The following is a 54903-nucleotide window of genomic DNA, read 5'->3' as shown; positions in this document are numbered from 1 at the left end:
CCCCGTCGTGATCGTGTCGATGGCCGCCTCCGCCGCCGACGGCCCCCGCGGGATGGAGTTCCTGCTCTCCCCCAACCGGCTCAACGTGGCGGTCTCCCGGGGGCAGTGGTGCGCCGTGGTGGTGCGCTCCCCCGTCCTGACGGACTACCTGCCCGCCACCCCGGAGGCGCTGCAGGTGCTCGGCCGCTTCACGCGGCTGTGCCGCCGCGGACGGCCCGCGGGGCTGCCGTGAGCACCGAGCGCGTGCCCTACGTCCTGCACTTCGAGTCCAGGACGGTGGTGCTCGGCGAGCCGGCCCACCTGGAGGAGCTGGACGCCCTGCTGCGGCGCGCCGACGTCCGGACCCGCCCCACCTACTGGCACGGCATGCGCCAGGACGATCCCGGGGCGGCGCTCAACAGCGTGGGCACCGACCTCACCGCGGAGCAGTTCTGGGACCGCGTGGACGCCGGGGCGTTCGCCGCCGCCCGGTGGCCCGTGGACCTCGACGGCCCGCTCTACCTCCCGGCGCCGCCCGCGTGGCTGCAGCGGGCCCGGGCGTGGGAGTACGATCCCCTGGCGCCGGCCCTGGGCGCGGCGGCACCGGGCGGGTGGCTGCGGGCCCCGGGCTGGGCCGGGACCGAGAACAACGACGCCGGGGCGGCCGTGGGACTGCTCCAGCTGACCGACCCGGACTCCTTCTGGGTGCTCGGCTCCGACGCCGACCTGGCGGAGGTCGCCGCCACAGCCAAGGAGCTGGCCCCGTTCCGGCAGGGCTTCGACCGGCTCACCGCCTACTTCGGCCCCGACGACCGCATCGGCTGCCTGCGCCTGCCGGTGGTGTGCCGGGAGCCCCTCGAGGACGAGCTCATCGTGCAGGGGGTCGACATCGAGCCGCGGTTCTGGGAGTGAGTCCCCGCCGCGTCCCCGCTCCCCCGCGGTCCCCGTGCCCGATACTGGGACCGTGTACGTCGTGACCCTGGACCAGCGCCGCCGCGAGGCGGGCGACCTCGTGCCGGGCCTCCTGCGCCGCCTCGCGGACCTCGAGACCGTGGTGCCGTTCCAGCGCGCCCGGGCGCACGCGGTGCAGGGCATCACCGCCGATCCCGGCGCCGCGGTCGCGGCCGCGCTCGCCGGTCTGCGCGGATCGGCCTGGAGCGTGGGGGTCGGGGTGGGGCCGGTCCGGCTGGAGACGGCGACCGACCCGGAGGGCCGGACGGGCCTGCGCGCCGACGGCCCCGGGACGGCGCACGCGCGCGCCGCCGCCGAGGCCGCCGCGGGCCGGGTGCCGGTGCGCGTGGTCGCCGAGGACGCGCCGGCCGCGGCGCAGGCGCAGGCCGTGCTGCGGCTGCTGGGCCGGATCGTGGCGGAGCGCAGCGACGCGGAGTGGCGCGTGGTCGACCTGCTCGTGCCGGGGGCCCGCGGCCAGCAGAAGGCCGTGGCCGCCGAGCTCGGCATCTCCCCGCAGGCGGTCTCCAAGGCCGTGGCCCGCTCCCTGTGGCAGGAGGAGCAGGACGCCCGGCCCGCGGCGGCCCGGCTGCTGGGCCTGTGCGAGCCGGCCCAGGGCGGCCCGGCGGGCGGCGGGGCTCAGGGCTCGACGATGAACCCCTCGGAGAGCATCCACTCGTAGGCGACGTCGGCCGGGTCCCGCCCCTCGACATCCACCTGCCGGTTGAGCTCCTGCATCACGTCGTCGGTGAGCGCCGCGGCGATCGGCTCCAGGACCTGCTCGAGCGCGGGGAACTCGTCCAGCAGCTCCGTGCTGAAGACGGGGGCGGCGTTGTAGGCGGGGAAGAACTGCCGGTCGTCCTCGAGCACGGTCAGGTCCAGGGCCGGGATGCGGCCGTCCGTGGAGAAGACCTCCCCGAAGTTGCACTCCCCGTCGTCGGTCGCCGAGTAGATCGCGCCGGTGTCGTAGATGCCGATGTTGCCCTCGGGCACCTCGCTGCCGCGGTCCAGGCCGTAGTGGGCCAGCAGGGGGGTCATCCCGTCGCTGCGGGAGTTGAACTCCGACTCCACGCAGAACGTCCGTTCGGCCACCGGCAGGTCCGCGATGTCCGAGACGGTCGCCAGGTCGTTGGCCTCGGCGTACTCGGAGCGCACGGCCATGGCGTAGGTGTTGTTGAGGGCCGCCGGGGCGCCCCACGTCAGCCCGTTGCCCAGGTCCTCCTCGTACACGGCCCGCCACTGCTCCTGCTGGTCCGGGATGCCCTCCGCCCGCCCGAGGTAGGTCAGCCAGGCCGTGCCGGTGTACTCGAAGGTGAGATCGGCGTCCCCGGAGAGCATGAGCTCGCGCACCGGCTGGGACCCGGGCACGTTGGTGATGTCCTCGGTCTCGAAGCCGGCGGCCTGCACCGCGAGCACCCCGATCTTGCCGAGGATCAGCTGCTCGGTGAAGTTCTTGGACGTCACCCGCACCTCGGTCCCCTCCGCGCCCTCGACGGGCCGGATGGAGCCGGGCGCGGCGTCGGGGACGTAGGCCGTGGAGGGCTCGAGCCCGCAGCCGGTCAGCAGCAGGCCGGAGCAGGAGAGCAGCAGGGCGCCGGCGGCGGCGCGGGAGGTTCTCATCGCAGTCCCTTCGGCCGCGCGACGTGCTCCACGACACGCCCGACCCAGTCGATGGCGAGGGCGAGCAGCGCCACGAGGATCGAGCCGGCGATCAGCACCCGCACGAGGTTGAGGTTGACCCCGGTGGTGATCAGCAGCCCGAGCCCGCCGCCGTTGATGAACGTGGCGAGGGTCGCGGTGCCGACCACCAGGATCAGGGCGGTACGCACGCCGGCCAGCATGACGGGCACGGCCAGGGGCAGCTCGACCCGGAACAGGACCGCGGCGGCGCTCATCCCCATGCCCCGGCCCGCCTCGACGAGGCTGCGGTCCACCCCGTCGAGGCCCACCATGGTGTTCTTCAGGACGGGCAGGATCGCGTAGACGATCAGGGCGACCACGGCCGCCCGGAAGCCGAAGCCGAACCAGAAGGCGAACAGGACGACGAGGCCCACCGCCGGGGCGGCCTGGCCGACGTTCGCCAGCGCGATGACCGGGCCCGTGAGGAAGCGCAGCGGTCTGCGGGTCAGGAGGATGCCGACCGGGATCGCGATGAGCAGGACCACCACCGTGGCCACGACCGTCAGCTGCAGGTGCTCCAGGGTCAGGGCCCACAGCGATGCGGGGCTCAGGGTCACGGCCTCCGTCTCGGTGAGCTCCGCCGTGGTCAGCCAGAGCACGAGCAGGCCCAGCGCCGCGAGGATCGCCACGGGCTGCAGGAGCAGGCCCTTCCAGGTGCGCTGGTCCGGGTCGGCCGTGGCCGGGCGCGACACGGGGTCGTCGGCGGGCTCCGGCTCCGCGGCGGCGGGGCGCTCGGTCTGCGCGCTCATCGGTCCCCGCCTCCCGGGCTCGCGCTGACCGCGGGCATCTCACCCGTGTTGTGGCCGAGGGGCGCGTCCTCCGCGGCCACGGCCCGGCGGGCCTCGGTGATCGCGGCCATGACGGTCTCGACGTAGATGACGCCCTCGAACCGGTCCCGCGGCCCCACCACGAGCGCCGCCCCCGTGCTGGAGACGAGCATGGTGTCCAGCGCGTCGTTGAGCGTGGAGCTCGTGCCGACGAGGGGCAGGCGGTCGTTGTGCTCCCCGGGGACGGTCTCGAACCGTTCGAGCTGCCGCCGGGACGGCCAGGACAGCGGCCGGCCGCGGTCGTCGACGACGACGACGTCCCGGGTGCCCGCCTCGTCGACCCGCCCGAGCACCGCCCGGACGTCCTCGCCGGGGCGGGTGGTCACCGCGGGGACGAGGTCGACCTCCCGGACCCGGGTGAGGGTGAGCTGCTTGAGCCCCGCCCCCGAGCCGATGAAGTCCTCCACGAACGCGTCCGCCGGCTCCGCCAGGATGCGCTCCGGAGCGTCGTACTGGACGATCCGGGCGCCCTCGTCGAAGACGGCGATCCAGTCGCCGAGCTTGACCGCCTCGTCGAAGTCGTGGGTCACGCACACGATCGTCTTCTGCAGCTCGTGCTGGATGTTGATGAGCTCGTCCTGGAGCCGCTGGCGGGTGATGGGGTCCACCGCCCCGAACGGCTCGTCCATGAGCAGCACGGGCGGGTCCGCGGCCAGGGCGCGGGCCACCCCGACGCGCTGCTGCTGGCCCCCGGAGAGCTCCCTCGGGTACCGGTCCCGGTAGACGGCCGGGTCGAGGGAGACGAGCTCGAGCAGCTCGTCCACGCGCGCGGCGATGCGCTGCTTGTCCCAGCCGAGCATCTTCGGGACCATGCCGATGTTGGTGGCCACGCTCATGTGCGGGAACAGCCCGCCGGCCTGGATCACGTAGCCGATGCCGCGGCGCAGCTCGTCGCCGTTCATTGAGGTCACGTCCTGGCCGTCGATGACGATCCGCCCCTCGGTGGGTTCGATGAGCCGGTTGATCATCTTCAGCGTGGTGGTCTTGCCGCAGCCGGAGGGGCCCACGAGCATGACGATGCTGCCCGCGGGGATTTCCAGCGTCAGGCCGTCGACCGCGGCCTTGGCCTGCCCGGGGTAGCGCTTGGAGACGTTCTCCAGCAGGATCCGGGCCCCGGTGACGGAGGAGTCTGTACGGGGGGTGGTCACGGAGTCAGACACGGATACCTCGCGATGTGGTGAGACGGCCGAGCAGCACGAGCAGCCCGTCCAGGATGAGTGCGACGACGATGACGGCGACGACGCCGGTGACGACCGACGCGAAGGAGTTGGCGCCCCCGAGCCGCGACAGGCCCGAGAAGATGAAGCCGCCCAGGCCGGGGCCGAGCACGTAGGCGGCGATGGCGGCCACGCCCATCACCATCTGCGCCGAGACCCGCATGCCGGCCTGGATGACCGGCCACGCCATCGGCAGCTCCACGCGCAGGAAGGTCGCCGCCCTGCTCATGCCGAGCCCGCGCGCCGCCTCCACGGTGGCCTGCGGGACCCCGGCGAGCCCCACGAGCGCGTTGCGCAGGACGGGGAGGACGGCGAAGAAGGTGACGACGACGACGGCGGGGGTCACCCCGAAGCCCAGCGGGGCGATCAGCAGGCCGATGAGCGCGAAGGACGGGATGGTCAGCCCCACGGCCGAGACGTTGTTGGCCACGGTCGTGAGCCGGGGCGAGCGGTAGCACAGCGCCGCGAGGGCCACCGCGAGGACCGTGGCCAGGACCAGGCACTGGACCACCAGGGAGAAGTGCTGCCAGCTGGCGAAGAGGATCTGTTCCCACCGGTCGGAGACGTACTCGATCACGGCACACCCTTCGGTCGTCGTCGATGACGTGGTCACCCGGCCTGGCAAGAAGGCTAGCACTCCGTTCTCCTGGAGATGACCCGGATCACCCCCGCCCGAGCGCCGCCTGGGCTGTTGCCGGTGCTGTTGCCGGTGCTGTTGCCGGGGCTGTTGTCGGGGCTGTTGTCGGGCGGCGCGCCCGTTGGCAGACTCGGGGCATGACAGAGCCCCGGGACAGGTACGACGTGGTGGTGATCGGCGGTGGTCCGGTCGGCGAGAACGCGGCCGACCGCGTGGTGCGGGGCGGGCTGAGCGCCGCGCTCGTCGAGGCGGAGCTCGTGGGCGGGGAGTGCTCCTACTGGGCGTGCACGCCCTCGAAGGCGCTGCTGCGCCCGGGCGCGGCCCTCGAGGCCGCCCGCGGAGTGGCCGGCGCGGCGGAGGCCGTCACCGGCCCGCCGGACGCGGCGGCGGTGCTGCGCCGCCGGGACGGGTTCGCGGCGCACTGGGACGACACCGGCCAGGCGGAGTGGCTGGCCGCGGCCGGCGTGGACCTGGTCCGGGGCCGGGGCGCGCTGGCCGGGCCCCGGCGGGTCCGGGTCACCGCCGAGGACGGCGGCGTCCGGGTGCTCGAGGCCCGGCACGCCGTGGTGCTGGCCACGGGCTCGCGGCCGGTCGTGCCCCCGGTCCCGGGTCTCGGGGACGTGCCGTTCTGGGGCACGCGGGACGCCACCGCCGCGCAGGAGGTCCCCGGGTCCCTGGCGGTGCTCGGCGGGGGCGTGGCCGGCACGGAGCTCGCGCAGGCCTTCGCCCGCCTGGGCTCCCGGGTCACGGTGGTCGCCCGCAGCCGGCTGCTGAGCGCCTTCCCGTCCACCGCCGCGCGGCTGGTCGCCGAGGCCCTGGACGCCGAGGGCGTCACGGTCGTCGAGGGGCGGGCCACGGAACGGGTCCGGTCCGTCGGTGACGGCGTCGAGCTCGTCCTCGAGGGCGGCGGGACCGTGTCCGCGGAGCGGCTGCTGGTGAGCACGGGGCGGCGGCCCGCGCTCGCGGACCTGGGCCTCGAGGAGCTCCGCCTGGACCCCTCCGCGCTGCGGGTCGACGGCTCGGGCCTGGTGGCGGGCGCGGAGGGCGGCTGGCTCTACGCCGCCGGGGACGCGGCGGGCGGGCCGCTGCTGACCCACCAGGGGAAGTACCAGGCGCGCGCCGTCGCGGACGCGGTCGTGGCGCGCGCGGCCGGCCGGCTGGGGGCGTCCGCGCCCCCGTGGTCCCCGTACGCGTCCACGGCCGACGGGTGCGCCGTCCCGCAGGTGGTCTTCACCGACCCCGCGGTGGCCTCCGTGGGCCGCTCCGCCGAGCAGGCCCGCGCGGACGGCCTCGAGGTGGACGTCGTGGAGCACGCCATCGACGTGGCCGGGGCGCTCCTGCACCGCGACGACTACCGGGGCTGGGCCCAGCTCGTGGTCGACCGGCGGCGCCGGACCCTCGTGGGCGCGACCTTCGCCGGCCCGGACGTGACGGAGCTGCTGCACGCGGCGACCGTCGCCGTGGTCGGCGAGGTGCCGCTGGAGCGGCTCTGGCACGCGGTGCCCGTCTTCCCCACCATCAGCGAGGTCTGGCTGCGGCTGCTCGAGGAGTACGGGCTCTGAGCCGCCGGGCTCAGAGCAGGGAGCGCAGGATCCGGGCGACGCCGTCCTCGTAGACCGTGTGCGTCACCTCGTGGCACGCGGCCGCGACCTCGTCCGGGGACTGGCCCATGGCCACGCCGCGGGCGGCCCAGTCGAGCATCTCGATGTCGTTGCGGCCGTCGCCCACGGCGACCGTGTGGGACGGGTCCACGCCGAGCCGGCGGCGGATCTGCTCCAGGGCGCTGGCCTTGGAGACGCCGTTGGCGGCGATGTCGAGCCAGGCGCTCCAGCCCACGGAGTACGTGACGCCGTGCAGCCCGGCCTCGTCGATCGCCCGGGCGAACTCCTCCGGGGTGTGCTCCGTGCTGTACACCACCATGCGCACGGCCTTCATCCGCGCCAGCTGGTGCAGGTCCACGCCGATCGCCTCGATGCCGAAGGACGCGTCCTGGAAGCGCTCCGTGGAGTAGAAGGACCCGTCCTCGGTCTCGAGGGCGAACTTCGCGGTGGGCAGGCGCTGCTCGAGGGCCTCGAGGGCCTGGCCGGGGTCGAAGGAGACGCACTCGAGCACCCGGTGGTACGCCGGCAGCTCCGGGTCCAGCTCGAGCGTCATGCCGCCGTTGGAGCACACGGCGTAGCCGCGCTCCTGGCCGATGAGCTCCACCACGGGCAGGGTCGCCCCCTTGGAGCGGCCGGTGGAGATGACCACGTGATGGCCGGCCGCGAGCACGGCCTGGGCCGCCTCGCGCACCGGACGGGACATGTGGCCGTCGTGGTCGACGAGCGTGCCGTCGACGTCGAGGGCCACCAGGTACTGGACGCCCGCCTCCTTCTTCCACCCGTTCGAGCGGGGAGGCTGGACCTTGAGGGGGATCCGGACGTCGGCGGCGGAGCGCGCGGGCGCGGTGGTGCCGCCGGCCGTGTCGCTGAGGTCTTCCGAGTGCTCGACCTTCAGCGGGACGGTGGAGTTGATGCCGACGAGTTCGTGCTGGTCCTCGGTGCCAGCGGTCTTTTCTTTTGTCATGCGGGACATGGTGCCACATCACACCGACAGGATGGCCGAGATGTCGATGTGAGATGAACGGGAGCCGAACGCCTCCCGGCGGCTCAGCGCCGGACGGGGATGACCTCCTGGCCGCGCAGGTAGGGCCGCAGCGCCTCGGGGACGCGCACCGACCCGTCGGCCTGCTGGTGGGTCTCGAGGATGGCGGCCAGCCAGCGGGTGGTCGCCAGCGTCCCGTTGAGGGTGGCCACCGTGCGGGTGCCGCCCTTGCGGACCTTGCCGGCGGCGTCCGTGGTCTCGGGCAGCCGCTCCCGGATGTTGAGCCGCCGCGCCTGGTAGGTGGTGCAGTTCGACGTGGAGGTCAGCTCCCGGTACTTGCCCTGGGTGGGGACCCAGGCCTCGCAGTCGAACTTGCGGGCCGCGGAGGTGCCGAGGTCCCCGGCGGCGGTGTCGATCACCCGGTAGGCGAGCTCGCACTTGGCGAGCATCTCCTCCTCCCACGCGAGCAGCCGCGCGTGCTCCGCCTCCGCGTCCTCCGGGGAGCAGTAGACGAACATCTCGAGCTTGTTGAACTGGTGCACGCGGATGATGCCCCGGGTGTCTCTGCCCCCGGAGCCGGCCTCGCGGCGGTAGCAGGAGGACCAGCCGGCGTAGCGCAGCGGGCCGTCGGAGAGGTCGAGGATCTCGTCGGCGTGGTAGCCCGCCAGGGGGACCTCGGAGGTGCCCACGAGGTAGAGCTCGTCCTTGCCGACGTGGTAGATCTCGTCGGAGTGGGCGACGTCGAAGCCCGTGCCGCTCATGATCTCGGGGCGCACGAGGTTCGGGGTGGTCATGGGGACGAAGCCGTTGTCCACGGCCTGGTCCTGGCCCATGAGCAGCAGGGCGGTCTCGAGCCGGGCGACGTCGCGCTTGAGGAAGTAGAACCGGGCGCCGGAGACCTTGGACCCCCGCTCCATGTCGATGCCGTCCACGAGCTCGCCGATCTCCAGGTGGTCCCTGGGCTCGACGCCCTCCGCGGCGAAGTCGCGGGGCTCCCCGACGGTCCGGAGCAGGACGAAGTCGTCCTCCCCGCCCGTGGGGACGCCGTCGAGGACGAGGTTGTCGACGACCGCGACGAGCTCGTCCTGACCGGCACGGGCGGCCTCCGCGGCCGCCTGCGCCTCCTTGACCCGGGCGGCCAGCTCCTTGACCTCCGCGAGCAGCGCCTGCTTCTGCTCGCCCTGGGCCCGGGCCACCTGCTTGCCGAAGGCGTTCTGCTCGGCCCGCAGGGACTCGTACTCGGTGATCAGCCGGCGGCGCTCGACGTCCGCCTCCAGGATCCGGTCGATCAGGGTGTCGTCCGCCCCGCGGGCACGCTGCGAGGCGCGGAAGACGTCGGGGTTCTCACGGAGCTGGTTGATGTCGATCACCCTGACAGGGTACCCAAGTCCTCGGGACGCGACGGGGGTTAGGGTGGAGGCCCGTCGCGATCCGCCCGGCGCCCCGGGCCCGCGGCCCCGTGCCGCGGCGCCACCGCCCCACCGCACGGCGCCACCGGTCCCCGGCGCCGCAGAACCGAGGAGTCCTTCCGTGACCGCCACTCCCGTGGCCCCCAAACGGGTCGCCGTCGTCATCAACCCCATCAAGGCCGACGCGGACGTCGCCCGCGACGCCGTCATCATCGGGTGCCGCAAGGGCGGGTTCCCCGACCCCGTGTTCTACGAGACCGCGGAGGACGACCCGGGCTCCTCGATGACCCGCGAGGCGCTCGAGCAGGAGGCCGACCTCGTCATCGCCGCCGGCGGCGACGGCACCGTCCGGGCCGTGGCGGAGGCGCTGGTCGGCCACGACACCCCGCTGGGCCTCATCCCGCTGGGCACCGGCAACCTCCTGGCCCGCAACCTGGGCGCCGACCTGGGCGATCCCCACCGCAACGTGGACATCGCGCTCTTCGGCGCGGAGCGGGCCATCGACATGGCCACGTTCCGCGTGGAGCTCGAGGACGGGACCGTGCGGGAGCACGCGTTCTGCGTCATGGGCGGGGCCGGCTTCGACGCCCAGATCATGACGGACACCCGGGACGAGCTGAAGAAGCTGGTCGGCTGGGCGGCCTACGGGGAGGCGGGGGTCCGGCACCTGATCGCGCCCCCGCGGTGGGCCCGCTTCCGGATCGACGACGGCGAGTGGCAGAGCCGCCGCGTCCGCTCCGTGATGGCCGCCAACTGCGGGATCCTCACCGCGGGCCTGATCCTGGTGCCGCAGGCGAAGATCAACGACGGCCTGCTGGACCTCGTGGTGATGTCCCCGCGCAGCACGCTGGAGTGGGCGCTGATGGCCGCCAAGGTCGTGTTCCGGCAGCGGCGCGACCTGCCCGTGATCGAGTTCTTCGCCGCGAAGAAGGTGCGCGTGGAGTTCCACGAGCCCATCGAGTCCCAGATGGACGGGGACGGCACCGGGCTGATCAACGGGTTCGAGTCCGAGATCCTCCCGGGCGCGCTCTCCGTGCGGGTGCCGCCCTCCCAGGGTGACTGACCCGCACGGGCGTCCGGGCCCCGCGGGTCAGTCGGCGGGATCGGGCCGGCGGCTCAGGCCCGCCACGAAGGCGCCCACGAGGGCGAGCACGGCCAGTCCCACGGCCACGAGCGGGCCCTGCCCGCGGTCCGTGAGCGAGGCGCCCGGCTCCGGGACGACCCGGGAGGCCGGCACGAGGTCGAGGGCGTCGGCGGTCCGCGGGTCCCCGACGACGGGGCTCGGGCCGATCTCGACGCGGACCACCTGACTCGGCTCGGGCGGCGCGGCCGCCGCGGCCGGCGGAGCGGCGAGCGCGCAGGCCAGGAGGGCCGGGGCGGCGGCGAGGGCGAGGCGGCGGACGGCGGGAGCAGGCATGGTGGCACCTCCGGTCGGGCTCGGTCCCGACCCGGGGGGTCGATCGACACCGGCTGAAGATCGCGGGCACGGACGCGCCCGCACTCCCCATGGTGCATGTATTCGCAATTGCTAACAAGCGGGGGTGCGGTGCGCGTCCTCGCGTTACGCGCCGTCCGGCGCGCCCTGCGCGGACGGGGTCTCCGGGGCCCGGCGGTCGCGGTCCTGCAGAGCTGCGACCCAGGCCGCCGCCTCGCGGAAGGCGTCGTCGGAGTGGTGCGGGGCCACGGTCGCCACCTTGCGGTCGGCCCGCGGATAGGAGCCGAGGAAGCGCGTGCTGGGACAGACGCGGCGCAGACCCTCGACGGCGTCCGCCACCCGGGCATCGAGGATGTGACCGTCGACGTCCACGCTGAAGAAGTACTCCCCGAGGAAGTTGCCCGTGGGCCGCGACTCGATCCGCGAGAGGTTGACCCCCCGGGTCGCGAACTGCTCGAGGATCTCCATGAGGGCCCCGGCGCGGTCCTCCCACAGGGGGATGACGAGCGTGGTGCGGTCCGCGCCCGTGCGCGGCGGCAGGGGCACCCCGGGCCGGGCCACGAGCACGAACCGGGTGACGGCGGCCCCGTTGTCCCCGATGTCCTCCGCCAGCACCTCGAGCTCGGGGTGCTGCTCGACGACCACGGGCGAGCAGACCGCGGCGTCGAAACCCGCCCGGGACGCCGGCCCCTCGCGCCCCGCCCCGCCGGGGAGCAGCGCGAGCGCCGCGGCGGCCGTGGAGGACGCCGGGACGTAGTCCACGCCCGGCAGCTGCTCGTCCATCCAGCCCCGCACCTGGGCCCAGGCGTGGGAGTGCGTGGAGACCGTGCGGACGTCGGCGAGCGCCGTGCCCGGCGGGGCCACGAGGACGAAGCTGATGGGCACCAGCGCCTCGCGGACGATGCGCAGCTCGCTGCCGGTGGCCACCGCGTCGAGGGTCGCGGTCACGCCGCCCTCCACGGAGTTCTCGATGGGCACCATGGCGGCGTCGACCTCGCCGGAGCGGACGGCCGCGAGCGCCACGGGCACGGAGGACACGGGGAGGCGCTCCGCCTCCCGGGCGCCCGCCACGCTCAGCAGCGCGGCCTCGGTGAAGGTGCCGGCGGGGCCCAGGTAGGCGTACCTCACCGGACGTTCGGGGTCTCGCCCGTCTCGGACACCATGGGCTTCTCGGCGTCCATCCACGCCCCCATGCCGCCCAGGACGTTGATGGGGTCGAAGCCGTACTGCTGGAGGTACGCCGTGGCCTTGAGGGACCGGCCGCCGGAGCGGCAGATCACGTACACGTCCTCGTCCACCGGCACCTCGCCGTAGCGCTCCGGCAGCTGCCGGAGCGGGATGTGCTGGGCACCGGCGATGTGCCCGGCCTCCCACTCCTCGTCCTCGCGCACGTCCAGGACGCGTGCGCCCTCGGGGATCTCCTCCACCGAGGCGCTCGGCAGGCTGTCCAGGTTGTCCATCGTCCGGGTCCTCTCGTCGGGAACGGGCTGTCCCGGACCAGCCTAGTCCGCGGGCACGGGGGCCGGTGCGCCCACCCCGCGGACGGCCGGGGGCTTCCAGGCGGCGCACAGGGACGAAACAATCCCTGTATAAATTGTGCCCTCGCCGCCGGGAGTGCCGTGCGGCGGGTCCGACCAGGCACCTCGTCCGGGTGTCCTCGACAGAAGGAAGAACTCCCATGAGCACCAGCGAACCCCGCAGCGCGGGGCCCGACGCCCCGGACCGCGAGGACCACGGCTTCAAGAAGGTCCTCGGCCGCCTCGACGCGATCGCCCTCGGCTTCGGCGCGATGATCGGCTTCGGCTGGGTCATCCTCACCGGCGACTGGCTGGCCGAGGCCGGGACCATGGGCACCGTGCTGGCCCTCGTCACCGGTGGGCTCATCATGGCCGTCGTCGGACTCGTCTACGGCGAGCTCGTCGCCGCCATGCCGTACGCGGGCGGGGAGCACAACTACCTCCTGCGCGGCATGGGCGCCCGGTGGGCCTTCGTCGGGTCCTGGGCCATCACCGGCGGCTACATCACCATCGTGGCCTTCGAGGCCGTGGCGGTCCCCCGCACCCTGCAGTACATCTTCCCGGGCCTGAGCCAGATCCCGCTGTGGACCGTGGCCGGCTTCGAGGTGAACCTGACCTGGGCGCTGGTGGGGTCCCTGACCGCCGTCATCATCACCGCGATCAACATCCGCGGCGTGAAGCACGCCTCCATGGTGCAGATCTTCGTGATCCTCTTCCTGCTGATCGTGGGACTCATGATGATCTTCGGGGCGTTCACCCGCGGCTCGGTCGACACCATGGAGCCGTTCTTCACGAGCGGCACGGCCGGCTTCTTCCTCGTGCTCGTCACCGTCCCGTTCCTGTTCGTCGGCTTCGACGTCATCCCCCAGGTCTCCGAGGAGATGCACCTGCCGGCCAAGCAGCTGGGCGGGACCATCATCGTCTCCGTCCTGCTCGCCGCGGCCTGGTACGTCATGGTCGTGCTCACCACGTCCTCGGCGATGTCCGGCGCGGACATCGCCGGCGCCGACATCGCGGTCGCGGACGCCATGGGAGCCATGTTCTCCAGCACGACCGTGGCCAACCTGCTCATCGCCGGAGGCATCGCCGGCATCCTGACGTCCTGGAACTCGCTCCTCATGGGGGCGTCCCGCCTGCTCTGGGCGCTCGGCAACTCCCGGATGGTGCCGCAGTGGTTCGGCCGCCTGCACCCCAAGTACAGGACGCCGTCCAACGCCCTGCTCTTCGTGGGCGCCCTCTCCGTCGTGGCGCCGTTCTTCGGCGCGGAGATGCTGGGCTGGCTCGTGGACTCCGGCTCCCCGTCCATCGTGATCGCCTACGCCCTGGTCTCCGTGGTCTTCGTGATCCTGCGCCGGAGCGAGCCCGGCATGGAACGTCCCTTCCGGATCGGCGGCCACGGCCACGGCGGAACGGCGATCGGCGTGCTCTCGGTCGTGCTGTGCCTCGCCCTGATCAGCCTGTACCTGCCCGGGATGCCCGCCTTCCTCAGCGCCCCCGCCTGGACGATCTTCGGGCTGTGGTGGCTGCTCGGGCTCGTGTTCCTGCTGCGCATCCCCACCGGGATCCGGCCGGGCCCCGACGCCGAGCACCGGCTCGTGGCCGAGGTCGAGCGCCGCAGGCCGCGGGGCTGAGACGGCCGCCGCGCCGGGAACCGCCGCTCCAGGCGGTCCCCGGCGCACCGAGAAGGACAGCGAGGGCTGCGGAGGAGGAGGACTGCCCATGGTCACGGTCGCCCAGGTGCTCGGCCTGCCCGGGCTCGGGCTGGAGCCCGTCGTCGAGGCGGCCACCGACCTGCCGGTGAGCTGGGTGGTGACCAGCGAGCTCGCCGACCCCACCCCGTACCTCGAGGGCGGGGAGGTCCTCCTGCTGACGGGCCTCCACACCTCCGCCCGGGCGCACTCCTGGACGGAGTACGTCCGCCGGCTCACGGACCGGGGCGTGGTGGCGCTGGGCCTGGGCGTGGGCGGACAGCTGTCCTACCTCCGCGTGCCCGATGCGCTCGCCGCGGCGTGCGGGGACGCCGGGCTGACCCTGTTCCGGGTGCCCGAGCGCACCCCCTTCCTGGGCATCATCCGCGCCGCGGCCGAGATGCGGGCGGCGGAGGCGCGCACCGCCCTCGAGGCGATGCTCTCCGAGCAGCGGCGCCTGACCCGGGCCGCGGTCGGGCGGAACGGCCCGGCCCGGGTGGTCCGCACCCTGGTGTCGGTGCTCGGCGGCGGGTGGGCGGGCGTCTGCGCGGCGGACGCCCGGATCGTGGAGCGCTCCGGCCCCGGGCTGCCCGAGCTGCCCGCGGGCCGGACGCTCCCCGAGCTCCTCGACCGGCTGCGCCCGGCCGGGCTGCGCGGGTCCCTGAGCGAGTCCGGCCCGGCCGGCGCGGTGGTCGTCCACCCCCTCGGGGTGGACGGCGCCCCCCAGAGCTACCTCGTGGTGGTCCTGCCCGGCCCGGTCGATCCCGTCCGGACCGGCGTGATCGCCACCGCCGTGGCCCTGCTCTCGCTGCACGCGGAGCGCGCGGCGGAGCAGACGCTGTTCCGCCGCCGGGTCCGCGCGGGGGCCCTCGCCCTCCTGCTCAACGGCGAGGTGCGCTCGGCGGACGCCCTGCTGGGGGTGGCGGACGACACGACGTGGTCGACGGCGCCCCGGGTGCGGGTGGCCCGCCTGCGCGGCGGCGCCGAGGAGCTGCGGGACGGCGTCCGACGCCTCGAGGCGCAGGCCGCCCACGGCGCAAGACCGGTGCTCGTCGGGGCGCCGGCCACGGAGCCCGACGGCGAGCAGACCGTCGCGGTGCTGCTGGAGGACCTCCCGGAGCGGCTCGCCGAGGTGCGTGCCGCCGCCGAGGCCTCCGGGCTGCGGGCAGGCATCGGCGGCCCGGCGGCCGTGCACGAGACGGACGCGAGCGACCGGGAGGCCCGCGAGGCGCTGGAGCGCACCACGGACCGGCAGCGCGTCGGCACGTGGGACGACCTCGTGGCGGGCGGCGTCGCCGGTCTTCTCCCGCCCGAGACCGCCCGGGCCTGGGCGCGGCAGCTGCTGGGCCCCGTCGACGGGGCCGGGCGGCTGTCCCTGCTGCGCACGTTCCTCGCCCACAACGGCAACCGGAGCGGGACGGCCGAGGCCCTGGGGATCCACCGCAACACCCTGCAGCAGCGGCTGCAGGAGGTCGAGGAGGCGCTCGGTCGGTCCGTGGACGACCCGCAGCTGCGCGCGGAGCTGTGGATCGCCCTGCGCCTGTCCGACCGGCCCGACCGAGCGACGCCGTAGCCCGTCGTCGTTCCCCTGTGCACTGTGCACGAGGACGTCACGAAGATTCAGCATCCTGCTGGGTCGCCCCGGCGCTAGCCTGGAGCAGTCGGGGGACCGTGGCGGCCCCTCGGCGCCGGCTCCGCCCCGGCTCGTCGTCACCCGGTGACGACGTCCCCGCGGGGGAGCCCGTCCGGAGTCCTACGATGGACGGGCGGGCCCAGTGCTGTCGCCCGCCCGTCCGACGAACCCCCTGACGCAGCGCAGCGCCACCGGTGCCCGGTGGCCCGGCGAGCGTCGAGAAGAGAGGCTGATACATGAGCACCACGGACAAGGCCCCCGCGGCCACCGGCATGAAGGACCGCATCGAGGCGGTCCTCGCCAAGACCCCCACGGGACTGCTGATCAACGGTCAGTGGCGCGACGCCTCGGACGGGGGAACCTTCGAGGTGGAGAACCCTGCCACCGGCGAGGTCATCGCGACCATGGCCTCGGCCACCCGCGAGGACTCCCAGGCCGCGATGGACGCCGCCGCCGACGCCCAGGAGTCCTGGGCCCGCACCCCCGCCCGGGAGCGCTCGGAGATTCTGCGGCGTGCGTTCGACCTCGTGCAGGAGCGCGCCGAGGACCTCGCCCTGCTGATGACCCTGGAGATGGGCAAGCCGCTGGCCGAGGCCGCCGGGGAGGTCAAGTACGGCGGGGAGTTCCTGCGCTGGTTCGCCGAGGAGGCCGTGCGCGACTACGGCCGCTACCTGGACACCCCCGAGGGCAACCTGCGGATGCTGGTCACCCACAAGCCCGTGGGCCCGTGCCTGCTGATCACCCCGTGGAACTTCCCGCTGGCGATGGCCACCCGCAAGGTCGCCCCGGCCGTGGCCGCCGGCTGCACCATGGTGCTCAAGCCCGCCCGGCTGACCCCGCTCACCTCCCAGTACTTCGCCCAGCTCATGCTGGACGCGGGCCTGCCGGCCGGGGTGCTCAACGTCGTCTCCTCCGCCTCGGCCGCGAACGTGTCCGAGCCGATCATGGCCGACCCGCGCCTGCGCAAGGTCTCCTTCACCGGCTCCACCCCGGTGGGCAAGCAGCTGATGAAGCTGGCCACGGACAACGTGCTGCGCACCTCCATGGAGCTCGGCGGCAACGGGCCGCTGATCGTCTTCGAGGACGCCGACATCGACAAGGCCGTGGCCGGGGCCATGGCCGCGAAGATGCGCAACATGGGCGAGGCCTGCACGGCCGCCAACCGGCTGCTGGTGCACGAGTCGGTCGTCGACGAGTTCGTCGAGAAGATGGCCGCGAAGATGGCCGCGCTCACCGTGGGCAACGGCGTGGACGACGGCGTGAGCGTGGGCCCGATGGTCGAGGCCAAGGCTCGCGACTCCGTCGAGGAGTTCGTCACCGACGCCGTCGAGCGCGGGGCGAAGGTCGTCGTCGGCGGGGCGCGCGTGGACGGGCCCGGCTACTTCTTCCAGCCCACCCTGCTGCGCGACGTCCCCGTCGACGCCCGCGCGGTGACCGAGGAGATCTTCGGCCCCGTGGCCCCGGTCGTCACCTTCAAGGACGAGGACGAGGCCGTGGCCCTGGCCAACTCCACCGAGTACGGGTTGGCCTCCTACGTGTTCACCGAGAACATCTCCCGCGGCCTGCGCATCGGCGACCGCATCGAGTTCGGCCTCATGGGCCTCAACGTCGGGGTGATCTCCAACGCGGCCGCCCCGTTCGGCGGCGTCAAGCAGTCCGGCCTGGGCCGCGAGGGCGGGGCCGAGGGCCTCCACGAGTACACCACCACCCAGTACATCGGCGTGGAGAACCCCTGGGCCAACGTCCCGACCCCCGGCACCGGCACCCCCGCCTGAGGTCCTGACCCGCGCTCCCGCACCGGGACGGCGGTCGTCGCAGGCAGCTGCGGCGGCCGCCGTCCCGTGCCGGGGCACTCCCGCCCGGCGCCCCCTATCGTTCCGTCCCGTCCCCACCGTCCCGTCCCCACCGAAAGGAGATCTCGTCGTGACCGAGATCCAGTACCGGCTCGAGCAGGTCCGTCGCCTCGACGGCGCCCTCCCGGGCCCCAAGTCCCGCGAGCTGTCCGAGCGGCGCACCGCGGCCGTCGCCTCCGGAGTCGCCTCCTCCGTGCCCGCCTACGCCGCGGACGTGGACGGCGGGATCGTGCTCGACGTCGACGGCAACCAGCTCGTCGACCTCGGGTCCGGCATCGCCGTGACCAGCGTGGGCGCCTCCGCCCCCGCCGTGGTCGCCAAGGTGCAGGAGGCCGTGGCGCACTTCACCCACACCTGCTTCATGGTCACCCCGTACGAGGGCTACGTGGCCGTCGCGGAGAAGCTCGCCGAGCTCTCCCCCGGCGACCACCCGAAGAAGGCGGCGCTGTTCAACTCGGGCTCCGAGGCCGTCGAGAACGCCGTGAAGATCTCGCGCGTGCACACCGGCCGCCAGGCCGTGGTCGTGTTCGACCACGCCTACCACGGGCGCACGAACATGACCCTCGCGATGACAGCCAAGGTGATGCCCTACAAGCAGGGCTTCGGCCCGTTCGCCGGCGAGGTCTACCGCGTGCCCGTGTCCTACCCGTTCCGGGACCCGGAGGGCATGACCGGCGCCGAGGCCGCCCGCCGCGCGCTGCTCCAGGTGGAGAAGCAGGTCGGCGCCGAGAACGTGGCCGCCGTCGTGATCGAGCCCATCCAGGGCGAGGGCGGATTCATCGTGCCGGCCGACGGCTTCCTGCCCGCGCTGTCCGAGTGGTGCACCGACAACGGCGCCGTGTTCGTCGTCGACGAGGTGCAGTCCGGCATCGCGCGCACCGGCGAGTGGTTCGCCGTGGACCACGAGGGCGTCGTCCCCGACCTGATCACCGTGGCCAAGGGCGTGGCCGGCGGCATGCCGCTGTCCGGCGTGGTCGGCCGCGCCGAGATCATGGACTCCGTCCACGCGGGCGGCCTCGGCGGCACCTACGGCGGCAACCCCGTGGCCTGCGCCGCCGCCCTCGGCGCGCTGCAGACCATCGAGGAGTGGGACCTCGTGGCACGCGCCCGCCGGATCGAGGAGATCATCCGCGAAGAACTGGCCCCGGTGGCCGAGGAGACCGGCACCGTGGGCGAGATCCGCGGCCGCGGGGCCATGATGGCGCTGGAGTTCGTCCGGCCCGGCGGCACGGAGCCCGACGCCGACGCCGCCAAGGCGATCGCCGCGGAGTGCCTCGCGCAGGGCGTCATCATCCTGACCTGCGGGACCTTCGGCAACATCGTGCGCCTGCTGCCCCCGCTCGTGATCGGCGAGGAGCTGCTGCGCGACGGCCTGCAGGTGCTCGCCCAGGCCGTCCGCAACGCGGCGGCCTAGGCGAGATCGAGGGGTCTGGTTCAGTACCCCTCCCGCCGAGGGGTCTCGTTCGCACGGTCAGTCAGTCACATTCCGTCCGGACAGGCCCCCTCGGCGCGGGGAGGGGGGCCGGTCGCGGCCCCTCGCCCCTCGGCTCGGCCCCGTCACCGGTGGTGCGCGATCCCCATCGCCTCCCACACCAGGGCGACCGCCACCGGCACCCGGCCCCGCGTCGTCGTCGTGTGCCGGTGCAGGTCGTGAGCGCAGATCCGGAGCTCCCGCCACCCCGCCGACTCCGTGGCCCGCAACCGCCTGATGTCCAGCACTCGCTGCTCCGCCCGGTCGTGGTGGGCACCCTCGTACTGCAGGCTCAGCCGGTGGCTGTCCAGGGCGAGATCGGGCTGCGCCAGCAGCGTCCCGTCGGGCCCCAGCAGAGGATGGTCGAGCACCAGGCCCCGGATCCCGTGGTCCTCGAGCAGTAGCCGCAGCCGTGTCTCGCCGGACGAGTCCGACCCCACCCGCATCCGCTCGACCGCGGCGCGGGCCGTACGGATGCCACGCCGCCCGGCGTGCTCCCGCACCCCGGTCTCGAGCTCGTCCGGCCGGCACACCGCGGCCACGGCCCGGCGGATCCCGTGGCGGTGGGCGTTGACCAGTCCGTCGGCGAGCACCACTGCCTCCGTCACCGTGAGCTCGGCGCACACGTCCAGGAACGTGCGCACCGGTGACGTGACGGCCACCCCGTGGACGCGGACCACCTCGTGCGGACCGAGGCGTCCCCTCCGGCAGACGACGCCGGGCCGCCTCAGGGCCCTCGAGTCGTCGGCGCGCGTGAGCCACAGCTCCGAGCACCCCTGCCAGGGGGCAGGAGCCCGCATCCGGTGGAGCAGCGCCGCGGAGCGGTGACTGATCACCGTCCCCGGATACCGGCGGGTCAGTGCCCGTGCCGCTTCCAGCAGAGGAGCAGGACAGTCGGCGGGGACCCGCACTCCCCTGCCGACGGGGCTGGTGAGGTCGGCGTCCCGGAGCCGGTGCTCCGCGACGCCCAGGGCGAGGGCCTCCCGACGGGAGAAGCCGATGCCACGGAGCTCGGGCGGCAGGGGTCCGGGGTGTCTCATGCCGAGAGCATGATCGCCACGGACGGGCGGAGGAGGGCGCCAGCACACGGAGTGGCGCAGTCCTGCCTTCCCGGACCGTCATCGCGCCCCGGTGGAGTGCGATTGCGCCGCCGGGCATTCTTCGGCCCCTCCACGGCGAGGGGGCGGGTTCTGCACGTCGCCATCACCGACGGGTCGCTGCCGGACCCTCCGCGCCACTGTTTCCCACCGAACGCGACCCCTCGCGCACCGGGAGCGCCGAACGCGACCCCTCGCGCCTCGGAAGTACCGAACGCGACCCCTCGCGCACGGTGGAGAGGTCAGCCGGAGCAGCGCTCCTGCAGGCCTCTGACCTCCTGGACCACGCTGATGAAGGAGCGCTCGCCCTGCCGGAAGCCGGCGACGGCCTCACGGACCGAGGTGAGCTGCCCGGACAGCTCGTCCGGGGCGGTGGCCGCGAGCTCGTCGACCTCGGTGAACAGCCCGGCGGGATCGTCCCGGAGCTGCTGCGGCGCGGTGCGCACGGTCTCGAGCACACGGGCGCACGTCTCCTGGACGGTGGCCGACGAGGCCCCGCCGGAGGCCGTGGGGCCGCTCGCGGCGGCGGACGCCGGCGCGTCCGACCCGCTGCCGGCCGCGGTGTCCCCGTCGGAGGAGGAGGGCGATGAGCAGCCGGCGAGGGCCAGGAGCAGGACGGACGCCGTCGCCGCGCGGATCGCCGCGGGACGGGGCGCACAGGCGGTGGGCACGGGGGTCTCCTGCGGGTCGGGGAAGATCGGGAACCGGGGCGTGCGGGCACGCCCGGACAGCCGACAGCCTACTAGCCTGGGCTCAGCGCCCTGCGGAGCCCCGGAGGGGGACCGCGCGACCGTCGGACAGGAGCCTGCCGTGACCTCGATCGGAGACCTCAGCGCCGTGCAGCTGCGGGACGCGCTCGCGCGCGGCGAGCTGGGCGCGGTGGAGACCGCCGAGCACTTCCTGGCCAGGATCGAGGCGCGCAATCCGGCGCTGGGGGCGTTCGTCCACGTCGCGGCGGACCTCGCCCTCGACCGGGCGCGCGCGCTCGACGCCCTGCCCGCCGGTGCCGCCCGCGGAGCGCTGCACGGTGTGCCGCTCGCGGTGAAGGACCTGCACGACGTCGCCGGGATGCCCACCACCTACGGTTCCGCCGCCGTGGCCGGGCGGCGCGGCGGCGCGCCCGTGGCGGAGGCCGACGACGACCTCGCGGCCGTGCTCGGCGCGTCCGGGGCGGTGTGCCTGGGCAAGACCCAGGTGCCCGAGTTCGGCCTCAACTGCTACTCCGAGAACCTCGTGGCCCCGCCCGCCCGGAACCCGCACGACCCGTCGACGGGAGCCGGCGGCTCCTCGGGCGGCCAGGCGGCGGCCGTGGCGGCGGGCCTGCTCCCGGTGGCGCCGGGCTCCGACGGCGGAGGGTCGGTGCGCATCCCGGCGGCGGTGTGCGGACTGGTCGGGCTCAAGCCCAACCGCGGCCGGGTGCCCACCGCGGACGCACAGTCGGACGCCGCCCAGCTCGTGGTGAACGGGCCTCTCGCCCGCACGGCCGAGGACGCGGCGCTGCTGCTCGACGTCCTGTGCGCCCCCGCGCCCGGCCCGGCGCACGGCAACGTGGTGCGGCGGGCGGTCCGCGCCGCCCCGCAGGGGTCCTTCCTGGACGGCGTGCGCGCGGCCCGGCGGGGCGACCTCCCGTGGGGGGACCGGCCGCTGCGGATCGGGGTGAGCACCGCCTCCCCGTTCGACGCCGTCCAGGACATCGAGGTCTCCCCGGAGGCCCGCGCCGCCCTCGACGCGGGCGTCGCCCTGCTGCGGGCCGCCGGGCACGAGGTCGAGGAGGCCGAGCTGTCCTACGACCCCGAGTACCCGGGGGCCTTCTTCGACGTGTGGACCACCTCGATGGGCACGGCCCCGCTGGACGACGAGCAGGCGGGAAGGCTGACCGGCCTCGCGGGGGCCTTCCGCGCCCGCGCCCTGCGCCGGTCGGCGGTCGAGCTGGCGCGGGCCGTGGGCGTCCTGCGCCGGATCGAGCAGGACGTGGTGCGGGCCTACGGCGCCTGGGACGTGGTCCTGACGCCCGCGCTCGCCATGACACCGCGGCCGCTGGGCTGGTACTGGGAGGGCTACGACCTCGCGGACCCCGCGGGCGCGGACCAGGACTACCGGCGCCAGTGCGGGTACACGCCGTGGACCTCGGTCGTGAACGTCGTGGGCCTGCCCGCGGTGACCGTCCCGACGCTGTGGACCCGCGCGGCGGGCGACGACGACGGGCCGGTCGTGCCCATGGGCGTCCAGCTCATCGGCCGCCCGAGCGCGGAGGCCCAGCTGCTCGCCGTCGTCGACCAGCTCGAGGACCAGGGCCGCCCCCGCCCCGCCGCCTAGGAGTGGCCCAGGGCCTCCTCCTCCGAATCGGGGTCGTCCGGATCGGTGGCCGCCTGGGGGTCCTCCTCCGGCTCGAAGCCGGTCGCGTTCTCGTCGGTGGTCAGCCCGATGCCCTGCTCGTTGTCCGGGACGGTGCTCTCCGGGCCCTTGCCCGAGCCCTCGGTCGTCCCGCCGGGTGCGTCGCTCATGGTGTCCCTGCCTCCTCGTTCGGTCCTGCCCTGTCTGGTGCCCTCATCCTGTCCCACCGGCCGCGATTCCTCCACCCCCGCGCGGGCCTCCCGCGCGGCACGCAGCACGAAACCTGGCGACCCGATCGCGTGCCAGCCTCCGCGGGCCCGCCGCCCGGCGGTAGGTTGGGCGCCATGACCAATCGTGCGGGCACCGTCGCCCAACCCAGTGACCTCGTCGACCTCGGCAAGCTCCTCGACGCCTACACCGACGTCGTGCCCGACCCCTCGGACCCGGACCAGCGCGTGGCGTTCGGCACGTCCGGGCACCGCGGCTCGTCCCTCAAGGCCTCGTTCAACGAGCAGCACATCGCGGCCATCACGCAGGCCATCGTGGAGTACCGCGCCGGCCAGCGGATCACGGGCCCGCTGTTCATGGGCAAGGACACCCACGCCCTGTCCGGGCCCGCGCAGGACACCGCGCTCGAGGTGCTGGCCGCCAACGACGTCACCGTCCTGCTGGACTCCCGCGACGGCTACGTGCCCACCCCGGCGCTGTCCCACGCCATCCTGACCCACAACGCGGGCCGGGCGGAGGCGGTGGCCGACGGCATCGTCATCACCCCCTCGCACAACCCGCCCGGTGACGGCGGCTTCAAGTACAACCCGCCCAACGGCGGCCCCGCGGACTCCGACGCCACCGAGTGGATCGCCCAGCGGGCCAACCAGTTCCTCGAGAACGGCATGTCCGGGGTCCGACGGATCTCCCTGGAGCGGGCGCGGGCGGCGGAGACCACGGGCAGCTACGACTTCCTCGAGGAGTACGTGCGGACGCTGCCGGAGGTCGTCGACCTCGACGTGGTCCGGGACTCCGGTCTGCACATCGGCGCGGACCCCATGGGCTCGGCCTCCGTGGCCTACTGGGGCGAGATCGCCCAGCGCTTCGGATTGAACATGACCGTGGTGAACCCGCAGGTGGACCCGCAGTGGGCCTTCATGACCCTCGACTGGGACGAGAAGATCCGGATGGACTGCTCCTCCCCGAACGCCATGGCCTCCCTCATCGGCAACCGGGACAAGTACGACATCGCCACCGGCAACGACGCCGACACCGACCGCCACGGCATCGTGACCCCGGACGCGGGGCTGATGAACCCCAACCACTACCTGGCGGTGGCGATCGACTACCTCTTCCGCGAGCGCACCGGCTGGTCCCCGGACGCCGGGGTCGGCAAGACCCTGGTGTCCTCCTCGATCATCGACCGGGTGGCGGCCTCGCTGGGCCGCGAGCTCGTGGAGGTGCCGGTGGGCTTCAAGTGGTTCGTGCCCGGCCTGATGGACGGCTCGATCGGCTTCGGCGGCGAGGAGTCCGCGGGCGCGTCCTTCCTGCGCCGGGACGGCTCCGTGTGGTCCACCGACAAGGACGGGATCATCCTGGCCCTGCTGGCCTCGGAGATCACGGCCCGCACCGGCAAGACCCCGTCCCAGCGCTACACGGAGCTCACCGAGGAGTTCGGCGCCCCCGTCTACCAGCGCATCGACGCCCCGGCGAGCCGGGAGCAGAAGGCCGCCCTGAAGAAGCTCTCCCCGGCCCAGGTCGAGGCGGACACCCTGGCCGGCGAGCAGATCACGGCGAAGCTGACGAACGCCCCCGGCAACGGCGCGGCGATCGGCGGGCTGAAGGTCACCACGAAGAACGCGTGGTTCGCGGCCCGGCCGTCCGGCACGGAGGACGTCTACAAGATCTACGCGGAGTCGTTCCTCGGCGAGGAGCACCTGCAGCAGGTCCAGCGGGAGGCCAAGGCGCTGGTGGACGGCGTCATCTCCTGACGGGCCCCGGAGGCGGTCCGGGCCGGTCCCGGGGCCGGACCCAGACCGCCTCCGCGGCGAGGACGTCCACCTCGACGACGTCCCCGTCCAGCACCACGGGCACCGCGCGGGACCGGTGCTCGCCGAGCACGAGCTCCGTGCCCGGCCGGATGCCGGCGCTCCCGAGCCGGCGCAGCACTCCCGGATCCGCGTCCGAGACCCGGGCCACCACCACGGGACTGCCCGGGGCGACGTCGGCGAGGAGCACGGCCGGGGCGGACGGCACGGTGCCGTCCCGCCGCGGGATCGGGTCGCCGTGCGGGTCCCGCTCCGGATGGTCCAGGAGGGCGTCCAGCCGGGCGACGAACTTCTCGCTCACCGCGTGCTCGAGGACCTCGGCCTCCTCGTGCACCTCGTCCCAGGAGTAGCCCAGGTGGCCGGTGAGGAACGCCTCGAGGATCCGGTGGCGCCGCACCATCTGGACGGCGACGTCCCGGCCGCGGTCGGTGAGGACGATCCCGCCGTGGGCGGACCGGCTCAGCAGCCCCTGCGCGGTGAGCTTCTTGACGGCCTCCGACACGGTGGACGGGGACAGGCCCAGCCGCTGGGCCAGCCCGGTGGTGGTCACGGCGTCCGAGGACCACTCCTGGGCCAGCCAGACCGTCTTCAGGCAGTCCTGGACGGACCGGTTCAGTTCTTCCGCGCGCACTCCCCCAGGCTAGCGACCTGCAGGCGGCGGCGCCCGGCGCCGATCCCCGGGCGGGCGAACCGGGGCGCATTGTGCACCCTGCGGGCCCCCGGCACGAGGAAAACCCGCCCGGACGCCCCGTGTTGCGAACTGTGACGGATCCCGGGACCTTCCGGGGGCGGGAGCCTAGCCTGGCAGGAGTGCCCGAGCGGCGACGACGCCGCCCCGACCCGAGGGAAGGAACCCCCATGTCGCTCCACCTGCTCGAGATCGTTCCCGCCTCCGCGTCCAAGGACGCCGTGACCCAGCTCATCGCCACGGTCTCCGAGGCCGTCTCCGCGGCGGGCGCCGAGTTCATCGAGTCCCAGGTCACGGCCGACCACGGACGGGTGTTCGTGATCGTGGAGGCCGACAGCGCCGAGGGCCTGGCCCAGACCGTGCGCACCGCCGCCGGGGACGCCGCCGCGGAGGTCACCGGCCCCGACGCCGTCCGCCTCGTGGGCGCCGAGCTCGACGACATCAAGAAGCTCAAGGGCGACGCGCAGTACCTGGTGGAGTGGGACATCCCCGCCGAGATCACCATGGAGCAGTACCTGGCGCGCAAGAAGGCCAACTCCCCGAAGTACGCCGAGGTCCCCGAGGTCTCTTTCCTGCGCACCTACGTGCGCGAGGACACCGCCAAGTGCCTGTGCTTCTACAACGCCCCCGACGAGGCGGCCGTGGAGCGGGCCCGCCAGGCCGTGGGCACCCCGTTCGACCGGCTGTTCAAGCTCAACGTCTGAGCGGGACGCAGCACGCGACGACACGGCGGTCCCCGCGAGCCGGGGGCCGCCGTCGTGCTTCGACGCCCCGGGCCCGTCCGCCGAGCGGTCGAGCCCGTCCCGCACTCCCTGGCAGAACGGAAGACCATGACCCAGTCCACGCGATCCCCGTCCACGGCCGGCGGGCCGGCCCCCGAGAGCCGGCCCCTGCTCGCGCCGCTCGTCGACTACCCCGAGCACGAGTTCGTCCGCCGCACCGCCGCGGCGCGGGCCCGCGACGTCGACACGGCCGCCGCCTCCCCGCTGGGGACCCTGCGCGAGCTGGGCGCCCGGGGGCTGCTGGACCTCGGCCTGACCGGGTCGCTGGCCCCGCAGGCGGCCGTCGTGTTCGACCTCGCCACCGAGTGCACCGCCACGGCGTTCTCCCTGTGGGCCCACCGGGCGACCGTCGAGTACCTCGCCGCCACCGGGACGGAGATCCCCGCGGACGTGCGCTCCGGGGCCGTGCCCGGCTGCTCGGCGATGGCGCCGGCGTTCAAGGACGCCGCCGGCATCGGCGAGATCCCCGTGACACTGACCGCCGGCGCGTCGGGACCGGTCCTCGACGGCACCGTGCCGTGGGCCTCCAACCTGTACCCCGAGGGCGTCGTGGTCCTGCCCGCCGTCCGGGAGGACGGCACCCGCGTGGTGGTCCGGACCCGGGTCTCGGCACCGGGGGTGACGGTGCGCCTGCTCGAGAACCTGATGGCGCTCAACGCGACGGCCTCGGGCGTGCTCGTCCTCGAGGGCGTGGCCGTCGACCCCGCCGAGGACCTGCTGAGCGAGGACGTCCCGTCCTTCCTCGCCGCCGTCCGCGGCCCGTTCCTGCTGCTGCAGACCGCCTTCTGCCTCGGCCTCTCGGCCGCCGCGCTCACCGCCGCGCACGAGGCCCTGCAGGGCGTCGCCGAGGTGTTCCGGGAGGAGCTCGAGGAGGCGACCGCCGAGCACCGCCGCCTGCGCGCCGACCTCCTGCGCCTGGCGGAGGCGCCCCGGGACACCGCCCCCCGGGAGCTGTTCTCCCTCCGGCTGGACGCCGCGCTGCTCACGGGCCGGGCGACCCGGATCGAGGGGAAGGTCGTGGGCGGGCGCGGCTACGCCATGTCCTCCCCCACCGCCCGCCGGGCCCGCGAGGCCGCGTTCCTGCCCGTGCAGTCCCCCACGGAAGGTCACCTGCGATGGGTGCTGCAGAACCTGGCCTGAGCCGCGCCGCGCCGGCGCTCACCGTCCGCGGGCTGCGCAAGAGCTACCCGGGGGCCTCCGCGCCCGCCCTCGACGGGGTGGACCTGACCCTGCGCAACGGCGAGACCTTCGCGGTGCTGGGGCCCAGCGGGTCCGGGAAGTCCACGCTCCTGCGGGCGATCGCGGGGCTCGAGCCCCTGGACGGGGGCAGCATCGAGTTCGGCAGGGCCGACGAGCGCTTCGCCGTCGTCTTCCAGGACCCCGGGCTGTTCCCCTGGCTGTCGGTGCGCCAGAACATCGCCCTCGGCGGGCGGTACCGGCGCAACCGGGACCGCTTCGAGGACACCCGCGTGGACGACCTGCTCGAGATCCTCGGCCTGGTCCCGCTCGCGCACACCCCCGTCCAGGAGCTCTCCGGCGGGCAGGCCCAGCGCGTGTCGGTGGGCCGCGCGCTCGCCGTGCGCCCCGACGTGCTGCTGCTCGACGAGCCGTTCAGCGCCCTGGACCCGGCGACCCGCAAGGACCTCCAGCTGTGGCTGCGCGGACTCGCGACGGAGCTCGACCTGACGGTCTTCCTCGTCACCCACGACGTCGACGAGGCGATCACCCTCGGCGACCGGATCGGCTTCTTCGCCGGTCCGCGCGGCTTCCGGCAGCAGTGGGTCCCGGCGCAGGACGGCACGACGGCCGAGCAGATCCTCGCCCACTACCGCGGGGCCGACGACGGCTCCGGGAACTGGGTCATATGAGCGCCGGCGGGCCGAGCCGGCGGGTCCTGCTGCGGGCCGGGGCGGGGGCCGCGGCCCTCACCGGGCTCGGCTGGGGCGCGGGCTCCCTCTACGCGGACAGCCAGCAGGAGGCGCGCGGCGCGGCCGACCCGGAGCGCCCGGTGCGGATCGGGTACCTCCCGATCACGGACGCCTCCCCCCTGCTGGTCGCCCACGCCAACGGGTACTACGAGGACGCCGCCGTCCCGGTGGCCGACCCCGTGCTCTTCCGCAGCTGGTCCTCGCTGTCCGAGGCGTTCGTGGCGGGCAAGGTGGACGCGATCCACCTGCTGATGCCCATGGCCCTGTACATGCGCTACGGGCTGCGGGCCGACGTGCGCATCACCGCGTGGAACCACACCAACGGCTCCGCCCTCACGGTCCGCCCGGACGTGGCGGAGATCGCCGACCTGGCCGGGGAGTCCGTGGCGATCCCGGCGTGGTGGTCCGTGCACAACGTGGTGGTCCAGAAGCTGCTGCGGGCCGCGGGCCTGACCCCGGTGATGCGCGAGAGCCCGTCCCGGGCGCGGCGCACGGTGGCCCTGCTGCCCATGGCGCCCTCGGACATGCTCCCGGCGCTCAACAACGGCGTGATCGGCGGATACGTGGTGGCCGACCCGTTCAACGCCGCCGCGGAGGCGCGGCAGGTGGGGCACATCCACCGGTTCCTCGGCGACGTGTGGCGCGACCACGCGTGCTGCGTGACCATGATGCGCGGCGAGCTCCTCCGCAACCGTCCCGAGCACGCCGCCGGGTTCATGGACGCCCTCGTCCGGGCCCAGGCCTGGGCCCGGCAGAACCGCCCCGAGACCGCGGCGCTGCTGGCCGCCGGCTACCTCCCCCAGCCCCGGCCCGTGATCGAGCAGGCCCTGACCTACTCCGCCGCCGCGCACGGGGACGCCCTGCACTACCCGGACTGGCACGGCGAGCGCCTGGACTTCCGCCCCTACCCGTACGCGAGCTTCACCGAGGAGCTGGTCCGCGCCATGCAGGACACCGTCGTCGACGCCCCGGCGGGGTTCCTCGACGGGCTGGACCCGGCGCTCGTGCACCGCGAGCTCGTCGACGACACGCTCGTGACCCGCAGCATCGAGAAGGCCGGCGGCCTCGCCGCCTTCGGCATGACCGGCACCACCCGGACCGAGGAGATCAGCGCATGAGCGCGCCGCACCCCGCCCCGCAGGACACCCCGGGGTTCCCCACTGACCTCGACGACGCCGCCCGCAGCGCTCCGGCCGGGACCGGCCCGGCGGGCCCCGCCCCGGCGCGGACGACCCGGCGCACCGGGTCCCGCTGGACCGGCCCGGCCTGGGGTGCCTTCGGGGTGCTGGTCACGATCGCCGTGTGGTGGGCGTTCACGCACGCCGCGGCCGGGGCGAACACCATGATCGCCTCCTTCCAGCCCGAGCGCATGCCCGGGGCGGTGGCCTCGCTGGCCGAGCGGGGGGTGGTGGTCCAGGACGGCCTGACCAGCCTGTGGCGCCTGCTGTGCGGGCTGGCCGTGGCCACGGGCCTGGGCGTGCCGCTGGGCCTGCTCATCGGCTCCTACCGCCGCTTCCGGTGGACCAGCGCCCCGGTGGTGCAGTTCCTGCGCATGGTCTCCCCGCTGTCCTGGGCGCCGGTGGCCGTGGCGCTGCTGGGGGTGGGCAACGCCCCCGTCGTCTTCCTCGTGGCCGCCGCCGCGGTCTGGCCGATCACCATGAACACGGCCGCCGGCGTCAAGGCCCTGGACCCGCTGCACCTGCGGGTCGCCGAGACGCTCGGGGCCACCCCGGTCGAGCGGCTGCGCACCGTGGTGCTGCCCAGCATCCGGCCGTTCGTCATGACCGGGGTGCGGCTGGCGCTGGGGATCTCGTGGGTGGTCATCGTGCCGGCCGAGATGCTCGGGGTCAGCAGCGGCCTGGGCTACGAGATCCTCAACGCCCGGGACCGGCTGGCCTACGACGAGATGCTCGTGGTGATCCTCGTCATCGGCCTGCTGGGCATGGCGCTGGACCAGCTCGCCCAGTGGCTGCTGCGCGAGCCGGGTCCGCGCCGCTGAGTCTCAGCGGGCCCGGAACCGGGCGCGCTTGTGCGAGCCGTCGCAGAACGGCTTGATGGACGACGCCCCGCAGCGGCACAGCGCCACGGTGGCGCGCCCGGGGTCGATGGGCCGGTCGTCGCCGTCCAGCAGCTCGTAGCCCCCGCGCACCAGCAGCGGGCCGTCGGGGCACACGGTGATCGTCGCCGCCGCGCCGGACCCGGCAGCAGCGGACGGCCCGGGGTCGGGCACCGGCGCAGACTCGGGCACCGGCGCAGACTCAGGCACGGGCGCAGGCCCGGCGGCCGGGGCGGGGCCCGGGGCCGCCCGGGCGTCCTCGGGGCGGTGCGCGGCGCTCACCGGACGAGCTCCGCGGCGCCGTGCCGGGACGGCTCCGCCGCGGCCGGGCGCAGCGCGGACTCCCCCGCCTCCCACCGCGCGAGCGCGTGGCGGGCGGCGAGCGCGTCCAGGTGCAGGACGCAGCGGGCGCCGAAGAAGACGTCCGCCGCGACGGCGGGCTCGTCGACCACGAGGCCGCCGGCCATGTCCCGGGCCGCGATCTGCTCGTGGGCGGCGTCGGCCTCGACGTGCTCGTCGTAGAACGCCGCCGCGGCGGGAAGTCCCAGGCGGTGGAAGCCGCGCGCCAGGAACTTGGAGGGCACCGACGACGTCATCTCGTACATCGCCAGGTGCCCCACCACCGCGCCGCGCAGCCGGCGGTGCAGACCGAACATCGTGACGGTGTTGACCCCGGCGAGCCACTCGGCGGGCACCCGGTCCACGGCGCTGCCGTAGGAGTCGTCGAGGCCGGCCTCGCGCATCCCGGCCGCGAACAGGGCCGAGTGCATGCGCGCGGCGTCGCCGCCGCCGTACTCGTCGACCTGGATCTCGATCAGGCCGGCCTTCGCCCGGCCGCTCAGCCGGGGGATGCCCCAGGTGTGCGGGTCGCCCTCCATGAGCTGGTAGACGGACTTCAGCTGCAGGAACTCCCGGGCCTGCTCGGCGTCCGCCCGGCCGGAGAGGTGGCGCGCGAGGCTCGGCCCGTCGTCGTCGGCGGCGACGGCGAACAGGGCGTCGGCGACCGCCTGCGGCGTGCCGGGCACGGTGTCGGCGGGCAGCTCCGCGCGCAGCTCTGCCTCGAGCGCGCCGGAGAGGACCTCCCGCGCGCGCAGCAGCTCGGGGTCGCTCTCCCAGCGGTCGTCGACCCCGTCGACGCCCTGGTAGTGCAGGGCGTGCAGGACGAACAGGCTGAGCTGGACGTCGTCGTCGGCGAGCACGCCGTCCGCGCGGGACACGGCGGCGCGGGCGGCCGCCGGCAGCGCCCCGGCCCGGGCCTCGGCCCCGCGGGTGCCGGGCTCCTCCCGGAGCACCGCGAGGAGGTCCTCGCCGAGCGGCCCTCGTGGCTGTGGCTGACGCATGTGTCGACTCCTGTCCGGATGCTGGGGGTGATCGCCCACCATCATAGTTTCCATCACCGTGCTGATCATATGGACGGCGTCCGACAGCGCCGGGGCACCGGGTCCGGGACCCCCTCTCCGCCCGGCGGGGCACCGAGTACAGTGGTGGAGGCCCGGATCCGGGCTCCCACCCCGCCGTCGAGGAGACCCGCATGAGTTCCCCCGTGCCCGGACGCACCATCGCCACCCGCCTCGGTCTGGGCTGGCGCCTCCACGGCGACGGCCGCACCGTCACCGCCGGGGAGGTCGTCAGGCCGCGGGAGCGGCTCACCTGGCCCCGGACGGTCACCATCGGCGCGCAGCACGTGGTCGCCATGTTCGGCGCCACGTTCCTGGTGCCGCTGATCACCGGCTTCCCGCCCTCCACCACGCTGTTCTTCTCCGGCGTGGGCACGATCCTGTTCCTGGTGGTCACCGCCGGCCGGGTCCCCTCCTACCTCGGCTCGTCCTTCGCCTTCATCGCCCCCATCACCGCCTCGATGAACCAGTACGGTCCCGGCGGCGCGCTGGGCGGCGTCCTCATGGCCGGCGCGGCGCTGTTCCTCATCGGCCTGGTGGTGCAGTTCGCGGGCACCGCCTGGCTCCAGAAGCTGATGCCGCCGCTGGTCACGGGCACCATCGTGGCGCTCATCGGGTTCAACCTGGCGCCGTCCGCGAAGGACAACTTCATGGAGGCCCCCGTCACCGCACTGGTGACGCTGTCCTCCATCATCCTCGTCTCGGTGCTCTTCCGCGGCCTGCCCGGGCGCCTGTCGATCCTGCTGGGCGTGGCCATCGGGTACGTCACCGCGGTGCTGCGCGACGAGGTGGACTTCAGCCGGATCGACACCGCCTGGCAGCAGCAGGGCCTCTTCGGGCTGCCCCCGTTCCAGACCCCCGAGTTCCATTTGCCCCTGATGGGCCTGTTCGTCCCCGTCATCCTCGTGCTGGTCGCCGAGAACATCGGGCATGTGAAGTCCGTGGCGCTCATGACCGGCGACGACCTCGACCCGTACATGGGGCGGGCGATCATGTCCGACGGGCTCGCCACCATGATCGCCGGCTCGGGCGGCGGCTCGGGCACCACGACCTACGCCGAGAACATCGGCGTCATGGCGGCCACGCGCGTCTACTCGACGGCGGCCTACTGGGTCGCCGCCGTGGTGGCGATCCTGCTGAGCGTCTTCCCGGTCTTCGGCGCCGCGGTGGCCACGGTCCCCGCAGGGGTCCTGGGCGGGGCCGCCACGGTGCTGTACGGGATGATCGGCATGCTCGGCGTGCGGATCTGGGTGCAGAACCGCGTGGACTTCTCGAACCCGGTCAACCTCACCACCGCCGCGGTGGCCATGATCATCGGGATCGCCGACTACACGTGGGAGGCCTCCGGGCTGCAGTTCGCGGGCATCGCCCTCGGCACGGCGGCCACGCTCGTGGTCTACCACCTCATGGCGTTCCTGGCCCGTGTGCGGGGGACGGTAGGCAGCGACCCGCTCGCCCCCGACACCACGCGGCTGCCCTCCCCCCTGGGCTGAGCTGCGCCGGACACCCCTCTACTCGTCGGTAGACGAAATGTGCCGGTGAGGGGCCACCTTTCGTGGTGACCCAGGTCTCCTTTCCCCTAGCGTGGAGTGCGGGAGGGCCGAGCAGCCGGCCGCGCACCACGAGCTGCAGGGGAGAGACCATGCACCACAAACCGTCCGTTCTCGTCCAGGTCGACCTCGACGGCCGGCACATCCGGCTCGTCGTCAGCGGGTGCGTCACCGAGCTCAACCACCGGGCCCTGTGCCCCCTCGTCCGCCGCGCCCGCACCCTGGCGCCGGACATCGCCGTGGTCGTGGACCTCACCACCGCCCACCACGTCGAACCGGTCGCCGTGGACCTGTTGCGCTGGGCCGCGGAGCACGAGGACGCGGTGCGCGGCACGCCCGCCGTCGACTTCGTCCTCCCCGCCGAGCTCCCCGGCCACGGCACCGTGACCCGGCTCGCCGGGTGGGCGAACGCCCGCCGCCGCCCCGGGGCCCCCGAGCCAGCGCGCCGGGGGGCACGGAGCGGAGCCGCCCCGCGGTCCCGCCTCGCGGGCTGAACCGGCCCGTACCCGTCCCACCAGAGGGAGGACACCCCGTGAGCACGATCAGCCGCGCCCTGATGGCGCACCCCGCCGCCCCCGAGCTCGCGCGCGAGGAGCGGGCGGCGGAGGTCCGGTGCATCGAGGCGTGCCTCGAGGCCGCCCAGATCTGCCGGATCGGCGCCGACGCCTGCGTGGAGGAGGACGCCGTCGCGGACCTCCGCGACTGCCTGCGCGCCGAGCAGGACTGCGCGGTGATCGGCTCGGCCACCGCCCAGGTGCTGGCCCGCCTCGGCTTCCCGGAGCCCGGGGACGGCCGGGCCGTGCTGGTGCCGCTGCTCGAGGCGTGCGGGGCCGCGGCCCGGGCGTGCCGGGACGCGTGCCGGCGGCACGCCGAGGTCTACGAGCACTGCGCGCTCGTGGCCGAGGCGTGCGAGCGGTGCGACGAGGCCTGCGCGGACCTGCTGAGCCGGAGGAGCTGACGTGGCCGCCCCCGAGGTCCACTGGTTCGAGGAGCTCGGGATCGCGGACGTCCCCCGGGTGGGCGGCAAGAACGCCTCCCTCGGGGAGATGGTCCGGGAGCTGGCCTCCCGGGGGGTGCGCGTGCCGGGGGGCTTCGCGACCACCGCGGACGCGTACCGGTCCTACGTGGAGGCCAACGGGATCGGGCCCGCCCTCCGGGACCGGCTCGAGGACCACCGCGCGGGCCGGGCGACGCTGCGGGATACCGGCGCCGCCGTGCGCGAGCTGTTCCTGCGCGGCGAGTTCCCCGCGGGGACGGCACGGCAGATCCGGCAGTTCTACCGGGAGCTCTCCGCGCGCACGGGCCGCGCCGGACTGTCCGTGGCCGTGCGCAGCAGCGCGACCGCGGAGGACCTCCCGGACGCGAGCTTCGCCGGCCAGCAGGAGACGTTCCTCAACGTGGTCGGCGAGGACGAGCTGCTGGAGGCGTGCCGGCGGTGCTACGCGTCCCTGTTCACGGACCGGGCCATCACCTACCGGGAGCTCAAGGGGTTCGACCACCTCGCGGTCGCCCTGTCCGTCGGCGTGCAGGAGATGGTCCGGGCGGACCTCGGCTGCTCCGGGGTGATGTTCTCGATCGACACCGAGAGCGGCTTCCCGCGCGTGGCCGTGATCAGCGCGACCTGGGGCCTGGGCGAGACGGTCGTACAGGGCACCGTGGACCCGGACAAGTACCTCGTGTTCAAGCCCCTCCTCGACGTGGCGGAGGCCCCGATCGTGGAGCGGACCCGGGGTGCCAAGCTGCACAAGCTCGTCCACGACGACGACGCCCCTGCCGGGGCCGCCGCCACCCGGCTCGTGCCGACCTCCCCCGCGGAGCGGCAGGCGTGGGTGCTCGGCGACGACGACGTCCTGCGGCTCGGCCGCTGGGCCGTGCTCGTCGAGGACCACTACGGCCGCCCCATGGACCTGGAGTGGGCGAAGGACGGGCTGACGGGAGAGCTGTTCCTGCTGCAGGCCCGGCCGGAGACCGTCCAGGCCGGTCGCAGCGGGACCCGCTTCACGATCCACCACCTCCGGGGCGAGGGGCGTGTGCTCGCGGTGGGTGCCGCGGTCGGGGACGCCGTGGCCACCGGCCCGGCCTGCGTGGTGCGCACCGCGGCGGACATCGAGTCCTTCCGGGACGGGTCGGTGCTCGTCACCGAGATGACGGACCCGGACTGGGTCCCGGTGATGAAGCGCGCCGCCGCGATCGTCACCGACCACGGCGGGACCACCAGCCACGCGGCGATCGTCAGCCGGGAGCTGGGCCTGCCCGCCGTCGTCGGGACCGGGGACGCCTCGCGGACGATCCCGGAGGGCCAGGAGCTGACGGTCTCCTGCGCGGCGGGCGACCGGGGCACGGTCTACGAGGGAACCCTCGCGTTCGACGTCGAGGAGGTCGATCTCGGGGAGCTGCCGGAGTCGCGCACCGCGATCATGGTCAACGTGGCGAGCCCCGCCGCGGCCTTCCGCTGGTGGCGGCTGCCGGCCGACGGGGTGGGTCTGGCCCGGATGGAGTTCGTCGTCAACAACATCGTCGAGGTCCACCCCATGGCCCTCGTGCACCCGGAGCGGGTCCGGGACGAGGCGGACCGCCGGCGGATCGCGGAGCTGACGGCGGGCTTCCCGGACGGCCAGGAGTACTTCGTGCAGACGCTGGCGCTGGGCCTCGCGAAGCTCGCCGCCCCGTACCACCCCCGGCCGGTGATCGTGCGGCTCAGCGACTTCAAGTCCAACGAGTACGCCCACCTCGTGGGCGGGGCGGCCTTCGAGGAGCCCGAGGAGAACCCGATGCTCGGCTTCCGGGGGGCCTCCCGCTACTACGACCCCCGGTATCGGGAGGGCTTCGCCCTCGAGTGCCGGGCGCTGCGGCGGGTGCGCGAGCGCATCGGCTTCGACAACGTGGTGGTCATGGTCCCCTTCTGCCGCACCGTGGGCGAGGCGGACCTGGTCCTGGCCACGATGGCCGAGCACGGCCTCGAGCGCGGGCGGCACGGCCTGAAGGTGTACATGATGTGCGAGATCCCCTCCAACGTGGTCCTGGCCGAGCAGTTCGCCACGCGGTTCGACGGCTTCTCCATCGGCTCCAACGACCTCACGCAGCTCGTCCTGGGGGTGGACCGGGACGCGGAGGCCCTGCGGGCGCTGTTCGACGAGCGGGACGAGGCCGTGACCCGGATGATCAGCGAGGCGATCCGCAAGGCCCACGCCGCGGGCATCCCCATCGGCATCTGCGGCCAGGGGCCCAGCAACCACCCCGACTTCGCCGAGTTCGTGGTGCGGGAGGGGATCGACTCGATCTCCCTGAACCCGGACAGCTTCCTGCGCACCGCGCGGCGGATCGCCGAGACCGAGCGGCGCCTCGCGGCCGGGCCCGGGAGCACAATGGACGCATGAGCCTCTCGGTGGGCGCACGCCCCGACCTGGACGTCGAGCCCGGCCGCGCCGGGCGGCTGCTCGAGTTCCCGCGGCGCTATCCGCTCGTGGCCGTGACCCTGGCCGTGGGCGCCGTGGTCGTGGGACTGCTGGTCGCCGGGCAGCCGGGGCCGGCGCAGTGGGTGGGCTCCGGGTGGGCCCTGGTCGTGGCCGCCCGGGTGGCATGGGGCATGGTCGGGGACATCGTCGCCGGGCACTGGGGCGTGGACCTGCTGGCCGTCACGGCGATCAGCTCGACCGTGGCGGTCGGCGAGTACCTGGCGTCCCTCGTGGTGGTCCTCATGCTCACCGGGGGCCAGGCCCTCGAGGACTACGCGGCGAACCGGGCCCGCAAGGAGCTCAACGCGCTGCTCGAGCGGGCCCCGGTGCTGGCCCACCGGCGGCACCCGGACGGGTCCGTCGAGGACGTCCCGGTCGAGGAGGTCCGCCCCGGGGACGAGCTGCTGGTCCGCCCCGCCGAGGTCGTCCCCGTGGACGGGTGCCTGGTCGGCGCGGAGGCCGACTTCGACGAGTCCTCCATCACCGGGGAGAGCCTGCCCGTGACCCGCCGCGCCGGGGAGCCGGTGCTCTCGGGCGTCCTCAACGAGCAGCAGGCCGTGGTGCTGCGGGCCACCGCCACCGCGGCGGACAGCCAGTACTCCCAGATCGTGGCGATGGTGCGGGAGGCCGCCGAGTCCCGCGCGCCGGTGGTGCGCCTGGCCGACCGCTACGCCGTGCCCTTCACCGCGTTCGCCCTCCTCGTGGCCGGGCTGGCGTGGTGGTACCACGGGGACCCGGTGGTCTTCGCCGAGGTGCTCGTGGTGGCCACCCCCTGCCCGCTGCTGATCGCCGCCCCCGTGGCGTTCCTGGGCGGGATGAGCCGGGCGGCGCGCAACGGCGTCATCATCAAGAACGCCGGGACCCTCGAGCGGCTCGCGGAGGTGCGCACCGTGGCCTTCGACAAGACCGGGACGATCACCTACGGCCGCCCTGAGCTGCTGGCCGTCCACGCCCGCCCCCCGTTCCCGGAGGAGGAGCTGCTGCGCCTGACGGCGTCCGCCGAGCAGTACTCCTCCCATGTGCTCTCCGCCTCGGTGCGGGAGGCCGCGCTCGCCCGGGGGCTCGTGCCGGCCCCGGCCGAGGAGGCCCACGAGGAGGCCACCCACGGGGTCACCGCCACCGTGGAGGGGCACCGGGTGGTGGTCGGCAAGCGCGCCCACGTGGCCCGCTCCGCCCCGGACGTGGTCGAGCAGGCGCTCGGGCCGGGCGAGCTGGCCGTCTACGTGGCCGTGGACGGCCGCTCCGCCGGCACCCTGGTGATGAGCGACCAGGTGCGCGAGGACGCGGCGGCCACGATGGCCGAGCTGACCGCGCTCGGGGTCCGGGAGATCCTCGTGCTCAGCGGTGACGCCCGCGCCACCGTGGAGCACGTCGCCGCGGCGCTGGGCATCACCCGGGTGCTGCCCGAGTGCCTGCCCGAGGACAAGGTCCGCACCGTCCGCAGCGCCCCGCACCGTCCGGTGCTCATGGTCGGCGACGGCGTCAACGACGCCCCCGTGCTCGCCGCCGCCGACGTCGGCGTCGCGATGGGCGCCCGGGGCGCGACCGCCGCCAGCGAGTCCGCCGACGTCGTGATCCTCACCGAGGACCTCGCCAGGACCGCGACGGCGGTGCGGATCGGCCGGCGCACCATGCAGGTGGCCCTGCAGAGCATCTGGCTGGGCATCGCCCTGTCCGTGGCGCTCATGCTCGTGGCCGCCACCGGGGCGATCCCCGCGATCTTCGGCGCCCTCAGCCAGGAGGTCGTGGACCTCCTGGCCATCCTCAACGCCCTGCGCGCCCTGCGCGGGCCCCGCGGCGAACGGTGACGGGCCGGCTCAGTGCCGGACCACGAGCACCGGGCAGTGGGCGTAGGAGACGCACGCGTGGGAGACCGAGCCCAGGGACGAGCCGAGCAGCCCGCCGCGGCCGCGCCGGCCGAGCACGAGCAGCTGCGCGGTCTCGCTCTCCGCGATGAGCCGGCCTGCCGGACGGCCGTGCGTCACCGTGGTGGTCAGGCGTCCGGGGGCGTCCTCCCCGAAGACGGCCGCGACCGTGCGCGCGAGGATCCGCTCGTGGTTGGCGCGCAGCGCCTCCTCGTCGACGAGGAGCTCGGCGTCCAGCACGGTGGGGTCCCCCGCGCACGCGATCGCCTCGAGCGGGACGTCGAGGGCCTCCGCGAGCCTCGCGGCGAGCCGCAGGGCCTCCATCGAGGACTCCGAGCCGTCGATCCCCACGAGGATCCGCTGGTCCGTCGGTGCGTTCATGACCGAACCTCCTTGTCCGGGCCGGCTGCCGGGAGCCGGCCTGTCGGTGCCGCGTGGCCCGCGCCGGGTGCCCGGCGCCGGCCGGTCAGTGCCGGACGACCAGCACCGGGCAGTGGGCGTGGTCGATGCACGCGTTGGAGACGGAGCCCAGGGCCGAGCCCCGCAGGCCTCCGTGGCCGCGGCGCCCGAGCACCAGCATCAGCGCGTTCCCGCTCTCCTCGACCAGGCGGGCCGCGGCCCGTCCGTGGAGCAGCTCGGCGCGCACGTGCTCCGGGGGGTCCGCGCCGAAGACGTCGGCGACCGTCGAGCGGAGCAGCTCCACGCTGCCGGCCGGCGGCCGGTCCGGGTCGACGGTCTCCCAGCCCTCGTAGAGGGGCGGCCCCTCCCAGAACATGAGGGCGACCAGCGGGACGCCCAGGGCCCGGGCGATCCTGTCCCCCGCCCGGAGGGCCTCCTTCGAGGAGTCCGATCCGTCGATGCCGACGAGGATCCGCTGCTGGGACGGTGCGTCCATGACCGAACTCCTTCGTTCCGGCGCCCGCGGTCCGTGCCCGGGGCGCGCTCCGGCCGCCAGGAACCTGGCGGACCGCTCAGTGCCGCACCACGAGGACGGGGCACTTGGCGTGGGAGACGAGGGCCGAGGAGACGGAGCCGAGGATCATCCCCAGCACCCCGCCCGTTCCCCGCCGGCCCACCACGAGCATCCGGGCCTCCTCGCTCTCCTCGATGAGCCGGGCGGCGGGCTGGCCGCGCAGGAGCCGGGTGGTCAGGTTCGCCGGGCGCTGCTCCCCGAACACCTCGTCGAGGGTGCTCTCGAACAGCTGCTCGCTGCCGCGGCGGAACTCCTCGGGGTCCACCACGCGGTAGCTCTCGTAGAGCAGCGGGTCCTCCCAGCACATCACGGCCTCGAGCGGTGCGACCAGGGCCTCGGCGAGCCGCACTCCCTCCCGGAGCGCGGCCTTGGACGACCCGGACCCGTCGACTCCCACGACGATCCGGCCTCCGGACGACGGCTCGCCCATGGTGTTCCCCCTTGTTCCCGGCGGGCCGGCCGGTCCGCCTGTCTCCACGATAGGACTCGGTGAGGTCCGTCACAACGGATCCCCGGTCCCGGGGCCCGCATGACGGCCGGCGGGCGGCACCGTCCCGGCCCGCCTGCCGTCGTACGGGCGGCGCGCGGCGTCCTCAGCCGCGGGTGACCTGGATCTTCCGGGTCGCGGGCGGCTCGACGTGCCCGGCGACGGGGACGCGCACCTCCAGCACGCCGTCGCGGTACGCGGCGCTGATGTCCTCGTCCCGGCACCCGGCGGGCAGCGGCAGGGCGCGGGAGAACGAGCCGTAGCGGAACTCCGAGCGGTAGCCGCCCTTGTCCTTGTGCTCGGTCCGCTCCCTGCGCTCGGCCCGCAGGTGGAGCACGTCGTCGGCCACGGTGAGCTCCACGTCCTGCTCGGGGTCGATGCCGGGCAGCTCCGCCCGGATCACCACGGTGTCGCCGTCCCGGTACTCCTCCACACGGGGCCAGGAGGCCTCGACGTCCCCCTCCAGGAGGCGTCGGAGGGGCTCGAGCATCTCCAGCCCCTCCCTGCGCATCAATCCGGCCATGACCTGACTCCTTCCCGTGGCACCGGTGCCGCGGCCGTCCGGGACGTCGTCCCGGACGGCCGGTGGGACCGGTGCGGTCCGCCTCGACCCTTCAAGCGTAGACACCGCCGACCGGGCGCGTAAGGGCCGCGGGGTCCGGGACGCATGATGACGGGAGCCCGCTCCGCCGGCCCCCGGGGACACTGGATTCGCAGGTGCGACAGGGCGATAATCGGGGCATCCCCACGGGTCCTGTCGCCGTCCGGCGGCCACCCCGGGGACCGGGAGAGATCGGGGTGTCCGCGGTGGACAACAACGTGATGAAGATCGTCTACACGTTCTTCCTGGGGGCCCTGCTGGCCCTGTTCGTGGGCCTGGGGATCCAGACGTTCTACCCGGGGCCGGAGATGCCGGAGCCGACCGCGGGGATGGAGTTCGTGCCCGAGGGCGGCGCGCCGACCGAGGAGCAGCGCGCGGAGATGGAGGAGAGCGACCGGCAGTGGCGGCAGTGGCAGGAGGAGCAGCAGAGCTACAGCCGTGACGTGGCGGTCGTGGCCCTGGGCGCCTCCGTGGTGCTGCTCGGTCTCAGCCTCGTGCTGGAGAAGCGCAACAGGGTGCTGACCAACGGGGTGATGCTGGGCGGGCTGTTCACCCTGATCTACGCCATCGGCCGCAGCTTCGCCTCCAGCGAGACCACCATGACGTTCGTCGCCGTGAGCGTGGGCCTGGCCGTGGTGCTGGTCCTCGGCCACCGGCGCTTCTTCCAGGACCGTCCCCCGGCGGGCGCGCCCGAGGAGGTGCACCGGGAGCAGAGCGGCGTCTGAGCCGCTCCGCCGGGACGCCTCTAGAAGCCCGTCGGCTCGGTCTCCAGCTCGGGCTCCTCGGGCGGGGCCTCGTGGTGCAGGGGCCGCAGGGCGGCGGTCGTCCCGAACCACAGCAGCGCGTCGTAGCGCTCCCCCATGCGGGTGGGGACGTAGTTGCCGGCCTCGCGCCACGGGTGGTACACCACCCCGACGGCCCGGTGGCCGAACCGCCCGGAGAGCCAGGGCCCGGAGCGGTCGCGGCCGAAGACGAGCACCGCGTCCTCCTCCAGGGCCCGGTGCAGGAGGTCCTCGTGGCTGCCGGCACGCGCCTGCGGGACGGCGAGCACGTCCTCGGCCGCGCCCCATGCCTCCGCCGCGACGACCGTGCCGGTCCAGGAGGCGAGGCCGACCAGGACCACCTCGTGCGCGGGGTGGCGCTCGCGCAGCAGCTGGCCCACGTTGACCAGCCCGGCGTCGAACATGTCGGTGGCCCGGGCGTCCCCCACGTGGGAGTTGTGCTCCCACACCAGGCCCTTGGCGCCGGGCCCGTGGTGGCGGGAGAGCAGGTCCGCGGTGTCCGCCATGTGCTCGTCCCGCACGTTCCAGGACTGCCGGTCGCCCCGCACCATGGTCCGGTAGTAGCGCTCCGCGTCGACCGCCACCATGGCGTTGAGGGCGGCGTCGAACGCGGCGGGGTCCCCGGCCGTCCGGTCCATGGTGCGCCGGCGCACCTCGGTGAGGAGGGCGACGACGTCGGCCTCGCAGCTCTCGGGCACGATCCGCGTCCGCCACGCGTAGCGGTGCGGGTCCTCGTGGAAGGGGACGAAGCACTGCCACGCCTGCAGCGCGGCGGGCAGCGCCTCGGGGGCGTTCGTCCCGAGCCAGCCGATGATCTCCCGCAGCGAGTCCCACAGCGAGTAGACGTCCAGGCCGTAGAAGCCCACCTGCTCGTGGCCGGCCCGGCGGGCGTTCTCCTCCCGGAGCCAGTCGAGGAACTCTGCGACCTCCTCGTTCGCCCACATCCACGTGGGCCAGCGCTCGAAGCCCGCGAGGACGCCGTGGGCGTCGAGGTCCTGGTCCGCCTCGCCGCGCACCCACCGGTTGAGCCGCCAGCAGTCCGGCCAGTCCCCCTCGACCCCGATCCAGGTGAAGCCGTGCTCCTCGATGAGCCGGCGGCTGAGCAGGGCCCGCCACCGGTAGTACTCGTGCGTGCCGTGGGACGCCTCCCCCACGCACACGAACCGGGCGCCGGCGCAGCGCTCCACGAGCGGGTCGAGGTCCTGGGCCGTCTCCAGCGGCTGGGCGAGGGAACGGATCTCCGCCAGGACCCCGGCCTCCCGGGAGGGCCCACGCCCGAGCGGGCTCACCGGGACGTCCCGTCGCCGTGCTCCCCGGCCGGGGAGAGGTGGCGCAGGAACCAGTCCCGGGCCAGCGCGGCGGCCTCGGCGAGCGTGCCGGGCTCCTCGAAGAGGTGCGTGGCGCCCTCCACGACGGCCAGCCGGGTGGGGCAACGCATCGACTCCTGCGCCCACCGGTTGAGACCGAGCACCTCGGAGTCCTCGCTGCCGACGATCAGCAGGGTGGGCGCCTGCACCGAGCGCAGCCGCTCGTCCGCGAGGTCCGGCCGGCCGCCGCGGGAGACCACGGCCGCGATGGACGCGCCGGGCTCGGCCGCGGCCCACAGGGCGGCGCCGGCGCCGGTGCTCGCCCCGAAGTACCCGACCGGGGACGCCGCGGAACCGGGCTGCTCGCGCAGCCACGCCGTGGCCAGGAGCAGCCGCTCGGCGAGCAGGCCGATGTCGAAGACGTTGCCGCGGTCCGTCTCCTCCCCGGGGGTGAGCAGGTCGAGCAGCAGGGTGCCGAGCCCCGCCTGCTGCAGCACGGAGGCCACGTACTGGTTCCGCGGGCTGCGCCGGCTGCTGCCGCTGCCGTGGGCGAAGACCACCACCCCGGCGCCGGGCCCCGGCAGGTGCAGGTGCGCCTCGAGCTGCTCCCTCCCGGCCGGGATGCGCACGTCGGCGTCGACCGGATAGCCGTGCGCGGCCGGCCCCGCCCGGGGCGGCGCGGGCAGCTCCGGCTGGTGGCGGCGCCGGGCGGCGTCCAGCAGGGCCACCACCTCGTCGTCCTCGGTGGCGGAGAAGTCCCGGTAGTGGTAGCCGACGGCCGTGAAGTACGGCGGGGTCGCGAGGCAGATCACCTCGTCCGCCTCGACCACCCGGCCCAGCGCCTCCTGCGGGGCCACCGGGACGGCCAGCACCACGCGCGCGGCGCCCAGCTGGCGGGCGATCCGGCAGGCCACGCGGGCCGTGGAGCCGGTGGCGATGCCGTCGTCGACGACCAGGGCGGTCCGCCCGGTGAGATCGATCCGCTCCCGGCCCTCGCGGAAGCGCGCCGTCCGCGCCTCGAGCACGGCCCGCTCCCGCGCCTCGATCTGCTCGAGCTGCGCGTCCGTCACCCCGAAGTACTGGAGGGTCCGTTCGTCGAGCACGCGGGCGCCCTCCTCCCCGATGGCGCCCATGGCCAGCTCGGGCTGGGAGGGCACCCCCAGTTTCCGCACCACGATGACGTCCAGCGGCGCGTCCAGGATGCGGGCCACCTCGTGGGCCACGGGCACCCCGCCGCGGGGCAGCCCCAGCACCACCACGTCCTGCCCGCGCAGGGCCCTCAGCCGCTTCCCCAGCTGCCGCCCGGCCTCGACCCTGTTCTCGAAGACCACCATGGTCCCCACCGCCTCTCCGGCGGGCGCGCGGCCCACCGCCCTCCGGTGCTCGCCCGGCTCCGTTCGCGCCCCCGGGTCCCGTGGGCCGCCGCGGAGGACTCCAGCGTAGGCAGGCGGGGAACGCGGTGGAAGGCCCGCGGGCCAGGTGACGGACGTGGACAACGGAGCAGGCCCGCCCCACAATGTGAGCACGCCCCGGCGGCCGGCCGGCCGCGGACCAGGGCGCCCTGGACGGACGTCCCGCACCGGCGGGGGAGACGGAGCACGCCGCATGAAGGACCGCACGCAGGACAGCGCCGAGGACCGCACGGACGGCAGGGTCATGCGGACGGTCTACACGTTCTTCCTCGGGCTGCTGCTGGCCCTGTTCGTGGGTCTCGGCGTCGCCACGGTCCATCCCGGCCCGGAGGAGCCCGCGCCGCCCCCGGCGGTCGCGATGGCGCGGGAGACCCGCGAGCTCGCACCGGAGGAGCAGCAGCAGTGGGCGGCCTACGAGCGCGAGTGGGAGGCGTGGGAGGTCGAGCAGATGCGGTACAGCCGCGACGTCGGCGTGATCGCGCTGGTCGCGTCCGTCGTGCTGCTGGGGGCGAGCCTGGCGGTGGAGCGGCGCCGGCCGGTGCTCGCCCACGGCGTGCTGCTCGGCGGTCTGTTCACGCTGCTGCACAGCGTGGTCCGCAGCCTGGTCTCGCAGGACACTGTGGCCTCGTTCGCCGTGGTCACCGTGGCGCTGGCCGTGGTGCTGCACCTCGGCTACCGCCGGTTCGTGGACCGGCCCACCCCGGCCGGTGACCGGTGGGGCCCTCCCCGCCCGGTGGTCAGCGACAACGGGAAGCACCCGTCCCGCCGCTGAGCGCACCGGGCGGGTGCCGGCCGGTCAGCGGGGCAGCGGCAGCTTCTCGTCGAGCACGGCCCGGACGGCCGCGACGTCGACGTCCGTGACGGAGGCGTGCTCCCAGGCCGGCCGGTTGTCCTTGTCCACGAGGACCGCCCGCACGCCCTCGGCGAAGTCGGGGCGGGCGATCGTGTCCGCGGCGAGGCGCAGCTCCCGCTCGAGGCAGGAGCGCACGCTGTCGTCGGCCGCCCCGCGCTCCAGCAGCTCGAAGGTGCGCACCAGCGAGGAGGGGCTCATCCCCGCGAGGTCCTCCGGCGCGGCGGCGACGATCTGCTCGAGGGTCGGGGCGCCGTAGCGCTCCTCGATCTCCTCCCACCGCGCCACCACGGAGGACGGCTCGGGCTCGCGCGCGAAGCGGGAGAGGGCGTCCTCCGGGCCCTCCTCCACCACGGCCCCGGCGAGGGCCTCGAAGTCCTCGTCCGCCACGAGGACGTCGGCCAGCCCGAGGGCGACGGCGTCCGCGCCGCCGAGCCGCTGCCCGCCGAGGGCGAGCCAGCGACCCACGGCAAGACCCGGTTCGCCGCGGTGGTCCGGCCGGGAGACGCGCGGCAGGAACCAGGAGGCGCCGATGTCGGTGAAGAAGCCGATCTTCGTCTCGGGCATCGCCATGACCGTGGAGGGACCCACCACGCGGTGGGAGCCGTGCACGGAGATGCCCATGCCGCCGCCCATGCAGATCCCGTTCATGAGCGCCACGTAGGGCTTGGGGTAGTCCGCGATCAGGCAGTCGAGGGCGTACTCGACGGCGAACACCCCCGTGGCCTCCTCCGTCCGCCCGGCGAGCACGGCGTCGCGGACCTCCCGGATGTCGCCGCCGGCGCACCACGCCCGCGGGGAGGCGGAGGTGACGAGCACGTGGCGCACGGCGTCGTCGTCCCGCCACACGTCGAGCGCGGCCTTGAGGTCCCGGTACATCTGTGCGGTGAGGGCGTTGAGCTGACGGGGCCGGTTGAGCACGATGTGCCCGGTGCCGTTGCGGACCTCGGTCAGGACGTGCTGCGCGGTGCCGGTCGTGGCGGTGTCGGTCATGGCTCCCACCCTGCCACGGGCCGCGCCGCCGTGCCACGGCTCACACGCCGGAGGGCGGCCACTGTCCACGCTGCGCCAGGAGGGAGGCGAGCAGGTCGGCCCGGTCGGTGACGATCCCGTCGACCCCGAGCTCGAGAAGCTCCGCCATCTCGGCCGTCTCGTTGACGGTCCACACGTGCACGTCGATGCCGTGCCGGTGGGCGAAGTCCAGGAAGCGGGGGGTCACGAGCTGGACCTCGGACCCGCCCCGCACCCGGTAGCGGCGGGGGATCTGCACGGTGTCGAACGGCTCGATCCACCGGGCGGCCGCCCGCCGCGCGAGCCGCCAGGTGGGCCCGCCCAGCCACGAGCACACGAGCAGCAGGCGCATCCCCTCCTTGCCGGAGGACGTGGGCACGGTCCGGCCGTCCAGCTCGCGGATCCGCCGCAGCGTGCGGCGCCGGCGGCTCTCGGAGAAGGAGGTCACCCGCACCCGGTCCACGGCGCCGAGCTCGTGGAGCAGCGCCGGCAGGGCCGCCACGGACGCCTCGTCCTTGACGTCCACGTTGAACTTCAGCTCGGGGAGCTCCGTCAGCAGGTCGGCGAAGCGGGGGATGCCCCCGGCGCCGGCGACGCGCTCGGACCTGATCTGCGCCCAGGTCAGGGCGGAGACCTTCCCGCTGCCGCCGGTGACGCGGTCGAGGGTCTCGTCGTGGAAGGACAGGACCACGCCGTCGGCCGTCGTGTTGACGTCCGTCTCGATCCACTCGTAGCCGAGGTCCCGGGCCGCCCGGAAGGCGTCGAGGGTGTTCTCGGCACCGTCCCGGCAGAAACCGCGGTGGGCCAGGGCTGCGGGGGCGTCGCGCCGGCGCGCTGGAGGGGTCACCCCCCTATTGTTACCCCGTGGTAGCGGATTGTCCCGCCCATGACGCGCCAGGTCGGCCGCCGCGCAGCAGGGCCTCGATCACCTGGGCCACCCCGTCCTCCTCGAACGGCGGGGCCGTGCGACCCACGGCGCGCGCGACCGCGGGGTGCCCGCTCGCCATGGCGTAGCCGTGGGCGGCCCACGTGAGCATCTCGAGGTCGTTGGGCATGTCGCCGAAGGCCATCACCTCGTGCGGGCGGATGCCGCGCTCGGCCGCGTACTGCTCGAGGGTGCGCGCCTTGGTGAGCCCCTTCTGGCCCATCTCCACGAGCGGGGCCGCCGCCACGGAGTGCGTCACGGACAGCCTGCCGGCCACGAGCTCGGCGAGCGCCCGGAAGTACTCCTGCGGCTCGGCGGTGTCCAGCTTGGCCAGGAACTTCACCAGCCCCTGGTCCTCCGGCACCCGGTCCCGCAGCGCCCCGACCAGGGGGGCGCCGACCTCCATCCGGTCGGTCCGGGCCCACCCGTGGTCCGTGAAGACGCCCTCGAGCGTCTCCGCCGCGAACAGCGTGCCGGGGTGCCGGGCCGCGACCTCGTCCATGACCGCGAAGGCGTCCCGGGCCGGGAACAGGCTCGACTCCACGACCAGGTCGGCGCTGAGGTCGTAGACCACCGCCCCGTTCGAGCAGATGACCACGCCCTCGTGGCCGAGCTGCTCGCGCAGCGGGTCGAGCCAGCGCATGGGCCGACCCGTCACGAACACCACGTGGATGCCGCTGTCCTGGGCGGCGCGGATCGCGTCGACGGTGCGCGGGCGGAAGCGGAAGTCGTGCCCCAGGACGGTGCCGTCGAGGTCGCTGGCGATCATCCGGACCGGCGCCGTCCCGGGGACCTCCGGATCAGGGCTCACGGGTGTTCTGCCACCTAGGCCTCGTGCATCCCGGTGAGGCAGGCGCGGGCGATCCCGGAGCTGAAGAGCTGGAAGTTGACGACGGCGGGGCTGGCGCTCTCGTCGACCTCGATCTGCTCTTCGCCCACCGCGGTCACGCACACGATGTAGCGGTGCGGCCCGTGGCCGGGGGGCGGCGCGGCGCCCACGTACTCGTCGGTGCCGCCGTCGTTGCGGTGCTTGACCGCCCCGGCCGGAGGGTCGGACGCCGCGCCGCGCGCGAGGGAGGTGACGTCGGCGGGGACGTTGGACAGGCACCAGTGCCAGAAGCCGCTGGGGGTGGGGGCGTCCGGGTCGAAGACCGTGACCACGTAGCTCTTCGTGCCCTCCGGGGCCCCGGACCAGCTCAGCTGCGGGGACACGTCCTGGCCGCCGGCGCCCATGATGCCCGAGAGCTGGGCCGGGGCGAGCGGGCCGCCGTCGGAGATGTCCTCGGAGGTGAGGGTGAAGCTCGGCAGGTCGGGCAGGTCGGCGTACGGGTCGCGCTCGGGCACGGGCTCTCCTTCGGGACGGGACCGGGTGGGATCGGGGCGGGACGGGTCAGGGCGCGGGCAGCTCGTCCTTGCGGGGCAGGTCCGCGCCGGCGCGGGAGACCGTGACGCCGGCCGCCGCGGCGGCGTAGCGCAGCAGCTCGCCGACCTGCTGCTCGTCCAGGTTGTCGATCCGCTCGCGGGCCGGCGCGCCCGTGTAGCCGTGGTCGGTGAGCCAGCCGAGCAGCGCGGCCATGAAGGAGTCCCCGGCCCCCACGGTGTCCACGACCGTGGTGCGGGCGGCGGGCATCTCTACCCCGCGCGGCCCGGTGGCGCGGGTGCGGGCCCAGGGCCCCAGGGGCCCGCGGGTGACGACGACGAGCTCCGCGCCGGCCTTGAGCCAGGCGCCCGCGCTCTCCTCGACGCTGCGGTGGGGGTACAGCCACAGGAGGTCCTCGTCCGAGGCCTTCACGACGTCGGCGAGGGCCACGAGCTGCTCGGCCCGGGCCCGGGCGTCCGAGGAGTCCGGGATGATGGACGGCCGGCAGTTGGGGTCGTAGGAGATCAGGGCCGAGCGGTGGGCCTGCTCCACGGCGTGCAGGACCTTCGAGGCGCCGGGCTCGAGCATCGCCCCGATCGACCCGACGTGCAGCAGGGAGGTGTCCCGGAGCAGCTCGGCCAGCTGCTCGTCCGAGAGGTCCAGGGACCAGTCGAGCTGGAAGTCGTAGGTCGCGGCGCCGTCGTCCCCGATGACGGCCTCGGCCACGGAGGTGGGCCGCGTGTCGGCGTCGAAGGGCAGGAGCACGCCGTTGTCCCGCAGGTGCGCCTCCACCTGCGTGCCGTACTCGTCCTCGCCGTAGCGGCCGAGGAACTGGACCTCGTGGCCGAGCCGGGCCAGGCCCACGGCCACGTTCATGGGGCTTCCCCCGGCGTGCGCGCGGGGCTCCTGGCCGCGCTTCGAGACCACGTCCACGAGCGCCTCACCGATGACCGTCAGCATGCTCTCACGGTAGCACCCGCCGCCCCCGCCGGCCCCGGCGCCGGACCGGCCCGCCGGGCCCGTAACGGGAGCCCTTCCCGTCCCCGGTGCCCCTAGAATGGAGGGCGGCGTCCTGCGCGAACCGCAGCGGCGCGCACCCGACCGCGCAACGAGGCGCGGCACGTCACGGCCGGACACGATGACGTCCCCGGCCGAGGAAGAGAGTCATTCTTGAGCACTCCTGAAAGCTGGGCCGACCGCGAGTCGCTCGCCGAGGGCATCGTCCCCCTGGTCGGACGCCTGCACCGTGAGAACAAGGTCGTACCGACGGTCTACGGCCGCTCGCTGGTGCACAAGTCCGTCACCCAGATCATCAAGGCGCACCGCTTCGCCCGCCGGATCGACGGCGAGGAGCTGCCCCTCGAGGACACGACCCGCCTGCTCGAGGCCATGTCCGGGCTGAACCTCGGCACCTGCGCGGTGGACCTCGGCAAGCTCAACCGGCTCGCCCAGGAGACGGACCAGGACCTCGAGGCGTTCCTGCGCGAGGAGCTCGCCCCCGTGGTGGACCGCAGGGCCCAGAACTCCCCGGAGTCCCAGGACGTGGTGCTCTACGGGTTCGGCCGCATCGGCCGCCTGCTCGCCCGCATCCTCATCAACCGCAACGACGGCACCGGCCTGAACCTGCGCGCCGTCGTGGTGCGCAAGAAGCCGGGCAACGACCTGGTCAAGCGCGCCTCTCTCCTGCGCCGCGACTCGGTGCACGGGAAGTTCGACGGGACCATCCACGTCGACGAGGAGAACGACGTCATCACGGCCAACGGGGTGGCCATCAAGTTCATCTACGCGAACGACCCCACCGAGATCGACTACACCGCCTACGGGATCGACAACGCGATCGTCGTGGACAACACGGGCGTGTGGCGCGACGAGGCCGGGCTCTCGAAGCACCTGCAGGCCAAGGGCGTGGCCAAGGTGCTGCTCACCGCACCGGGCAAGGGCGACCTGAAGAACATCGTGTGCGGGGTCAACGACGACGTCATCACCGCGGAGGACACCATCCTGTCCGCCGCGTCCTGCACCACCAACGCGATCACCCCGGTCGTGAAGGTCCTCCACGACAAGTACGGCATCGCGCAGGGCCACGTGGAGACCGTCCACTCCTACACCAACGACCAGAACCTCATCGACAACTGGCACAAGGGCGACCGCCGGGGCCGCTCCGCCGCCCTCAACATGGTCATCACCGAGACCGGCGCCGCGAAGGCCGTGGCCAAGGCCCTGCCGGAGATGGCCGGGAAGCTGACGGGCAACGCGATCCGCGTCCCCACCCCGGACGTGTCCATGGCCATCCTCAACCTGCAGCTCGAGCAGGCCCCGGAGTCCGAGGACGCGGTCAACCAGTACCTGAAGGACATCTCGCTGAACTCGTCCCTGCGCAAGCAGATCGACTACACCGACTCCCCCGAGATCGTGTCCACCGACTTCGTGGGCTCCCGCCGCGCGGGCGTCGTCGACGGTCTCGCGACGATCGTCAACGGCAGCTCGCTGGTGCTCTACGTCTGGTACGACAACGAGTTCGGCTACTCCTGCCAGGTCGTGCGGGTGCTCGCCCGGATGGCCGACATCGCCATGCCGCAGTTCCCGGCCGAGCGGGTCGCGGTCGGCACGGCGTCGATCCCCGGCTGAGCCGCCCCTCGCCGCCCCTCGCCGGCCTGGGACGCCGACGGGTCGCCACCTGCGAGCCGTCCGCGCCGAGGGGTCGCCACTGAACGGAACGACCGACTCGCACCGTTCAGTGGCGACCCCTCGGCGCGCAACAGTTCGAGCCGGCGACGCCCCTCGCACGGCGGCGCAGCGGGTCAGGCGGTGTAGAAGGCCCCCGCGACGGCCCCGAGGGCCGCGACGTCGTCCACGTGGCACAGCTCCCGGGCGGAGTGCATCGACAGCAGGCCGATGCCGACGTCGATCGTGCGCACCCCCAACCGGGCCGCGGTGATGGGACCGATCGTGGACCCGCACGGCACCCGGTTGTTGGAGACGAACTCCTGGTAGCCCACACCGGCGCGCGCGCAGGCCTCGGCCCAGATCCCGGCGCCCACGGCGTCCGTGGCGTAGTGCTGGTCCGCGTTGATCTTCAGCAGCGGCCCCGCCCCCGGCAGCGGCCGGTTCACGGGGTCGTGGTGGCCCTGGTAGTTGGGGTGCACCAGGTGCCCGGCGTCGGCGGACAGGCACACGGACCCGGCCAGGGAGCGCCGGTGCTCGGCGGCGGAGCGGCCCAGGCCCTCACCGATGCGCACCAGCACGTCCTCGAGGAACGGTCCCGCGGCGCCGGAGCGGGTGCGGGAGCCGATCTCCTCGTGGTCGAACGCGGCGAGCACCGCGATGTGCCGGCCCTGCTCGACCGCCTCGGCCTCGCGGGCGAGGGCGCTCAGCCCGGCGTGCACGGAGGACAGGTTGTCCAGCCGCCCGGAGGCGAACAGCGTCCCGCCCTGCCCGAACACGGCGGGGGGCTGGGCGTCCGCCAGCACCACGTCGTAGCCGACGATGCGCGCCGGGTCCACGGGTCCGCCGTCCGCGTGCTCGGCCAGCAGCGCGAGGACGTCCGCGTCCTCCGGCTGCCCCACGCCCCAGATCGGCTGCACGTGCTGCTGGCGGTCGAGCTGCAGGCCCTTGTTGGCCTCGCGGTCCAGGTGGATGGCGAGCTGCGGGATGCGGGCCACGGGGCCGGTGGCGGTCAGGTGCTCCACCGGGGCGCCGTCCGTCCCGCGGACCACGAGCCGGCCCGCCAGGCGCAGCTCGCGGTCCAGCCACGAGTTCAGCAGCGCCCCGCCGTAGGTCTCGACCCCGGCCTGGTGCCAGGTGTGGGCCGTGGTGGTGGGTCTCGGCTTGAGCTTGAAGCCCGGCGAGTCGGTGTGCGCGCCGAGGATCCGGAACCCCGCCGCGGGCGGGACCTCCGCCGGGGTGGCCCACGCGATGACGGCCCCGTCGCGGAGCACGTAGCGCCGCCCGCGGACGCCGGTCCGGGCCCAGTCCTCCGTCTCGTCGAGGCGGACGAAGCCCGCCTCCTCCAGCCGGGCGGCGGCGGCGTGCGCGGCGTGGAAGGAGCTCGGCGACTCCATCACGTAGCGGCCGAGGTCCTCGACGGCGGACCGGGGGTCGACTGCGGTGCGGGGTTCCATGCCGTCAGTCTACGAAAGGTGCTGGGGCGCGCGTCCGGGCGCCTGTCCCGCCCAGTGGCCGGGACAGGCGGGCGGGCCGGGGCACACCCAGGCTCCGGGTCCGCGGCCCTCCCCACCGGGTCCGGCCGCGAGGAGGAGGGGCGGCCGCGGCGGGTGCACGGTCCGGGTCACCTCCACGCCGCGCCGGCGCGCGCCGCGGACCACGAGCCACGCGAAGAGCAGCTGCAGGCCCGCCGAGAGGGCGAGGGCCACCCAGGACGACTCCTCCGCGTCCGGGTCGGCCAGGCCGAGCGCCCCGAAGAGCGTGGCGATCACGTTGTTGACCACGTGCAGGGCGATCGCCGCCTCGAGCCCGCCGGTGCGCCAGGTCAGATAGCCGGCGACGACCGCCATGACCGCGACCGCCAGCAGCCCCCAGGTGTCGTACAGGTGCCCGAACGTGAACAGGGGCACCGGCAGCAGGATCGCGAACACGGGCCGGCGCAGCCACCGCCCCACGGTCTGCAGCAGGTAGCCCCGGAAGACGAGCTCCTCCGCCGCGCACTGCAGCGGGACCACCAGCACGATCATGGCGATCAGCCACCAGAAGCCCTCCACCGGCTGCGGGGCGGTCAGCGAGCCGAGCAGCGCGTACTCCACGAGGAGGGCGGCCGCCTGGCCCACCGCGTAGACGGCCAGGGCCACGAGGAGGCACCGGCCGAGGAGGCCCCAGCGCAGCCGTCCCGTCACGGACAGCAGCAGTCCGAGGGGGCGGGGGCCCGTGATGGCCCGGGCCGCGAGGAGCGCCGGGATCATGAGGACCAGGGAGAAGAACAGCATGAAGAAGATCGCCGGGTCCATCATGTCCAGCTCCGTGCCCCCGAGGAAGACCTCGTCCAGGGCCTCCTCGCCGCGCACGGCCACGAGCCCCACGGCCCACACGATGCCGAACACGATGGCCAGCACCCCGTAGAAGGCGCCGAAGAGCAGCAGCTCCACGAGCGGCTTCCACCACCGGTGGTCGGGGTCGGCGTGGCCGAGCCGGTGGTACGGCAGGAGCCGGGGCCCGGGGCCCGGGGGGTCGTCGTCGAGGGATCCCTGCCTCCAGGGGGCGGCGCGCGTGGTCATGCCTCCCACGGTATCCGCAGCCGGTCCCTTCCGGACACGCGACAGTTCGGGGGCGCCCGTCCGGTGCCCCGTCGGGGCGCCCGCCGGTCAGGGCAGGTCGCTGCGGTGGCGCAGGCCCATCTGCCGGCGCGCGTCGTCGAGCAGCTCCAGCACGAGCACGGTGTCCGCGAGCGGCATGCGCGGGCTCTCGGTCAGGCCGGCCTGGAGGCACCGGGTCACCTCCCGCAGCTCGTGGGCGAAGCCGTGCCCGGCGGCCCGGAAGCGCTCGGTCCGCGGCGCGGCTCCCCCGGACCGGACCACGAGCTCACCGGGGTGGTACAGGGGCGCCCCGGTGCGCAGCCAGCCGTCCGTCCCGCTGATGGTGACCGTGCCCGGGCAGTCCGTCTCGATGGACGTGGTGAGGTGGGCGTGCGCGCCGTCCGCCCAGGTGAGGGTCAGGCCGTTGTGCAGGTCCACGCCGTCCTCGTTGAGGACGCCGTGTGCCGTGAGGCCGGCCGGTGCGCCGAGTGCCGCGAGCGCCCAGGTGAGCGGGTACACGGCCAGGTCCAGCAGGGCCCCGCCGCCCGCCGCGGGATCCCAGAGCCGGGACCCGGGGTCGTACGGCACCGGGGCGCCGAGGTCCGCCTGGAGCCAGCGGACCCGGCCGATCTCACCGGAACAGACGATGTCGAGGGCGCGCCCGAAGCTCGGCAGGAAGCGCGTCCACACCGCCTCCATGAGGAACAGCCCGCGCGCCCGGGCGAGCTCCCGCAGCTCCCCCGCCTCCCGGGCGTTCATGGTCAGCGGCTTCTCGCAGAGCACGTGCTTGCCGGCCTCGAGGGCCGCGCGGGCCACCGCGTGGTGCTGGGCGTGGGGCGTGGCGACGTAGACGACCTCCACGGCGGGGTCCGCGACGAGGCGCTCCCAGCCGGTGGCGCCGTCGTGGTCGTGGTGGCTCCGGGCCGCGCCGAAGCGCTCGGCGAACGCCTCGGCGGAGGTCCGGGAGCGGGAGCTGACGGCCGAGAGCACGGCGTCGTCGAGCAGCGCCAGGTCCTGGACCACGCGGCCGGCGATCGACCCGGTGGCGACGACCCCCCAGTGCACGGGACGGCCGGTCGCCGTCGCGGGGTCGTCGCCCGTCACCGGGGCGGGGAGGGCTGGAGGGGGCATGGTGGCCTTTCAGGGAGGATCCGGGGGACGCCGACGACGGCGCCGGGGCGTCGCCCGGCTCGGGGCGGGAAGGGCTAGACGGAGTCCCGGAGCACGAGCGAGGTCGACATGATGGTCACCCGGTCCGTCGGCCGGCCCTCGATCATGTCGACGAGGGTCTCGGCCATCTTCCGGCCGAGCTCGACGATCGGGTGGTTCACCGTGGTCAGCGCCGGGGTCACCGACGTCGCGAAGGAGTCGTCGTCGAAGCCGACCACGGCGATGTCCTCCGGGATGCGCAGGCCGCGGCCCTGGATCACGGTGTACGCCCCGGCCGCCATCTGGTCGTTCGCGGCGAACACGGCGTCGACCGGCCGGCCGCGGTCCAGCAGCCGCTGCATGGCCCGGGCCCCCGAGGCGAGCGTGAAGTCGCCCACCTCCACCAGCTGGTCGTCCAGCCCGGCCTCCCGCACCGCGGTCCGCCAGCCCGCCAGCCGGTCGATGCCCGGGGGCATGTCCTGCGGCCCGGCGATGGTCGCGATGCTCCGCCGCCCGCTCGCGGTGAGCAGCCGGGTGGCGCTGCACGCGGCGGCCTCGTTCTCGACCTCCACGTAGTAGGCGTCCTCGGCGCCGACGAGCGGGCGACCCGCGAACACCATGGGCAGCGACCCCGAGAGGTGGGTCCACGAGTGGTCGCCGCTGTGGTGCGAGACCACCAGGGCGCCGTCCACGTTGCCGCCGAGCAGGAAGCTGCGGGTCTTCTCGGGCTTCGCC

General features: G+C 74.4%; 54 protein-coding genes (2 of these 54 only partly in view). 24 read left to right on the top strand and 30 right to left on the bottom strand.

The features are described 5' to 3' along the window. The 3 genes in view from AC6CH6_RS12105 to AC6CH6_RS12095 are tightly spaced (at most 52 nt apart) and all read left to right on the top strand, a layout consistent with a single transcriptional unit that may run on beyond the window. Positions 1-232, top strand: the final stretch of a protein-coding gene (locus AC6CH6_RS12105; protein ID WP_498255312.1) for a TM0106 family RecB-like putative nuclease. It extends 3398 nt beyond the left edge of the window; only the last 232 of its 3630 coding nucleotides appear in the window; its start codon lies off the left edge, out of view; it ends in the stop codon at positions 230-232. Continuing rightward, complete coding sequence (locus AC6CH6_RS12100; protein ID WP_368796934.1) at positions 229-891, top strand: hypothetical protein; 663 nt, start codon at positions 229-231, stop codon at positions 889-891. Before AC6CH6_RS12105 ends, AC6CH6_RS12100 begins: the two co-directional genes overlap by 4 nt. 52 nt (positions 892-943) lie before the next feature. Then, positions 944-1609: a hypothetical protein gene (locus AC6CH6_RS12095; protein ID WP_133411196.1), complete on the top strand. Its 666-nt coding sequence runs from the start codon at positions 944-946 to the stop codon at positions 1607-1609. Here AC6CH6_RS12095 and AC6CH6_RS12090 read toward each other — a convergent pair. Genes AC6CH6_RS12090 through AC6CH6_RS12075 form a run of 4 tightly spaced genes read right to left on the bottom strand, consistent with a single transcriptional unit; the run spans position 1567 to position 5228 of the window. Continuing rightward, on the bottom strand, positions 1567-2547 hold the full coding sequence (locus tag AC6CH6_RS12090) for a glycine betaine ABC transporter substrate-binding protein (protein WP_498255311.1): 981 nt from the start codon (positions 2545-2547) through the stop codon (positions 1567-1569). The genes AC6CH6_RS12095 and AC6CH6_RS12090 overlap by 43 nt on opposite strands. Then, positions 2544-3356, bottom strand: coding sequence for an ABC transporter permease (locus AC6CH6_RS12085; protein ID WP_017832048.1), 813 nt, complete (start codon positions 3354-3356; stop codon positions 2544-2546). The genes AC6CH6_RS12090 and AC6CH6_RS12085 overlap by 4 nt, the downstream gene beginning before the upstream one ends. Next, positions 3353-4594 (bottom strand): ABC transporter ATP-binding protein, encoded by a 1242-nt coding sequence (locus tag AC6CH6_RS12080; RefSeq protein WP_498255310.1) that lies wholly within the window; start codon positions 4592-4594, stop codon positions 3353-3355. Before AC6CH6_RS12080 ends, AC6CH6_RS12085 begins: the two co-directional genes overlap by 4 nt. Beyond that, positions 4587-5228, bottom strand: a complete 642-nt coding sequence (locus AC6CH6_RS12075) for an ABC transporter permease (protein WP_368796939.1) — start codon at positions 5226-5228, stop codon at positions 4587-4589. Before AC6CH6_RS12075 ends, AC6CH6_RS12080 begins: the two co-directional genes overlap by 8 nt. A 197-nt stretch (positions 5229-5425) precedes the next feature. Here AC6CH6_RS12075 and AC6CH6_RS12070 point away from each other — a divergent pair, with 197 nt between their 5' ends. Further along, the gene (locus AC6CH6_RS12070) at positions 5426-6850 is read left to right on the top strand and encodes a dihydrolipoyl dehydrogenase family protein (protein ID WP_498255309.1); all 1425 of its coding nucleotides are present in this window, start codon (positions 5426-5428) and stop codon (positions 6848-6850) included. A 10-nt stretch (positions 6851-6860) separates the two neighbouring features. Here the strand turns inward: AC6CH6_RS12070 and AC6CH6_RS12065 are convergent, their stop codons facing one another. Both AC6CH6_RS12065 and serS read right to left on the bottom strand, forming a co-directional pair. Beyond that, positions 6861-7862, bottom strand: coding sequence for an HAD family hydrolase (locus AC6CH6_RS12065; protein WP_017832052.1), 1002 nt, complete (start codon positions 7860-7862; stop codon positions 6861-6863). Between the two features lie 74 nt (positions 7863-7936). Beyond that, complete coding sequence (serS, locus tag AC6CH6_RS12060) at positions 7937-9241, bottom strand: serine--tRNA ligase (protein ID WP_498255308.1); 1305 nt, start codon at positions 9239-9241, stop codon at positions 7937-7939. A 160-nt stretch (positions 9242-9401) separates the two neighbouring features. Here serS and AC6CH6_RS12055 point away from each other — a divergent pair, with 160 nt between their 5' ends. Continuing rightward, positions 9402-10343 carry a diacylglycerol/lipid kinase family protein gene (locus tag AC6CH6_RS12055; RefSeq protein ID WP_498255307.1) on the top strand — a complete coding sequence of 314 codons (942 nt, stop codon included), beginning with the start codon at positions 9402-9404 and terminating at the stop codon, positions 10341-10343. Positions 10344-10370: 27 nt separating this feature from the next. Here the strand turns inward: AC6CH6_RS12055 and AC6CH6_RS12050 are convergent, their stop codons facing one another. The 3 genes from AC6CH6_RS12050 to AC6CH6_RS12040 all read right to left on the bottom strand — a co-directional run bounded on the left by AC6CH6_RS12050 (position 10371) and on the right by AC6CH6_RS12040 (position 12175). After that, positions 10371-10697, bottom strand: a complete 327-nt coding sequence (locus tag AC6CH6_RS12050; RefSeq protein WP_498255306.1) for a hypothetical protein — start codon at positions 10695-10697, stop codon at positions 10371-10373. 144 nt (positions 10698-10841) lie between these two features. Continuing rightward, on the bottom strand, positions 10842-11843 hold the full coding sequence (gene pheA / locus AC6CH6_RS12045) for a prephenate dehydratase (protein ID WP_498255305.1): 1002 nt from the start codon (positions 11841-11843) through the stop codon (positions 10842-10844). After that, positions 11840-12175, bottom strand: a complete 336-nt coding sequence (locus AC6CH6_RS12040; protein WP_017832057.1) for a rhodanese-like domain-containing protein — start codon at positions 12173-12175, stop codon at positions 11840-11842. The genes pheA and AC6CH6_RS12040 overlap by 4 nt, the downstream gene beginning before the upstream one ends. 218 nt (positions 12176-12393) lie before the next feature. Between AC6CH6_RS12040 and AC6CH6_RS12035 the strand changes: the two genes are divergently transcribed. From AC6CH6_RS12035 to gabT, 4 genes are all read left to right on the top strand, one after another. Continuing rightward, a complete protein-coding gene (locus tag AC6CH6_RS12035; protein ID WP_498255304.1) occupies positions 12394-13863 on the top strand; it encodes an APC family permease in 1470 nt (489 codons plus the stop codon). 88 nt (positions 13864-13951) lie between these two features. Beyond that, complete coding sequence (locus tag AC6CH6_RS12030; RefSeq protein ID WP_498255303.1) at positions 13952-15493, top strand: PucR family transcriptional regulator; 1542 nt, start codon at positions 13952-13954, stop codon at positions 15491-15493. A gap of 296 nt (positions 15494-15789) precedes the next feature. Beyond that, positions 15790-17328, top strand: a complete 1539-nt coding sequence (locus AC6CH6_RS12025) for an NAD-dependent succinate-semialdehyde dehydrogenase (protein WP_498255302.1) — start codon at positions 15790-15792, stop codon at positions 17326-17328. A gap of 148 nt (positions 17329-17476) precedes the next feature. Further along, positions 17477-18820 (top strand): 4-aminobutyrate--2-oxoglutarate transaminase, encoded by a 1344-nt coding sequence (gene gabT, locus AC6CH6_RS12020; RefSeq protein WP_498255301.1) that lies wholly within the window; start codon positions 17477-17479, stop codon positions 18818-18820. 143 nt (positions 18821-18963) lie between these two features. Here the strand turns inward: gabT and AC6CH6_RS12015 are convergent, their stop codons facing one another. Together AC6CH6_RS12015 and AC6CH6_RS12010 are read right to left on the bottom strand one after the other, a co-directional pair. Then, entirely contained in the window at positions 18964-19917 is a 954-nt protein-coding gene (locus AC6CH6_RS12015) for a hypothetical protein (protein WP_498255300.1), read from the bottom strand. A 299-nt stretch (positions 19918-20216) separates the two neighbouring features. Then, on the bottom strand, positions 20217-20645 hold the full coding sequence (locus tag AC6CH6_RS12010; protein ID WP_498255299.1) for a hypothetical protein: 429 nt from the start codon (positions 20643-20645) through the stop codon (positions 20217-20219). A 139-nt stretch (positions 20646-20784) separates the two neighbouring features. Between AC6CH6_RS12010 and AC6CH6_RS12005 the strand changes: the two genes are divergently transcribed. Further along, on the top strand, positions 20785-22290 hold the full coding sequence (locus tag AC6CH6_RS12005; RefSeq protein ID WP_498255298.1) for an amidase: 1506 nt from the start codon (positions 20785-20787) through the stop codon (positions 22288-22290). On the opposite strand, the gene AC6CH6_RS12000 is transcribed toward AC6CH6_RS12005, so the two are convergent. After that, positions 22287-22478: a hypothetical protein gene (locus AC6CH6_RS12000; RefSeq protein ID WP_498255297.1), complete on the bottom strand. Its 192-nt coding sequence runs from the start codon at positions 22476-22478 to the stop codon at positions 22287-22289. The genes AC6CH6_RS12005 and AC6CH6_RS12000 overlap by 4 nt on opposite strands. A gap of 174 nt (positions 22479-22652) precedes the next feature. Between AC6CH6_RS12000 and pgm the strand changes: the two genes are divergently transcribed. Next, a complete protein-coding gene (gene pgm, locus AC6CH6_RS11995) occupies positions 22653-24287 on the top strand; it encodes a phosphoglucomutase (alpha-D-glucose-1,6-bisphosphate-dependent) (protein ID WP_498255296.1) in 1635 nt (544 codons plus the stop codon). Here pgm and AC6CH6_RS11990 read toward each other — a convergent pair. Beyond that, positions 24277-24975, bottom strand: coding sequence for a metal-dependent transcriptional regulator (locus AC6CH6_RS11990; RefSeq protein WP_498255295.1), 699 nt, complete (start codon positions 24973-24975; stop codon positions 24277-24279). The two genes, pgm and AC6CH6_RS11990, sit on opposite strands and share 11 nt — an antisense overlap. 227 nt (positions 24976-25202) lie before the next feature. Here AC6CH6_RS11990 and AC6CH6_RS11985 point away from each other — a divergent pair, with 227 nt between their 5' ends. The 5 genes from AC6CH6_RS11985 (at position 25203) to AC6CH6_RS11965 (ending at position 29741) form a co-directional block, all read left to right on the top strand. Next, entirely contained in the window at positions 25203-25736 is a 534-nt protein-coding gene (locus AC6CH6_RS11985; protein WP_017832068.1) for a DUF4242 domain-containing protein, read from the top strand. A gap of 126 nt (positions 25737-25862) precedes the next feature. After that, positions 25863-26954, top strand: coding sequence for an acyl-CoA dehydrogenase family protein (locus tag AC6CH6_RS11980; RefSeq protein ID WP_498255294.1), 1092 nt, complete (start codon positions 25863-25865; stop codon positions 26952-26954). Beyond that, on the top strand, positions 26930-27682 hold the full coding sequence (locus tag AC6CH6_RS11975) for an ABC transporter ATP-binding protein (RefSeq protein ID WP_498255293.1): 753 nt from the start codon (positions 26930-26932) through the stop codon (positions 27680-27682). Before AC6CH6_RS11980 ends, AC6CH6_RS11975 begins: the two co-directional genes overlap by 25 nt. Continuing rightward, positions 27679-28860, top strand: coding sequence for an ABC transporter substrate-binding protein (locus AC6CH6_RS11970; RefSeq protein WP_498255292.1), 1182 nt, complete (start codon positions 27679-27681; stop codon positions 28858-28860). The genes AC6CH6_RS11975 and AC6CH6_RS11970 overlap by 4 nt, the downstream gene beginning before the upstream one ends. Beyond that, positions 28857-29741 (top strand): ABC transporter permease, encoded by an 885-nt coding sequence (locus AC6CH6_RS11965; RefSeq protein WP_498255291.1) that lies wholly within the window; start codon positions 28857-28859, stop codon positions 29739-29741. Before AC6CH6_RS11970 ends, AC6CH6_RS11965 begins: the two co-directional genes overlap by 4 nt. A gap of 3 nt (positions 29742-29744) precedes the next feature. Here the strand turns inward: AC6CH6_RS11965 and AC6CH6_RS11960 are convergent, their stop codons facing one another. Further along, entirely contained in the window at positions 29745-29915 is a 171-nt protein-coding gene (locus AC6CH6_RS11960; protein WP_498255290.1) for a CDGSH iron-sulfur domain-containing protein, read from the bottom strand. Positions 29916-30076: 161 nt separating this feature from the next. Then, the gene (locus AC6CH6_RS11955) at positions 30077-31138 is read right to left on the bottom strand and encodes an iron-containing redox enzyme family protein (protein ID WP_498255289.1); all 1062 of its coding nucleotides are present in this window, start codon (positions 31136-31138) and stop codon (positions 30077-30079) included. 191 nt (positions 31139-31329) lie between these two features. Between AC6CH6_RS11955 and AC6CH6_RS11950 the strand changes: the two genes are divergently transcribed. The 5 genes from AC6CH6_RS11950 (at position 31330) to AC6CH6_RS11930 (ending at position 38008) form a co-directional block, all read left to right on the top strand. Then, positions 31330-32688, top strand: coding sequence for a uracil-xanthine permease family protein (locus AC6CH6_RS11950; RefSeq protein ID WP_368812861.1), 1359 nt, complete (start codon positions 31330-31332; stop codon positions 32686-32688). A 149-nt stretch (positions 32689-32837) separates the two neighbouring features. Beyond that, entirely contained in the window at positions 32838-33239 is a 402-nt protein-coding gene (locus AC6CH6_RS11945; protein WP_017832076.1) for a hypothetical protein, read from the top strand. A gap of 38 nt (positions 33240-33277) precedes the next feature. Next, complete coding sequence (locus AC6CH6_RS11940) at positions 33278-33703, top strand: four-helix bundle copper-binding protein (RefSeq protein ID WP_017832077.1); 426 nt, start codon at positions 33278-33280, stop codon at positions 33701-33703. A gap of 1 nt (position 33704) precedes the next feature. Continuing rightward, on the top strand, positions 33705-36122 hold the full coding sequence (gene ppsA / locus AC6CH6_RS11935) for a phosphoenolpyruvate synthase (RefSeq protein ID WP_498255288.1): 2418 nt from the start codon (positions 33705-33707) through the stop codon (positions 36120-36122). Further along, positions 36119-38008 carry a heavy metal translocating P-type ATPase gene (locus AC6CH6_RS11930; protein WP_498255287.1) on the top strand — a complete coding sequence of 630 codons (1890 nt, stop codon included), beginning with the start codon at positions 36119-36121 and terminating at the stop codon, positions 38006-38008. The genes ppsA and AC6CH6_RS11930 overlap by 4 nt, the downstream gene beginning before the upstream one ends. Positions 38009-38017: 9 nt before the next feature. On the opposite strand, the gene AC6CH6_RS11925 is transcribed toward AC6CH6_RS11930, so the two are convergent. The 4 genes from AC6CH6_RS11925 to AC6CH6_RS11910 all read right to left on the bottom strand — a co-directional run bounded on the left by AC6CH6_RS11925 (position 38018) and on the right by AC6CH6_RS11910 (position 40048). After that, complete coding sequence (locus tag AC6CH6_RS11925) at positions 38018-38446, bottom strand: universal stress protein (RefSeq protein ID WP_109243727.1); 429 nt, start codon at positions 38444-38446, stop codon at positions 38018-38020. Positions 38447-38531: 85 nt separating this feature from the next. Beyond that, positions 38532-38960, bottom strand: coding sequence for a universal stress protein (locus AC6CH6_RS11920; RefSeq protein ID WP_498255286.1), 429 nt, complete (start codon positions 38958-38960; stop codon positions 38532-38534). Between the two features lie 76 nt (positions 38961-39036). After that, positions 39037-39468 carry a universal stress protein gene (locus AC6CH6_RS11915; protein ID WP_498255285.1) on the bottom strand — a complete coding sequence of 144 codons (432 nt, stop codon included), beginning with the start codon at positions 39466-39468 and terminating at the stop codon, positions 39037-39039. Positions 39469-39631: 163 nt separating this feature from the next. Then, complete coding sequence (locus AC6CH6_RS11910; protein ID WP_031282283.1) at positions 39632-40048, bottom strand: Hsp20/alpha crystallin family protein; 417 nt, start codon at positions 40046-40048, stop codon at positions 39632-39634. A 284-nt stretch (positions 40049-40332) separates the two neighbouring features. On the opposite strand from AC6CH6_RS11910, the gene AC6CH6_RS11905 reads away from it, so the two are divergent. Continuing rightward, entirely contained in the window at positions 40333-40851 is a 519-nt protein-coding gene (locus AC6CH6_RS11905) for a hypothetical protein (RefSeq protein WP_498255284.1), read from the top strand. A gap of 20 nt (positions 40852-40871) precedes the next feature. Here AC6CH6_RS11905 and AC6CH6_RS11900 read toward each other — a convergent pair whose 3' ends face one another. Together AC6CH6_RS11900 and AC6CH6_RS11895 are read right to left on the bottom strand one after the other, a co-directional pair. After that, positions 40872-42197, bottom strand: coding sequence for an erythromycin esterase family protein (locus AC6CH6_RS11900; RefSeq protein ID WP_498255283.1), 1326 nt, complete (start codon positions 42195-42197; stop codon positions 40872-40874). Then, positions 42194-43549 (bottom strand): phosphoribosyltransferase family protein, encoded by a 1356-nt coding sequence (locus tag AC6CH6_RS11895; RefSeq protein WP_498255282.1) that lies wholly within the window; start codon positions 43547-43549, stop codon positions 42194-42196. Before AC6CH6_RS11895 ends, AC6CH6_RS11900 begins: the two co-directional genes overlap by 4 nt. Before the next feature lie 271 nt (positions 43550-43820). On the opposite strand from AC6CH6_RS11895, the gene AC6CH6_RS11890 reads away from it, so the two are divergent. Then, on the top strand, positions 43821-44399 hold the full coding sequence (locus tag AC6CH6_RS11890) for a hypothetical protein (protein WP_498255281.1): 579 nt from the start codon (positions 43821-43823) through the stop codon (positions 44397-44399). 24 nt (positions 44400-44423) lie between these two features. Here the strand turns inward: AC6CH6_RS11890 and AC6CH6_RS11885 are convergent, their stop codons facing one another. Genes AC6CH6_RS11885 through AC6CH6_RS11865 form a run of 5 tightly spaced genes read right to left on the bottom strand, consistent with a single transcriptional unit; the run spans position 44424 to position 48733 of the window. Next, a complete protein-coding gene (locus tag AC6CH6_RS11885; RefSeq protein WP_498255280.1) occupies positions 44424-45470 on the bottom strand; it encodes an enoyl-CoA hydratase/isomerase family protein in 1047 nt (348 codons plus the stop codon). A 40-nt stretch (positions 45471-45510) separates the two neighbouring features. After that, on the bottom strand, positions 45511-46335 hold the full coding sequence (locus AC6CH6_RS11880) for a glycerophosphodiester phosphodiesterase family protein (RefSeq protein ID WP_498255279.1): 825 nt from the start codon (positions 46333-46335) through the stop codon (positions 45511-45513). A gap of 10 nt (positions 46336-46345) precedes the next feature. Beyond that, positions 46346-47224 carry an HAD family hydrolase gene (locus AC6CH6_RS11875; protein ID WP_498255278.1) on the bottom strand — a complete coding sequence of 293 codons (879 nt, stop codon included), beginning with the start codon at positions 47222-47224 and terminating at the stop codon, positions 46346-46348. A gap of 14 nt (positions 47225-47238) precedes the next feature. Then, a complete protein-coding gene (locus AC6CH6_RS11870) occupies positions 47239-47757 on the bottom strand; it encodes a YbhB/YbcL family Raf kinase inhibitor-like protein (protein ID WP_498255277.1) in 519 nt (172 codons plus the stop codon). Positions 47758-47803: 46 nt separating this feature from the next. Next, positions 47804-48733 (bottom strand): carbohydrate kinase family protein, encoded by a 930-nt coding sequence (locus AC6CH6_RS11865; protein WP_498255276.1) that lies wholly within the window; start codon positions 48731-48733, stop codon positions 47804-47806. A gap of 210 nt (positions 48734-48943) precedes the next feature. On the opposite strand from AC6CH6_RS11865, the gene AC6CH6_RS11860 reads away from it, so the two are divergent. Continuing rightward, positions 48944-50401, top strand: coding sequence for a glyceraldehyde-3-phosphate dehydrogenase (locus tag AC6CH6_RS11860; RefSeq protein WP_498255275.1), 1458 nt, complete (start codon positions 48944-48946; stop codon positions 50399-50401). Between the two features lie 173 nt (positions 50402-50574). Here AC6CH6_RS11860 and AC6CH6_RS11855 read toward each other — a convergent pair whose 3' ends face one another. The 4 genes from AC6CH6_RS11855 to AC6CH6_RS11840 form a co-directional block, all read right to left on the bottom strand. Then, on the bottom strand, positions 50575-51894 hold the full coding sequence (locus AC6CH6_RS11855) for a M18 family aminopeptidase (RefSeq protein ID WP_498255274.1): 1320 nt from the start codon (positions 51892-51894) through the stop codon (positions 50575-50577). A 9-nt stretch (positions 51895-51903) separates the two neighbouring features. Then, positions 51904-53001 carry a CPBP family intramembrane glutamic endopeptidase gene (locus tag AC6CH6_RS11850; protein ID WP_498255273.1) on the bottom strand — a complete coding sequence of 366 codons (1098 nt, stop codon included), beginning with the start codon at positions 52999-53001 and terminating at the stop codon, positions 51904-51906. An 87-nt stretch (positions 53002-53088) separates the two neighbouring features. Beyond that, on the bottom strand, positions 53089-54150 hold the full coding sequence (locus AC6CH6_RS11845) for a Gfo/Idh/MocA family protein (RefSeq protein WP_498255272.1): 1062 nt from the start codon (positions 54148-54150) through the stop codon (positions 53089-53091). A 74-nt stretch (positions 54151-54224) separates the two neighbouring features. Continuing rightward, a protein-coding gene (locus AC6CH6_RS11840) for a LacI family DNA-binding transcriptional regulator (RefSeq protein ID WP_081994343.1) crosses the window boundary here: on the bottom strand, positions 54225-54903 show its 3' portion. It continues 341 nt past the right edge of the window; 679 of the gene's 1020 nt are visible here — the last part of the coding sequence; its start codon lies beyond the right edge, outside the window; it ends in the stop codon at positions 54225-54227.

Source organism: Kocuria sp. GQ42 (genome assembly GCF_059758435.1).
The sequence above is the reverse complement of the archived record's forward strand: the minus strand, read 5'-3'. Positions and strand labels throughout refer to the sequence as shown.

What these genes read in the sequence shown, in the direction of transcription:
- AC6CH6_RS12000 (WP_498255297.1), bottom strand. Translation starts at nt 22,478, where the DNA reads ATGAGCGACGCACCCGGCGGGACGACCGAGGGCTCGGGCAAGGGCCCG.
- AC6CH6_RS11925 (WP_109243727.1), bottom strand. Translation starts at nt 38,446, where the DNA reads ATGAACGCACCGACGGACCAGCGGATCCTCGTGGGGATCGACGGCTCG.
- AC6CH6_RS11930 (WP_498255287.1), top strand. Translation starts at nt 36,119, where the DNA reads ATGAGCCTCTCGGTGGGCGCACGCCCCGACCTGGACGTCGAGCCCGGC.
- AC6CH6_RS11910 (WP_031282283.1), bottom strand. Translation starts at nt 40,048, where the DNA reads ATGGCCGGATTGATGCGCAGGGAGGGGCTGGAGATGCTCGAGCCCCTC.
- pgm (WP_498255296.1), top strand. Translation starts at nt 22,653, where the DNA reads ATGACCAATCGTGCGGGCACCGTCGCCCAACCCAGTGACCTCGTCGAC.
- AC6CH6_RS12040 (WP_017832057.1), bottom strand. Translation starts at nt 12,175, where the DNA reads ATGGACAACCTGGACAGCCTGCCGAGCGCCTCGGTGGAGGAGATCCCC.
- AC6CH6_RS11955 (WP_498255289.1), bottom strand. Translation starts at nt 31,138, where the DNA reads ATGCGTCAGCCACAGCCACGAGGGCCGCTCGGCGAGGACCTCCTCGCG.
- AC6CH6_RS12065 (WP_017832052.1), bottom strand. Translation starts at nt 7,862, where the DNA reads ATGTCCCGCATGACAAAAGAAAAGACCGCTGGCACCGAGGACCAGCAC.
- AC6CH6_RS11890 (WP_498255281.1), top strand. Translation starts at nt 43,821, where the DNA reads ATGAAGGACCGCACGCAGGACAGCGCCGAGGACCGCACGGACGGCAGG.
- AC6CH6_RS12090 (WP_498255311.1), bottom strand. Translation starts at nt 2,547, where the DNA reads ATGAGAACCTCCCGCGCCGCCGCCGGCGCCCTGCTGCTCTCCTGCTCC.
- AC6CH6_RS11845 (WP_498255272.1), bottom strand. Translation starts at nt 54,150, where the DNA reads ATGCCCCCTCCAGCCCTCCCCGCCCCGGTGACGGGCGACGACCCCGCG.
- AC6CH6_RS11895 (WP_498255282.1), bottom strand. Translation starts at nt 43,549, where the DNA reads ATGGTGGTCTTCGAGAACAGGGTCGAGGCCGGGCGGCAGCTGGGGAAG.
- AC6CH6_RS11975 (WP_498255293.1), top strand. Translation starts at nt 26,930, where the DNA reads ATGGGTGCTGCAGAACCTGGCCTGAGCCGCGCCGCGCCGGCGCTCACC.
- AC6CH6_RS12050 (WP_498255306.1), bottom strand. Translation starts at nt 10,697, where the DNA reads ATGCCTGCTCCCGCCGTCCGCCGCCTCGCCCTCGCCGCCGCCCCGGCC.
- AC6CH6_RS11985 (WP_017832068.1), top strand. Translation starts at nt 25,203, where the DNA reads ATGTCGCTCCACCTGCTCGAGATCGTTCCCGCCTCCGCGTCCAAGGAC.
- AC6CH6_RS11965 (WP_498255291.1), top strand. Translation starts at nt 28,857, where the DNA reads ATGAGCGCGCCGCACCCCGCCCCGCAGGACACCCCGGGGTTCCCCACT.
- AC6CH6_RS12085 (WP_017832048.1), bottom strand. Translation starts at nt 3,356, where the DNA reads ATGAGCGCGCAGACCGAGCGCCCCGCCGCCGCGGAGCCGGAGCCCGCC.
- AC6CH6_RS11920 (WP_498255286.1), bottom strand. Translation starts at nt 38,960, where the DNA reads ATGGACGCACCGTCCCAGCAGCGGATCCTCGTCGGCATCGACGGATCG.
- AC6CH6_RS11865 (WP_498255276.1), bottom strand. Translation starts at nt 48,733, where the DNA reads ATGCTGACGGTCATCGGTGAGGCGCTCGTGGACGTGGTCTCGAAGCGC.
- AC6CH6_RS11970 (WP_498255292.1), top strand. Translation starts at nt 27,679, where the DNA reads ATGAGCGCCGGCGGGCCGAGCCGGCGGGTCCTGCTGCGGGCCGGGGCG.
- AC6CH6_RS12025 (WP_498255302.1), top strand. Translation starts at nt 15,790, where the DNA reads ATGAGCACCACGGACAAGGCCCCCGCGGCCACCGGCATGAAGGACCGC.
- AC6CH6_RS12070 (WP_498255309.1), top strand. Translation starts at nt 5,426, where the DNA reads ATGACAGAGCCCCGGGACAGGTACGACGTGGTGGTGATCGGCGGTGGT.
- AC6CH6_RS12030 (WP_498255303.1), top strand. Translation starts at nt 13,952, where the DNA reads ATGGTCACGGTCGCCCAGGTGCTCGGCCTGCCCGGGCTCGGGCTGGAG.
- AC6CH6_RS12015 (WP_498255300.1), bottom strand. Translation starts at nt 19,917, where the DNA reads ATGAGACACCCCGGACCCCTGCCGCCCGAGCTCCGTGGCATCGGCTTC.
- AC6CH6_RS11885 (WP_498255280.1), bottom strand. Translation starts at nt 45,470, where the DNA reads ATGACCGACACCGCCACGACCGGCACCGCGCAGCACGTCCTGACCGAG.
- AC6CH6_RS11980 (WP_498255294.1), top strand. Translation starts at nt 25,863, where the DNA reads ATGACCCAGTCCACGCGATCCCCGTCCACGGCCGGCGGGCCGGCCCCC.
- AC6CH6_RS11850 (WP_498255273.1), bottom strand. Translation starts at nt 53,001, where the DNA reads ATGACCACGCGCGCCGCCCCCTGGAGGCAGGGATCCCTCGACGACGAC.
- AC6CH6_RS11950 (WP_368812861.1), top strand. Translation starts at nt 31,330, where the DNA reads ATGAGTTCCCCCGTGCCCGGACGCACCATCGCCACCCGCCTCGGTCTG.
- AC6CH6_RS11855 (WP_498255274.1), bottom strand. Translation starts at nt 51,894, where the DNA reads ATGGAACCCCGCACCGCAGTCGACCCCCGGTCCGCCGTCGAGGACCTC.
- AC6CH6_RS11945 (WP_017832076.1), top strand. Translation starts at nt 32,838, where the DNA reads ATGCACCACAAACCGTCCGTTCTCGTCCAGGTCGACCTCGACGGCCGG.
- AC6CH6_RS12035 (WP_498255304.1), top strand. Translation starts at nt 12,394, where the DNA reads ATGAGCACCAGCGAACCCCGCAGCGCGGGGCCCGACGCCCCGGACCGC.
- AC6CH6_RS11915 (WP_498255285.1), bottom strand. Translation starts at nt 39,468, where the DNA reads ATGGGCGAGCCGTCGTCCGGAGGCCGGATCGTCGTGGGAGTCGACGGG.